A 57671-nucleotide genomic window follows, 5' to 3' on the forward strand; every position below is an offset into this window, starting at 1 on the left:
GGATTCGGGCCGTCTCCTACTCCCCCGACGGCATCCACCTCGCCACCGCGGGCATCGACGGAACCATCCGCATCTGCGACACCACCACGGGCACCACCCGACACGTTCTGCACGGACATTTCGACGACGTCACCGACGTACAGATATCCCCGGACGGCCTTACCGCCACGAGCATCAGTCGCGACGRCACCTGCCGGCTCTGGGAGCTCGCGAATGGGCAGCTGCGTGCCATTCTTCTCGGCCTGAGGAACGGTGGCTGGGCCACGCTCTGGCCGGACGGGAGCTACACGGCCGAGGGCGAGGTCGACGGCGATTTCTGGTGGCAGCTACGCCTCTGTCGGTTCGGCCCGGGAGAGCTCGACCCGTATGTCGAGGGTCTGAGGGCGATTCCGCCGCCGTCGGCAGAAGGATGAATGCTGGCAGTAGGGAGCAAATGAAGCGGCCGGCGCCGGATGGTCGCCTGGCCGGCTTTACGGCAGCGAAGCCGGCCAGGCGCACGACCTTCCAGACCGGCCGAACGCGAGATTCAATGACCCATGGAGTGCGCCCTGGTAAGCGATCTCAGTCCAAGGCGACGGTGATGTCCGGGCCGGTGGCCTTGCGGACCTCGTCGACCGTGACGTCGGGCGCGAGCTCGCGCAGGACGAAGCCGGTGCCGGGGACTACGTCGAGCACGGCGAGGTCGGTGATGACGCGGTGGACGCAGGCCTTGCCGGTGAGTGGCAGGGTGCAGGTCTCGACGAGCTTGTGGCTGCCGTCCTTGGCGGTGTGCTCCATCATGACGATGACCCGGCGGGCGCCGTGGACGAGGTCCATCGCGCCGCCCATGCCCTTGACCATCTTGCCCGGGATCATCCAGTTGGCCAGGTCGCCGCTGGCCGCGACCTGCATCGCGCCGAGCACGGCCACGTCGACATGGCCGCCGCGGATCATCGAGAACGAGGCCGACGAGTCGAAGTACGCCGCTCCGGGCAGGACGGTGACCGTCTCCTTGCCGGCGTTGATGAGATCCGGGTCGACGGCGTCCTCGGTCGGGTAGGGCCCGACGCCGAGGACGCCGTTCTCGCTGTGCAGGACGACGGTGACGCCCGGCGGAAGGTAGTTCGGGACGAGCGTCGGCAGCCCGATCCCGAGGTTCACGTACTGGCCGTCGGAAAGCTCCTGGGCGACGCGTGCGGCCAGCTGGGCGCGCGTGCGGCTCATGCCGTCACCGTCCTCTTCTCGATGCGCTTCTCGACGCCGGGCGCGTGCAGGACACGCTGGACGAAGATGCCGGGAGTGTGCACCTCGGCCGGGTCCAGCTCGCCCGGCTCGTAGAGCTCCTCGACCTCGGCGACGGTGATCCTGCCGGCGGAGGCGCACAGCGGGTTGAAGTTCGCCGCGCTCTCCCGGTAGATCAGGTTGCCGTGCCGGTCGCYCTTCCAGGCGTGGACCAGCGCGAAGTCGCAGACGATCGCCCGCTCCAGCACGTACTCCGTGTCGTCGAAGACGCGGGTCTCCTTGGGTTCGGAGGCGAGCGCGATACCGCCCTTGCCGTCGTAGCGCAGCGGAAGGCCACCGTCGGCGATCTGGGTGCCGACGCCCGCCGGGGTGTAGAAGGCTGGGATGCCCGCGCCGCCGGCACGCAGCCGCTCGGCGAGCGTCCCCTGCGGGACGAGCTCGACCTCGAGCTCGCCGGCGAGGAACTGCCGCTCGAACTCCTTGTTCTCCCCGACGTAGGACCCGGTGGTCCGCGCGATCCGGCCGGCGCGCAGCAGCATGCCCAGGCCCCAGCCGTCCACACCGCAGTTGTTGCTGACCGTCCGCAGCCCGGTCACGCCGGCATCCAGAAGCGCCTGGATCAGCACACTCGGAATACCGCACAACCCGAAGCCGCCGACCGCCAACGACGCGCCATCGCCGATGCCCGCCACCGCGTCGGCCGCGACCGCCACCACCTTGTCCACCGCTCACCCGCCTCCCGAGTCGCCCACCAGGTCAGACCATCCTGCCCGACGACAGCCCACCAGTTAGCGCCCGCTAACCGTCGTCAGGTTAGTGGTGCCGATCTGGACCCGTCCAGCGCCGGCCGGCTCGACCTCGTCACTGTTCGTCCCAGCCCGTCCCGTCGATCGTCCCAGCCCACCCGCTGATCGCGCCCGCCCACCCCGCCGCTCGGGAGCGGATCAACTTCGCGACACTCCGCGCTGGGCGACGCCGCCGCGGGGTCAGCATGTCCCCTGGGGCGGCTCTCGACATCCTTCCCGGACCGCCGTCCCGCGAGGAGGGGTTCCGGAGCATGAGCCGCCCGCGGGAAAACCCGCCGTACGCCGTCGACATCGTGCTGTGCATCGACGTGACCGGCAGCATGTCCTCGATCATCGAGACGGTGAAGAACGACGCCCTGACGTTCCACAACCGCCTCGCCGACACGGTCGCGGCGAAGGGCAAGTCCCTGGGCCAACTACGGCTGAAGGTCATCGCCTTCCGGGACTTCGGGGACCGGGCGGACGACGCCATCGCGGAGTCGGAGTTCTTCATGCTCCCGAAGGAGGCGAAACAGTTCCAGAAGTTCGTGCGGGCGCTGCGCGCGACCGGTGGTGGCGACGCRCCGGAGTCGGCGTTGGAGGCGCTGGCGCTGGCGATCCAGGCGTCCTGGGAGCGCGAGCTGCCCCGCGCCCATCACGTCATCGTCATGTTCACCGACGCGCCGGCACACCCGCTCGGCTTGCACCGGTCCAAGGCCACCGCCCACTACCCCAAGAACATCGCCAAGGACTTCGACGCGCTGTTCGACCAGTGGGGCCACGAGGACAGCACATCCGCGCTGATGGACCCGTCGGCGAAGCACCTGGTGCTGTTCGCCCCCGACGACTCTCCCTGGACCGGCATCTCCGAGACCTGGGACAACACGCTGCACGCCCGTTCCCGCGCCGGCCACGGCCTCGACGACGTCTACATCGAAGAGATCATCTCAACAATCGCCCATCGTCTGTGACCCCGTCAGCTGTCACGGCGATGAGCAAGTGAGACGGCGGCCGCGAGGGCGACGGCGGTGTAGGCCGCGGCGACGGCCAGGCCGTGCCAGGGGCCGGCAAAGTAGTCGGGGCGTTGCACGGTGTGTTGGATGGAGAAGCCGCCGAACGGTGTCCAGCGCTGTGCGAACTCCTGTATGCGGTCGCTGCTGGCGAGCAGGCCAGGTAGCAGGAGCGTCGCGACGACGACCGGAATCGCGACCGAGGTACGCCGCACGATCGCGGTGATGCCGACGGCGTAGACGGCGATCAAGGCGGTCAGTAGTCCGGTGCCGACGATCGCACGCAGGGATGGCCCGCTGAACAGGTCGGGTTCGGGGTAGCTGGGGGCGACATAACCCTGACCTCGTTGGAGCGGGCGGGCCACGAGATAGGAGGCCCAGGACGAGGCGATGCCGATGACGAGGGTGATCGCGGCGGCGACGGACGCCTTGGCGAGGATCACCCGGTGGCGACGCGGGGTCGCGGTGTAGCTGGTCGAGATCATGCCTGAGCGTTCCTCGTTGCCGATCGCTGTCGCGCCGACGACCGCGGCGATGATGACGCCGACGAGCACGCCTACGAGGGTGTTGGCGACGATGTCGTCGTCGCCGGGTACGCCGGGCGGGTCGGTGGAGGGGGTGTTGGCGACGACGAGCGCGGAGAACGCGACCGGGAGTGCGGCGAGCAGGCCCATCGCGGTGAGCATGCCGCGGCTGCCGACGGTCTTGATCCATTCCGCCCGGACGACCCTGGGACGAGTCCGGACGGTCCCGGGACGGTGAGGCGTCGCGGAGTTCGGGGTCATGGAGTTCGGGGTCATGGACGGACCTCCTCGGGTGACGTGACGACTCGCAGGTAGACGTCTTCGAGACTGGGACGGTCGGCGGCGTCGGGGCTGCCCGTCAGCAGCGAGGCGATGCTGGCGTCGGCGGCGATGCGACCGCGGTGGATCACGACGACGCGGTCGGCGATGCCTTCGAGTTCGCGCATCAGGTGCGAGGAGACGAGAACAGCCCGGCCTTCGTCGCGGAGGCTCCTCGCCAACCGGCGAAACCAGACCATGCCTTCCGGGTCGAGTCCATTCATCGGTTCGTCGAGCATGAGAATCGGTGGGTCGCCAAGAAGGGCCGCGGCAACGCCGAGCCGCTGCTTCATACCGAGCGAATATCCGCCGACCCGGCGGCGGGCGGCGGTGCCGAGACCGACCTCTTCGAGGAGCGCGTCGACTCGGGCCGCGCAGATGCCACCCGCCGCCGCCAGCCAGCGCAGATGGGTGCGGCCGGTCAGGCCGGGGTTCACGGCGGTGGCGTCGAGCAGCGAGCCGATCCGGGTGAGCGGGGCATCGAGGTGCCGGTAAAGCTGRCCCCCGACCAGTACCCGGCCCGCGCTCGGGCTGGCCAGCCCGAGCGCGATGCGCATCGAGGTCGTCTTGCCAGAGCCGTTCGGGCCGACGAGAGCGGTGACTGTCCCTGGCGGCACCGTGAACGTGACGTCATCGAGCGCGACCACGGTGCCGAACCGTTTCGTCAGCGCCTCAAATGTCAGGCCGGTTTGTGGAAGGTTCGATCGCATGGCCGGGACGGTAGGGACGGCCACGTCGGTGGCGGATCCCCCACGGGAGCGGTTGTCCGCCTCCCCCGAGCGAGCGATGCGGGATCACCGGCTGGCCAGACAGACTGGTCGGCGATGAGCACACGAGTCCGCCCGACGATCGTTGGCCGCGTCGAGGGCACGCTGGTCGGCATTCTGGCGATGCCATGGGCATGGATCGGCGCCGCGGGAACGCTCCTGGTCGCGGCAGCGGCCCAGGTGGGCCTCGACGACCGGTTCCTGACATCCATCGTGATCGCCGTGCCCCTCGGCTTCGTCGTTCGCCTCCCGCGCACGGCGGCAGCGATCGCCGTGGCCGCGGCGTTGGGCTTCCTTTTCCCGGAGGCCCAGCCAATCCCGGTCGCCGCCGGGGCAGGCCTCATGATCGTGTGCGCGGTGGCCGCCTACCGGCTGACGGCGATCGACACCTGTGTGATCGGCGCGTTGTTCCTCGTCAACGCCGTGACGCCGTTCAACTCCGCCGAGCCGGGAGCCGCCGGCTACCTGCTGCTCGCCGTCGTGACCGCGGCGCTCGGTTTCGGCCGGCTCCTGAGGAACCGAAACGCGATCATCGCGGAACACGAGGCGCTCGCCGTCGCCCATACGTCCACGCTGCGCGAGCGCTCGATCCTGGTCGACCGCGCGGCGATCGCGCGGGAACTGCACGACGTCGTCGCCCACCACATCTCGCACATCGCGATCCAGGCCGAGACCGCCCGCTACACGACGCCTGACCTGCCTGAGCTCGCCGGCACGCGACTCGCCGCGATCGGCGAGTCCGCCCGCGACGCGCTCGCCGAGATGCGACACATCCTTACGGTGATCCGTTCCCCCGCCGCACCCCGCGACGGCGCCGCGGCCAGCCCGCCCGAACCGGCTCGCGCACCCCGCCCGGGCCTCGACCAGCTCTCCGCGCTGATCGAGGCCACCCGCGTCCTGGGCACGGTGGTCACCGTCACCGTGAGCGGCAGCCCATCCCCGCTCCCCGCCGGCACCGACCTCGTCTCCTACCGGGTGATCCAGGAAGCCCTCACGAACGCCCGTCGCCACGCTCCCGGCGCCGACGTCGACCTCGCGATTGCCTACACGCCGCGCCTGCTCCGCCTGATGATCAGCAACGGCGCTCCGAACCTGGCCGGGCCCGCCGACAGCGCCGGACTCGGACTGGTCGGCATGCGTGAACGGGTCGACGCCGTGGGTGGGACCCTGCGCCACGGGCACAGGACCGACGGTGGGTTCGAGGTCGTCGCGGAGCTACCCCTCCACCGGAACCGATGACCGCGCCAGCACCAATCCGGGTGCTCGTCGCCGACGACGATGGAATCGTCCGGGCCGGTTTCTCCGCCCTGCTGGCGACCCGCGACGACATCGTCGTCGTCGGTACCGCACGCGACGGACAGGACGCGATCCGAACCGCGGCCGCACATCGCCCCGACATCGTCCTGATGGACGTCCGCATGCCCGTCCTCGACGGCATCGCCGCCACCCGCGCCATCACGACCACGCTCGCACCCGCGCCCCGGGTGATCGTTCTCACGACGTTCGACCTCGACGAGTACGTCTACGACGCGCTCTCCGCGGGAGCCAGTGGGTTCCTCCTCAAGGACGTACCGGCCACGACCCTGTTCGACGCCGTACGCGTCGTTGCCCGCGGCGATGCCCTCCTCACCCCCGACATCACCCGGCGCCTCATCGACGAGTTCGTCCGCGTCCGGCCCCGCGTCCGACCCGACCGGCTCAGCCAACTCACCGCGCGTGAGACCGACGTCCTGCGCATGCTCGCCGCCGGCCATTCCAACCCCGAGATCGCCGCTCGGCTCTACATCGCCAACGAGACCGTCAAGACACACGTCAGCAGCATCCTCACCAAGCTCGCGGCGCGTGACCGTACCCAGGCCGTCATTGCCGCCTACGAGTCCGGGCTCATCCACCCCGGCGCCCCGTAGACAGCCTCGCCGGCCCTCCGTTATGGACCGCTGACCAACGAATTCCCCAGCGTGCCCTGTGCGCGCCGCCGACGGCCACCCCGCGCTCGACAACCCCTCACACCGACCCTCGACACGCGTACCTCAACCAGATGGTTGACGTCGAAGGTCGACCGCCCTAGTCTTCTCATCAACCGGTTGGTTGAGGAATTGAGGGAGCTGAGGAGTCGAGGGAATGGTGGACCAGCTGTCCCAGGTGTTCGCGGCACTCGCCGACCCGACGCGGCGGGACCTGGTCGCGCGGCTGACCGATGGGGACGCCACGGTCGGAGAGCTGGCCGCGCCCTACACGGTCTCCGTGCAGGCGGTGTCCAAGCATCTCAAGGTGCTGGAGCAGGCGGGCCTCGTCAGCCGCGCGGACGGCACCCACCGCAGCCCGGTGCACCTGGAGGCGCAGGTCTTCGACCTGGCGACGGCCTGGCTGGAGCGGTACCGCCGCCAGGCCGAGCAGCGCTACCGCCGCCTCGACGCCGTCCTCGCCGCCATGGACGACGACGAGAACACGAACGAGAACGACACCCGCACAGGCAACGCCACGCAGAACAGGGAGAGCGCCTGATGACCACCACGAAATCTGTCAGCATCGAGGCCGACCAGAACGTGCCGCTGGTCCGGATCACCCGGGACTTCGCCGCGACCCCGGCACAGTTGTTCCGGGCGCACACCGATCCGGAGCTGTTCGCCCGCTGGGCCGGCCCCGACGGCATGGACAACCGCATCGACTACTGGGACGCCCGCACCGGCGGTAGCTGGCGTTACGTCGCCCACCGGGACGGCGCCGAGTTCGCCTTCCACGGCTCGTTCCACGAGATCCGCCCCGACCGGCTCGTGCAGACGTTCACCTACGAGGGTGTGCCCGACAGCGTCGCGCTCGAGACCCTGTGGTTCGAGGACCTCGGCGACGGCCGCACCCGGCTGCACGCCCAGTCCCTCGTCGACAGCTTCGAAGGTCGCGACGCCTTCGTCAGCAGCGGCATGGAGGTCGGCATCGAACAGGGCTACGCCAAGCTGGACGCGCTCCTGGCCGCCGGCGATGCCTGAGACGAGCCGCGAGCAGGGCATCGGCGGTTCACCCGCCGGCCTTGTGGGCCTCGCGAGCCCCGACGACCTCGTGGACCTCGTCGCGCTCGCCGACCGGCCGGCCGAACGCCACCGGCACATCGCGGCGACGTTCACCGACCGGGTGCTCGGCACCGCCGACTGGGACGCGCAGTCCCCCGTGGCCGAGTGGCGGGCACGCGACGTCGTCCACCACCTGTGCGAGTGGTTCCCGGCCTTCCTCGCGGCTGGAACGGGGATCGAGCTCGCCCACGGACCGTCGGTGGACGACGACCCGGTCGAGGCCTGGCGCGTACACGCGGGCGCCGTGCAGGCCCTGCTCGACGATCCGGCGACGGCGGACCGGATACTGCGCAACCCGCACATCGGCGAGATCCCGCTCCCGGCCGCGGTCGACCAGTTCTAGACGGTCGACGTCTTCATGCACACCTGGGACCTGGCCAGGGCCACCGGCCAGGACAGCCGTCTCGACCCAGGGCTGTGCGCCGTCCTGCTGGACGGGATGGCGGGCATGGAGGACGTGATCCGGTCGTCCGGGCAGTACGGACCGCGCGTGCCGGTCCCGGATGGGTCGGACGCCCAGACCCGGATGCTCGGGTTCATCGGCCGCGACCCGTTCTTCGCGCCGTCAGGCACGGCACCGTAAGGCTTGGCAAACGCGGTTTCGCCGGGTACGCCGGCGTCCTAGTCTCGATGGATGCTCGTCGCGGTTACCACCTTCACGGTCGCGTCMGTGCTCGTCGTGCTGCTGCCGGGGCCGGACACGCTGGTCGTGGTGCGCAACCTGATGAACGGCGGGCGCCGGCTCGGCCTGCGGGCTTCGCTCGGCGCCATGACCGGCCTGTCGATCTGGGTGGTCGCCGCGTCGCTGGGGCTGTCCGCGCTGCTGACGGCAAGCCACGACGGGTACCTCGCGCTGCGCATCGTCGGCGCGATCTATCTCGGCTGGATGGGTCTGACCACGCTGCGGGCAAGGTCCCACGGCGACCCCGGCGCGGCGGCCGAGCCTCGCCGGGGCCTGATCGGAAGCGGCTTCACCTCGGGCCTGTTGACCGACCTGCTGAACCCCAAGGTCGGGGTCTTCTTCATGACCTTCATGCCGGGCTTCATCCCCGAGGGCGCCCCGGTGGCCGCGACGTCGCTGCTGCTGGGCGGGATCTTCGTCGCGCTGGCAGCCCTCTACTACCTCACGCTGCTCGCTCTGTCGGGACCGGTGAGGCGCTGGCTGTCCGACGGCCCGGTCCGGCGCTGGGTGGACCGCGTCACCGGCCTCGTCCTGATCGCCTTCGGCGTCCGCCTCGCCGTCGAGCCCTGACGCGACAGCCGCCGATCCAATCCGATCCGATCCTGGTCGCACGAGGTTCGGGACCCAGAAGGGTTGAGGGGTCTGGCCCACCCCCGAGGCACCAGATGCAGGATGGCGGCATGAGAAGGCTGGTCGGCATCGGTGCGGCGGGGCTCGTTGTCGGCGTCGCCTTGACGCTTCTCGGGGTCGTCCTTTTCTCCATCGCGGGGGATCATCGGACACCCCGGATCGTGGCCGAGGTGTGTGACCCCTCTTTGGCCGGCAAGGGCGAAGGCTACTGCGTGCAACTCCGCGACGACGGCTCGGAACACGGCGAGTTGGGGGTGCTCCACCGGAAGGGCGCGTCCACCGCCCCTCGTGTGACGGCCTACGCCAGCCCGTTCACCTACCTCAGATACGACCTCCCGGGCTCGTTCGAGAAGTCCGTGACCTTCGCCGAGGATGGGACGATCATCGTGCGGGGGCAGGACGAGGCCGCGCTCACGCTGCCACTGGAGAACTACAAGATCACAACCTAGTGCTGTGCCCGGCGGCGTTCGTCCTGGGCCTGCGTGCGGTCGCGCGCTCATCCTGTCCGACGCCGCGGCGCGTCCTGTCAGACGCCAGGGGTAGGGAAGGGTGCTCGTCGCGCCCCTGACGTCTGACAGGACGCCCGGCCTCCCAGGTGTCCGGGGGACTGTCCCGCGGGCGGCCGGTACGGTGACCCACGACACGACGTGGGGCGCACGGCGCGCGGTGACGAGGGCGGGAGGCGGGGCGGATGCGGATCGGGATGCAGCTGGCCTACAGCGGCGGGTTCACCGAGACGGCCGCGGAGCTCGGTGACTACGAGAAGGCCGGGCTGGACATCGTCTTCGTGCCCGAGGCGTACTCGTTCGACGCGGTGAGCCAGCTCGGCTTCCTCGCCGCGCGGACGGAGCATGTCCAGCTCGCCTCCGGCATCCTGCCGATCTACACCCGCACGCCGACGCTGACCGCGATGACCGCCGCGGGGCTGGACTACGTCTCCGGCGGCCGGTTCACCCTCGGGCTTGGCTCCTCCGGCCCGCAGGTCATCGAGGGCTTCCACGGTGTCCCCTACGACGCTCCCCTGGGCCGCACCCGCGAGATCATCGAGATCTGCCGGGCGGTGTGGCGCCGCGAGCGGGTCGAGTACCAGGGCAAGCACTACACACTGCCGCTGCCGGCCGACCGGGGCACCGGCCTCGGGAAGCCGCTGAAGCTCATCAACCATCCGGTACGCGAGCGCATCCCGATCTTCATCGCCGCCATCGGCCCGAAGAACGTGGAACTGGCCGCGGAGCTCGCCGAGGGCTGGCAGCCGTTCTTCTTCCACCCGGAGCGGGCGCGTGACGTCTGGGGGGCGCCGCTCGCCGCGGGCGGGGCGCGGCGCGACCCGGCACTCGGCCCGCTCGACGTCGTCGTCGGCGCGCCGTTGGCCATCGGCGAGGGCACCGACGAACTGCTCGACCTGATGCGGCCGATGTTCGCGCTCTACATCGGCGGGATGGGCGCCAAGGGCCGCAACTTCTACAACAGCCTCGCCCAGCGCTACGGCTACGAGAAGGAGGCAGCCCTCATCCAGGACCTCTACCTCGCCGGGAAGAAGAAGGAAGCCGAGGCCGCGGTCCCCGAGGAGCTGCTGCGCGCCAACGCCCTGATCGGCCCCGAGGGCCACGTCCGCGAGCGCCTCGCCGCCTATGCCGAGGCCGGCGCGACCACCCTCACCGTCACCCCGCTCGCCGGCGACCACCGCTCCCGGCTCGCCCTCATCGAGCAGCTCCGCGCCTGGACCAGCTGACCGCGGCGCTCGGCCCGGCGTGGGCGACGCGGGCGGCGTAGGCGGCGGCGAGGTCGGCGAGCAGCGGGCCGTCGGACCACTCGTGCGCCGCGTCGTTCGTCGCGTCGTGGCGCGGCACCAGCTGGAGCACCAGGAGTAGCCGGTGGAAGCCGTCATCGATCCGGAAGACGGTCACTCGGAGTGGCCGTTCGCCGGCCAGGTCGAACGCGCGATCAACCCTGCTGCGGACCGCGTAGGTCATGCCCTGTCCGTCCAGCCCGTCCATCCGCGCGATGTCGGTCATGTCGGCCCATTCGACCGTGGGCGGCGGGGTCGGGACGACCCGCGGGCGCGGACGGCCGTCGGCGACCTCGACGACGGTACGCAGTGCCTCGTGGCGCGCGGTCACCGCCGCGAGCGCGGAGCGCAGCGCGTCAGCGCTCAGGGCACCGAACACATCCACGACCACCGCGTGGTTGTAGCCGGCCGGATCAACGGGCACAGCACGACGATGCCAGGTTCCGGCGGCCTGGCAGGATTCGAGGCGGTAAGCAGTAGTCAGTGGGCAGGTAGACAGGCAGACGTGACGCGGGCGTAGGGAGCAGGGGTGACGGTGAGTGGTCCGCCGTCGGGACCCGTCGGCAACCGCCTGCCCGACGACCACCCGGTCGATGCGCGGTCGCCGGACGTCCCGCGCCCCGTCGACCGCCTGGCGCACCCTCGGGTTCCTCTCGGCCCTCGCGTGGACGGTGACGAGTCGTCGCTGGTGACGCCGGAGCCGCGGCGACGGCGAGGAGGTGGGCTTGGCCGGGTGCTCACGACGCGTCTCGGCCATCCGCTGAAGCTCACGGCGGCGGCGTTCCTGACGACCGTCGGCGTGGTCACGCTGCTGCTGCGCCTGCCGTTGTCGGCCGAGGCCGGGCAGCACACGACGTTCCTGCAGGCGCTGTTCTCCGCGACCGGCGCGAGCTGCGGCGCRCTCGCGATCGTCGACACCCCGACCCACTGGTCGACGTTCGGTGAGGTCGTCGTCCTGGCCGCGATCCAGCTCGGCGGGCTGGGGTTCATGACGACGGCGTCACTGCTGGGACTGCTGGTGTCTCGCCGGCTGGGCGTCCGGATCCGGCTGCTCGCCGCCACCGAGACCCAGACGGTCGGGATCGGCGACCTCCGACGGCTGCTCCGGGGCGTCGCCCTGATCACGTTGGCCATCGAGGGCGCGGCGGCGCTGGTGCTGTTCGCTCGGCTATGGCTCGGGCACGGGATGCCGGCGGGACGCGCCGCCTACCACGGCGTCTTCCACGCGGTCACCGCGTTCAACAACGCCGGGTACGCGCTGTACAGCGACAATCTGATGTCCTTCGCCGATGACCCGGTGGTCGTGGTGACGATCGGGCTGGCCGCGATTCTCGGCGGGCTGGGGTTCCCGGTGCTGTTCGAGCTGCGCCACGAGCTGCGCACGCCCCGACGATGGTCGATGCACACCAAGGTGACGCTGCTGGGCTACGGGATCCTGCTCGTCGGCGGCATCGCGGCCATTCTCGCACTGGAATGGCGTAACCCGGCGACTCTCGGCCCGCTCGGCGCCGATGACAAGCTGCTCGGCGGTTTCTTCGGCAGCGTCACGGCCCGCACCGCCGGGTTCAACACGTTCGACTATGGCGCCGTCCAGCCGGCGACCCTGGTCGTCACCGACATCCTCATGTTCATCGGCGGCGGCAGCGCCAGCACCGCCGGTGGCATCAAGGTGACGACGTTCCTGATCCTGTTCTTCGCGATCGTCGCGGAGGCGCGCGGCGACGACACCGTCGACGCGTTCGGCCGGCAGGTGTCGCCGGCCGCGCTGCGCCAGGCGGTCGCGGTGGCACTGCTGGGAATCGCGCTTGTCGTCACCGGCACGCTGTGCCTGCTCGTCTCCAGTCCGCACACCCTCGACCAGACGCTGTTCGAGGTGACGTCGGCGTTCGGCACGGCGGGCCTGTCCACCGGGATCACCGGCGAGCTCTCGGCGTTCGGCCAGTACGTCCTGATCGCGCTGATGCTGATCGGTCGGATCGGCCCGATTACGCTGGCATCGGCGCTTGCGCTGCGGGAACGGCGCCGGCTGTACCGGCTGCCCGAGGAACGCCCGATCGTGGGCTGACCGACCCGGGCGGGTGGCGTAGGCGGCGTGGCTGTGGGAGCGGTGGGAGCGGAGGCGGGGCTGGCGTGGGCCGGGACATGCACCCGAACGCGGTACTGGTCATCGGGCTGGGCCGGTTCGGCAGCACACTCGCCGAGTCGTTGCAGCGGCTCGGACACGACGTCGTCGCCGTCGACACGKACCGTGGCCTCGTCCAGGAGTGGTCGGGGACGCTGTCCCACGTCGTCGAGGCGGACGCGACCAGCGAGGTGGCGCTGCGCCAGCTGGGCGCCGACGGCTTCAACCGGGCCGTGGTCTCGATCGGCGTCGATATCGAGGCGAGCCTGCTGGCCACCGGCACCCTGCTCGACCTGGGCGTCCCGGAGGTCTGGGCGAAGGCGATCACCCGCCAGCACGGCCGGATTCTGGAACGCATCGGCGCGTCGCACGTCGTCTACCCCGAGCGCGACGCCGGCGAGCGGGTCGCGCACCTGCTCTCCGGGCGGCTCATCGACTTCGTCGAGTTCGACAAGGGGTTCGCGGTCGCGAAGCTACGCGCTCCCGGGTCGATCTGCGGGGCGACGATGGACGTCGCCAGGCCCCGCACCCGGTTCGGGGTGACGGTCGTCGGGGTGAAGCGCCCCGGAACCGAGTTCACCCACGTCGTGGCCGACACGGTCCTCGACCGCGACGACCTGATCATCGTGACCGGCCACACCGACGAGGTCGAACGCTTCGCCGCGACCACCGGCGCCCGTCCCGCCTGAGGCTCTCCCCGTCGGAGCTTCCCGGTGGAAATCGCCGCCGTGTCGGTACCCACCGCGCCTTTCCTTCGGTCGACGCCATCGGCCCACATCCGCACATACAGTCGTATACATTATCCATCAAGCAGTGATCTCGGTTGCCCGCACGATGGCCTGGGACGCGATGGTCCGGGAGAAGGAGCGGCATGGGTGCTGTCGTGGAACATCGCGCCACCTGCCCACTCTGCGAGGCGATGTGCGGACTCCGGGTAGCCACCATCGACGGCCGCGTCAAGAGCATCAAGGGCAACCCGGACGATGTCTGGTCGCGCGGCTACATCTGCCCGAAGGGCACCGCGCTGGGGCACCTGTACGAGGACCCGGACCGGCTGCGCCAGCCGATGGTCAGGGGCGCCGACGGCACCCACCGGCCCGTCAGCTGGGACGAGGCCTGGGCCGAGGTCGAGCGGGTGCTGCGCCCAGTACTGCACGAGGACGGCGCGGCCGCGCTGACCGTCTATGTCGGCAACCCGGTCGCGCACAACCTCGATCTCGTCAAGTACATCGGCGCACTGGTCGGCATGGCGAGCGCGGTGGGCATGAAGGCGATCTACACGCCGGGCACCGTCGACCAGTGGCCGCTCAACCTGGTCAGCGCGCTGCTGTTCGGCGGCATGTGGGCCGGGCCGGTGCCGGACCTGGCCCGGACCGACCACCTCGTCATCCTCGGCGCGAACCCGGCGGCATCACAGGGCTCGATGCTGTCCGCGCCGGACATGACCGGCCGGCTTCAGGCCATCCGCGGCCGCGGCGGCCGAGTCCTCGTCGTCGACCCGCGGCGCACCGGTACCGCCGACGCCGCCGGCGAGTGGCTGCCGATCCGGCCGGGCACCGACGCGCTCCTGCTGTTCGCCCTGCTGCGAACGATGGCCGAGGAGGGCCTGGTCCGCCGGCCGGCGCACCTCGACGGCCTGGTCAGCGGTCTCGACGAGGTGCTCGCGCTCGCCGTCCCCTTCGCCCCAGAGCAGGTCGCCCGCGCCTGCGGCATCCCCGCCGAGCGGATCCGCGGCCTGGCGCGGGACCTCGCCGCCGCGCGAGCGCCCGCGATCTACGGACGGATCGGCACCTGCACGCAGGAGTTCGGCACGCTCGCCACCTGGTTGATCTTCGTGCTCAACGTCGCGCTCGGGTCGCTGGACGCCCCCGGCGGCGTCTGCTTCCCGCGGTCGGCGGCGTGGGGGCCCGGGTTCGCCCGCAGGCCCGACCAGACGGGCGAGCGCTGGGAGTTCCACCGCTACACCAGCCGCGTTCGCAAGGCGCCCGAGGTGTTCGGCCAGTTCCCGGTCAGCTGCCTCGCCGAGGAGATCGACACGCCTGGCGAGGGACGGCTGCGGGCGTTGATCAGCGTGGCGGGCAACCCGGTCATCTCCGCGCCGGCCTCGGCCCGGCTGGACGCGGCGCTGCCGAGGCTGGACGCGTTCATCGCGGTGGACAACTGGCTCAACGAGACGACGCGGCACGCCCACGTGATCCTGCCGGGGCTCTCGCCGCTGGAGCGCGGCCACGCCGACGACCTGTACTGGATGTACGCGGTCGAGTCCGCGTTCAAGTGGAACGGCCCGGTCCTCCCGGCCCCCGCCGACCGGCCGGCCGAATGGGAGATCCTGCTGCGCCTCGCTGGCACGGTGCTCGGTACGCCGGCGCCCGACGTCGACGTCGCCGCGCTGGACGACCTGTACACCGCCGGCCTCATCGGGGTCGCCGCCCGGCCGGGGCAGCCGCTGGCGGGCCGCGACCCGGCCGAGATCCTGCCCATGTTGCACGGCCGCGGGCCGGCCAGGCTGGTCGATCTGAGCGTGCGCGCCGGGGAGTTCGGCGACCGCTGCGGCGAGCGGCCGGACGGCTGGACGCTGGAGAAGGTGCGGCGGCACCCGGACGGGGTCTGGTTCGGGCCGCTGGGCGAGGGCCGCCTCGCCGAGGTACTGGACACACCGTCCGGCACGGTCGAGCTGGTGCACGACCTGCTCACCCGGGATGTCCCGCGCCTGGCCGCGCGGCTCGACCGCGCCGAGCCGGAGTTCGTGCTGACGAGCCGTCGGCACCTGCGCTCGAACAACTCGTGGATGCACAACGTGTCGGCGCTGAACAAGGGCACGAACCGCTGCACCCTGCTCATCCACCCGCGGGACGCCACGCGGGCCGGGCTGGCCGATGGCCAGCTGGCCGAGGTGTCGACGGTGGAGGGCCGGCTGACCGTCTCCGTCGAGGTCAGCGACGAGATGATGCCCGGCGTCGTCAGCCTGCCGCACGGCTGGGGTCATGACGTGGCCGGCACGCGGATGTCCGTGGCGGCCCGACGCCCCGGCATCAACTCCAACCTGCTCAACCCGGGCGACGTGCTGGACGTGCCGAGCGGCACGATCGCGGTCAACGGGGTGCCCTGCCAGGTGCGTCCCGCGACCGCCCAGGGTCAGACCGCCCAGGGCCAGACCGCGCCGGGGCAGGTCACAGCAGTGCCGTGAGCACGGTCCGGACCGCGGCGTAGTGGTCCGGACGCGGCGGCTTCTGCTCCTGGTTTCCGGCCCGCTCGCGCGAGTCCTGGGCCGCATCGAGGACGGCCGCGCCGATGACGGCGGCCGTCACCTGGGAGACGACGTCCAGGGCTCGAGCCCGGTCCGTCTCGCTCGGGCCCGCGGCCCGCAGCAACCGCCCTAGATGCCGTTCGACGTTCTCCTCCAGGATGCGGCCCTGCGCAACCTGCGTGACCAGGATCGGATGCGCGCGGAACCAGGCGAACAGACCCTCGGCGAACCGCGTGACCGTCTCGTCGAACGACGTGGCCGGCTCGGGGCCGGACGCAAACAACGTGTCGACGGCCCGTGCCATGACCAATGCGAGAAGCTCCTCGCGGGTTCGCACGTGGTAGGAGATTCCCGGCACGGTCATGCCGAGCGCGTCGGCCACCTTGCGGATGGTCACCTGGTCGAGCCCGATCTCGAGGGCGGCGTCGATGATGTCGTCGACCGTCACCTTGCGCGGGCGGCCGCGCCGGCCAGGCGACACCGGCCCGGTCCGGCTGGCACCGGCTTCTAGGTTCGCGCCGGCTTCCAGGCCTTCTCGACCTTCGAGGTCTGCCCGGCGTTCGAGGTCTGCTCGGCGTTCGGCCACGTCAGGTGACGGTAGCGGGATTGCGCACCAGCCTTCCGGGGAGCGCACCCGTCGGCTGCCCATCACGGTAGGTGACGACGCCGTTGACCATGGTGAGGGCGTAGCCCTCCGCCTTCTGCACCAGCCGTCGTCCCCCGGAGGGCAGGTCCCGGACCGCGACGGGCCGGTGCAGCGTGAGGGCGTCGTAGTCGATGACGTTGAGGTCGGCCTTGAGACCCGGTGCTAGCAGGCCACGGTCATGGAGACCGACCGCCTCGGCGTTCGGCCGGCTCAGCATCCGCACGGCCGCCGACAACGGGATTTTCGGGCCTCGGGTGCGGTCACGGGTCCAGTGGGCCAACAGCGTCGTCGGGTAGCTGCCGTCGCTGATCGTGCCGTAGTGCGCTCCGCCGTCGCCGAGCCCGATGATGGTGTGGGCATTCTGCATGAGCAGGCGCACCGGTTCCAGGCTGTCCCCCGCGTAGTTGCCGGCCGGCAGCAGGAATGCCGCGAGCCCGTCGCTGTCGACCATCAGGTCGTAGATCAGCTCTCGCGGGCTGACGCCGCGGGCGGCCGCGAGCGCGCCCACGCTCGTGTCCGGTGCCGGCTCGTAGTCGGGCACCTCGGCCATGACGTAGAGGTTGGCGTCCTGGCCGGCGAAGAACTGGAAGACGGGATTCGGGTGCTCGGCCCGCTCGGACAGGATCCGTGCTCTGCGTGCCGGATCGCGCAGCGCGTCGACGCGCTTCGCCAGCGGCAGGTGGGCGATCTGCTGGTAGCTCGGGTTGAAGACGAAGGGGTGGAAGGACAGATCCAGTCCCAGCACGACGCCGACCGGACGCGGGAACACCTGGCCGCGTATCTCAGGAAGGCCGTCCCGGTTCTCGGCCGACAGCGCCTCGAGGTAGAGCCCCGCGTGTTCCGGAAAGCGTTGCGTGGTGACGAGCGTGAAGGACAGCGGGCCGCCTGACGTCGCCGTCAGCCGCCGGAACAGGGCCACCTCGGCACGGGGGTCGTGCTCGCCCTGGCTGGCGATGAGCTGAAGAACGCCGGCGCCGGCCTGGCGCAGGCCGCGCGCCAGCGCGTGCAGCTCCGCCTCCTCGACGCCCACCGTCGGCGCCAGCTGGCCATCCGGCGTCCGGTGGCCGATGCTGCGCGACGTACTGACCCCGAACGCCCCGGCGGTCACCGCCTCGGCGACGATCCGCGTCATCTCGTCGAGATCGTCGGGGGTGGCCGCCTCCCGGTCGGCCCCCCGCCGCCCCATGACATGCACCCGGACAGCCGCGTGCGGGACCTGCGCCGCGAAGTCCACGTCCGCCGCGCGTCCCGCCAGCACCGACAGGTACTCGGGGAAGGACTCCCACGTCCACGGCAGCCCCTCCGCCATGACGATCTCGGGAATGTCCTCGACGCCCTCCAGCACCTTGACCAACAGCGCCCGGTTCTCAGGGCTGCACGGAGCGAACCCGACACCGCAGTTGCCCATCACCGCCGTGGTGACGCCATGGCCCGAGGACGGCGACAGGCGCTGCTCCCACGTCACCTGACCGTCGTAGTGGGTGTGGATGTCGACGAATCCGGGCGTCACCAGTCGCCCCCGGGCGTCGATCTCCTCCCGCCCGGTGCCGTCGACGCGGCCGACGGCGACGATTCTGCCGCCCGCGACCGCGACATCGCCCTCGAACAGCTCGCCACCGCTGCCGTCCACGATGGTCCCGCAGCGAATCACCTGGTCGAAGTCCGGGGCCACAGCCCACCTCCCGAAGAGCGATTTTTCTTACTCTAGAAAGAAAAATCTTGGCCTTCAACCGAAACGGCGAGGGCGCCGAGCGTGGGCGCGGCGGCGTGGCCAGCGCGCCCGCGCCCACCACCCCGCCCATCCCGCTGCCCCACCCATCCCGTCGCCCTGCGGATCCCGTTACCCCGCGGATCCCGTTGCCCCTCCACCCGACAGCGAATAATGTATGCAATATGCGGACGTTATGCGGGAGTTGCGTTCCGTGACGATCAGGGTCGTGCACTGGGGTACCGGCCCGACCGGCCGGCTCGGGCTTCGGGGCATCATCAACCATCCAGATCTCGAGCTGGTAGGTCTCCACGTCCACTCGGCGGACAAGGTCGGCCAGGACRCCGCCGCGCTGTGCGGCCTGCCGGATCCCACCGGGGTGACCGCTACCCATGACGCGGCCGCCCTCGCCGCTGCGGGCGCGGACTGTCTCGCCTACTTCGGCCCGGCGGCGTTCGACGGCACCGCCGTCACCGACGTCGCGCCCTTCCTCTCGGCCGGTACGAACGTGGTGACCACGTCCTTCGCCGGGCTCACGCATCCGCCTACCGCCGAGCCCGCGCTGCGGGACCCGCTGGCGGCCGCCGCGGCGGCGGGCGGGGCGTCGTTCTTCGCGACCGGCATCGAGCCGGGCTTCGCCAGCGACATCCTGCCGATGGCCCTGCTGGCGGCCTGCGACGAGATCAGGTCGATCAGGATCCAGGAGATCGCCGATTACTCCGACTACCCGGACGCCAACACTCTCCGGTTCGCGTTCGGGTTCGGCGAGGCGACGGACTTCGGCTGCTTCCTGGCCGACCCGGCGATCCTCGCCGGCGCCTGGCGGGGTGTGGTCGATGCGATCGCCGACGTGCTCCAGGTGCGGCTCGACGCGATCGAGACCGACTACGAACGCGCCGTGCTCGACCGCGACCTGGACACCGCGATCGGCACGCTGCCCGCCGGCAGCACGGCCGGGGTCCGGTTCGAGGTGCGCGGAATGCTCGACGGCAGGCGCCTCGTCGTCCTCGAGCACGTCAACCGCATGGCCGACGACGTCGCACCGCAATGGCCGCACGGCACCGCCGGCGACACCCTCGCCTACCGCGTGGAGATCGTCGGCAGCCCCACCATGCGGTGCGAGCTCGTGTTCGATCCGCCGGAGTCCGACAACGGCCTGACCGCGACCGCGATGCGCGCCGTCAACGCGATCCCCACCGTCTGCGCGGCGAGGCCAGGGCTGCTCGGCGCGGCGGACGTGTCTCTCGTCGCCGGCCGCAACATCGCGGGTCGCAGCATCGCCGGCCGGAACATCGCGGCCCGCCCGCGAACTGGTCAGGTCAGCGGCCAGACCTCCCGGTGAGGCGCCGCCGCGGCGTAGCGTCGCGGTGTGCATCGGCTTTCCTCGACTGTGGTCTGCGTCGTCGGGCCGGACCCCGCGGCCACGCCGGACAGGATCACCCGCTCGGTCGTGGCCCCGCTGGCCAGCGCGACGAACGTGACCGTCGTGCTCCCTGACGACACCCTGCCGCCCGGCGCGCGGGCGGCGGCGGCCTGGCAGGAGTGCCGCGCCGTCGCCACGCCCTACGTGGTGCACGACGCGGACCCGCTCGCCGAGGTCGCCGCCGCCTGGGTCGCCCGCTACGACGAGGCCGGCCAGGTGGGCGACCTGGAGGTCGCCGTGAGCGCGGCCGTCGCCCGGTTCCGCCGCGGCGAGGCCGACATGCCCGACAGCCTGGTGCTGCTCGATCCGGACGGCTGGCCGCCGACCCGAAGGCACTGGTACCTCGGTGTGCTCGCCGCCGCCGCGCCGGCGCGGGTGGTTCCGATTCGTTCGGACGCCCGCGAGCTGCGCCGTGCCCTGGTGGCCCTGCCCGCCGGACGCTGGTGGCCGGAACCCTCGGAGCGGCTCCTCGACGGCATCGACCGTGTCGTCCCCGACCGCGTGGGCCTGCCCGTCCGCTCCTGACCGCCGCCGCCACGCGCCACCACGCCACTCCGGGCGGCACATCCGGCACATCCGGGCTGTCCGCCGAGGCCGCCGCGATGAGTCACGCCCCGCCGGGCAGTCAGTACGTCGGGCCGCCGCGACCGTCGGTGTCCCGATGGATCCGGAGGCCAACGCGTGGGCAGGTGCGAGGAACGGGTGGGCGGAGCCCAGCCGGCGGGAACACCCCGGCCGGCGGGCACCGCCGCTCCCCCGGCGGACGAGCTCCGGTGGCGGTTCGACCCCATCTCGGGCCAGCGCGCCACCGCGGAGCTCGGCCAGTCCCGCTGTGAATCCCTCGCCGCGGCGCTGCTGGCCGCCCCGTGGGCGCGCACGGTGGTCTGCGACGTGACCGCCGTACGGATCCCGACGCTGGCGACCGTCAACGTCCTCGCCCGGCTGCGGCTCACCGCCCGCCGGCTGGGCCGCGGTTTCCGGCTGGACGGGGTCCAGCCGCGGCTGTCGCTCGTGCTCGAGCTGACGGGCCTGGCCGGCGTGCTGGCGACGGACAGCGTGCCGGCCGAGCCCGTCGCGGCCGGCTCAGCCCTCGAGGAACGGCGGGAGGCCGAACAGCGGGAACAGCCGGTCGGTGTCCAGGAAGTGGTTGACCTCGACGATCCTGCCTTCTGAGAGCTCGAGCACGATCAGCGACCACGGGACGTAGCTGTCCTCGCCCGCGCCGTCCGGCAGTGGGGAGACCTCGGACCCGGTGACGGCCGCGTGGACCGCGGTGTAGTGCTCGGCCTCGCCCGGCGCCAGCAGGTGGTACTGGCCGAAGGCCGGGCTGCCGTTGGCGACGGTCGGCACCAGCCGGGAGTTCCGGCAGGCGGAGCCGGTGCCGAGCATGAACTCGGCGATGTCGACCGGGCCGCGCAGCCAGAGCTCCAGCGGCGGCATGGTCATGGTCGCGTCCTCGTGCAGCAGCGCGGTGAGCGCCTCCATGTCGTAGCTCTCGAACGCGGCGACGTAGCGGGCCAGCAGCGAACGCTGCTCCTCGTCCGCGGGGCGCAGCTGGTCGGTCTCGGCGGCGGGCGAGGCCGCGAGGGTGGCGCGGGCCCGCTGCAGGGCGCTGTTGACCGAGGCGACGGTGGTGTCGAGCAGCTCCGCGGTCTCGGCCGCCGACCAGCCGAGCACCTCGCGCAGGATCAGCACGGCCCGCTGGCGTGGCGCGAGCCGCTGCAGCGCGACGACGAGGGCAAGGCGCACCGAGTCGCGCGCGACGGCCAGCTCCGCCGGGTCGGCCGGGCCTCCGGCGCCGGCCGCGGCGCCGGAGAACACCGCCGCGTCGGGCGCCGGCACGATCCAGGTCGCCTCCGGCAGCGGCGCGGGCAGCGCGTCCGCCGGGCCGGACGGGCCGGTGAGGTCGATCGGCCGGGCCCGCCGCGCCCGACCGGCGGCGTGGTCCGAGCAGACGTTCGTCGCGATCCGGTACAGCCAGGTCCGTAGCGACGCGCGGCCCTCGAACCGGTCCAGGCTGCGCCACGCCCGGATCATCGTCTCCTGCACGGCGTCCTCCGCCTCGAACGGCGAGCCGAGCATCCGGTAGCAGTAGCCGGTGAGCTCGGAGCGGTGGCCGGCCATCCGCTCTTCCAGCTCCGCGCGGCTGCCCACCGGCGTGCCGGCCACGAGCGTGCCGGCAACCTGTGTGCCGGTAGATCCAGTGCCGGTAGGTCCAGACGTGCCCTGCGTCATAGCCCGATGATGCACCCTGGGTCCGACAAAACCGCTAGGGCGGTCCAGCCGGACACGCCCGGCCCGGGTCGCGGACCCCGTTCGCTTGCGCGCAGGCAACATGGCCGCAACGGGCCCGGCCTAGGGTCCGCTGGTGACCGTCGTCGACTCCGCCCCCCTCGTCGCCGCCACCACCGCCACCGCCAACCGCCCCGACCAGGACGCGGCGCTCGACGCGGCGTTCCTCGCGGCGTCGGCGCGGTACTGGCACCCGGTGGCCCGATCGTCGGACGTCGGCGCGGCCCCCGTGCGCGCCCTGCTGCTCGGCGTCGAGCTGGTCCTGTGGCGCCGGCCCACCTCCGGCTCGGCCGGCCCGGGCACCGTCGCCGCGCTGGTGGACCGGTGCCCGCACCGGAGCGTGCCGCTGTCCAGCGGTGAGATCGACGCCGATGGCCGGCTGCGCTGCTCGTACCATGCCTGGGCCTTCGACGGCGCCGGTCGGTGCGTCGACATCCCCCAGCAGCCGGGCCAGCGCGTCCCGGACCTCATCGCCGCCCGGCCGGTGCGGGTCGCCGAGGCAGCGGGGCTCGTCTGGGCCTGCCTCGCCGACGAGGCGGACGAGGCGCGGCCACGGCCACGCTTCCCGGAGATCGAGGACCTGGGCTGGCCGCACTACGTCGGCACGGTCCAGGACTGGGCCGGCCAGGCCGCCCGCCAGGTCGAGAACTTCTGCGACGTCGGGCACTTCTCGGTCCTGCACACGGACACGTTCGGCAACGGGGAGGCGCTCGCCGTCGATCCGTACCCGGTGCGCCGCACAGCCTGGACCGTGGAGGCGGACTATCGCTACCCGAGCGTGAACCCCGTCGCCGAGCCGGGCCCCGACGGGCGCCGCCCCGTCGGCGAGACGCTCTTCCAGTACCGGATCGAACTGCCGTTCGCCGTCTGGCTCGGCGGCGCGAGCGGGCCGCGCAGCGTGCTGTTCTCCGTGTGCGCGCCCACCTCGGCGACGACGCTACGGCTGTACTGGATGGCCGCCTTCGACCCGGCGGTCTACGGGAACGGCCCGGTGGACGGCGCTGGCCTGCAGGCCGTCGAGGACAGGATCTGGGCACCCGACAAGACCATCGTCGAATCCCAACGGCCCACCAGGGTGTTCGCCGCCACCGAGGTACACCGCGCCTTCGACGCCCTCGGCCTCGCCTACCGCAAAGCCCTGCGCGACCTCGGCTTCGCCGGCTGACCACCGCCGCTGCCGCGCGGCGACACCCGCGCGGCGCGGCGACACCCGCCCCGACGTTGGCTACCTAGTTAGTCCACTCAAGCACTTCTTCGATCAGGCCTATTGTCCCTACCTGAAAGCAACCGTCGGTCGGCCGCACGCTCTCTACGTTCACGGTGGCTCTGATACCACTGGCGCGGTCCGTAGCATTGAGACGATCACGACGGGTCTGAAGTGGAAGCGTCCGCAGGACCCGTTGACGGTAACTGGCACGCGCCGCCCCAGGCCTCCGGGCCCGATGAGCGCGTGGAAATCAGTCATGACGCGGCACGGTGACCTGGCCTCTTGCCCAGTGCTTCGACCACTCTATTTCACCTTTTCCTCGCCCGCTGAAGAGATAGCGTTCGGGCGAAAGATCCTCAAGCGCCGCCTCGACATCATATTCACCCGCCTCGGCGAGCGACCGCACCTCAGTCGCGGTCACAGGGATCAGCAGCTGGTACTGTGGATCATCGCTGTCGACCCAGTCGACGGTCTCGCAGAAAATCGACGCGTAGTTCTGACCGCACGAACGACAGCGACGCACCGAGCCGAAGAAGTGAGACTCGTCGGCGATGCTCACGACGACCATGAGACCGTGAGACCGTTCCCACGCGACGGCCGCGTCGTCGTCTGTGCACTCGCCGCAACCGACTTCTGAAGACATCTGTCCAGAATAACAAAGGTAGGCATCCCGCACCCTGGTGGACAATCTCGGGCAAACCGACCGAGGGGCAGCTTGGGAGCTGGGCGCCACGACGGCGGCCACAAACAACCGACTTGACGACCCCCACCACGACCTAACTACGCGTCCTTGACGCACGGGCCAGCCGTGTTGAACCAGCGAGTCACAGCACTCACGATCCTGCCTACTACGCAGCGCTGATCCCAACTCTACGGATCCCGCGGTAAGCGCCGAACCGTCCGGGCCACCGGCCCGCTGGTCCAGTCATCGCGGACTGCGTGCTGGGGGGTCACGGCGGCGGCGAGCCTCCGACGGACCCAGCACCCTTGTTGATGTTTCTTCTGCGACATCGGGCACTTTTCGGTCCTGCATACGGACACGTTCGGCAACGGCGAGGTGCTGGCGATCGATCCGTACGCGGTCCGCCGCACCGAGTGGACGGTCGAGGCCGACTATCGCTACCCCAGCGTCAACCCGGTGGCCGAACCAGGCCCGGACGGCCGCCGGCCAGTGGGCGAGACTCATTTCCGGTACCGGATCGAGCTGCCGTTCGCCGTCTGGCTCGGCGGCGCGAGCGGGCCGCGCAGCGTGCTGTTCTCCGTGTGCGCGCCCACCTCGGCGACGACGCTACGGCTGTACTGGATGGCCGCCTTCGACCCGGCGGTCTACGGGAACGGCCCGGTGGACGGCGCTGGCCTGCAGGCCGTCGAGGATCTGATCTGGGCACCCGACAAGGCGATCGTCGAGTCGCAGCGCCCGGCCCGGGTGTTCGCCGCGACCGAGGTCCACCGCGCCTTCGATGGTCTTGGTGTCGCCTACCGCCAGGCCCTGCGCGACCTCGGCTTCGCCGGCTGACCATCGTCCCGCGGCGGCCCGGGCAGATCCTCCCGAACGCGATCTCAGCGCGACGGGTCCAGTCACTGAGGTCGCCGGCACGGTGTAGGCGGGTCTGGTCGACGAGGCTCGGCCACGTCCGCGCTCCCCCGAGATCGAGGACCGCGGGCTGGCGACACCCGTCCCGGTCGGCACCCGGGCCAACATCCGCTACCCGAGCGGCACGCTCAAGCACTTCTTCGACACCGTGTATTACCCGATCTTGGAAGCGACGGTCGGGCGGCCGTACGCGCTGTACGGGGCGGTCGGCTGCCAGGGAAAGCGTCTCCTGGTGGGACGCGGTCCGGTTCTGCAACGCGCTGTCGCGCCAGGCGGGACTGCCCCCCGCGTATCGGGCCGGTGCGGGCGAAGGTCGGGTTGAGTGGGACGTCGCCACCGGGGACGGGTACCGACTGTCCACCGAGGCCGAGTGGAACGCCCTGCTGTGGTCCCGGGCTGTGATCTCAACCGGGCCAGGGGCTTTGTTGCCCCCTACCCGTTGACCCACCTGAACGTGCATGCCTACAGTTCCTTTGGTCAATGAAACTAGTTACATACCCGGCAGGCATGGCTGCGTCGCAGGTCGCATCGCTGTGACCGATCCGGGCAAGCCGCGCGTTTCGGCCGTCGGCCATGGGTTTCCCGCTATCGCTGGGTGCGCGGACCAGGCGTTGCCGGGCCGAGTCCCCGCCGGTTGTCCCTCTTCTCCGATCACCCGAACGGCCAAGGAAGGAAAGATCAGCATGATCCCGAAAGTGGTCGTCATCGGTGCCGGCGTCTACGGCGCGGCGGTGACGGCCTCGCTGACGCGGCGAGGCGCCAGCGTCGTTCTCGTGGATGCCGGTGCGCCGGCGGGTGGTGCCTCCGGTTCGACGTTCTCGTGGACCAACTCCTCCACCAAGCATCCACGCTCCTACCATGATCTCGGCGTCGCGGGGATGGAAGCCCACCGGCGGCTGGCTGCGCGGGTGCCCGGCAGCGACTGGTACCACGAGGGCGGCAACCTGCAGTGGGCCGCCGACGACGACGAGCGCGCGCACCTGCGGAGGAAGGTCGGCGGTGTCCTCGACTACGGATACGAGGCGCGCTGGCTGAGCCGGGCCGAGGTACTGCATCTCGAACCGGACATCGCCCCCGGGGAACTTCCCGCGGACGGGATCGCCTACTTTCCGCGCGAGGGGTGGATCGAGCCGGCCCGCCTGATCGGCTACCTGCTCTCCAGCGCAGTATCCCGAGGGGCCGAGCTGGTGACGGGCGATGCGGTCATCGGCCTGGTCGCCCCGGCCGGTGCGGTGCGTGCGGTCCGACTTGCCTCGGGACGGCAGCTCTCCACGGACGCGGTCGTGAACTGCGCGGGGCCGCGAGCCGGCGCGATCGCCCGGCTGGCCGGCCTGGCCCTGCCGATGCGCAACACCCGTGGTGTGCTCGTCTACACGTCCCCGGTCGCGGTTTCGGTGTCCCGTGTTGTTCACGCGCCGCGCGTCCATCTTCGTCCGGACGGGGCCGGGCGACTGCTGCTGCACACCCACGAGATCGACGGCGCCGTGCGTGTGTCGGGCACCGGAGAGATCAGTGTCGACCCGTCGGCGGTCGAGAACATCCTGGAGGCGGGCCGCGCGCTCTATCCGGGGACCCGGGCCGCGACGGTGGAAAGCATCCGTGTCGGTGAACGGCCCATTCCCGGGGACGGCCTCCCGGTGCTGGGACGCGCGGTCGAACTACCCAACTTCCACTTCGCCGTCTCGCACAGCGGCGCGACCCTGAGCATCCACGCGGGTGACCTGGTCGCCGCCGAGGTGCTCGGGGAGGACCGGGACGACGCCCTGGCCGCGTTCCGGTTCGAGCGGTTCCGCCCGGCGAGCCGACAGGGGGAGCAACGGTGAGCACAGTCGTCCTGCACGGCGGCGATCTGGTCGATGGCCGGGGCGGAGACACGCGACGTTGTGTCGACATCATCGTCGAGGGAGACGCCGTCCGCGAGATCATTCCCTCGCGTCCCACCGAGGCGTACGGCACCGCCGACGAGATCGTCGACGGTGCCGGAATGCTGGTGATTCCCGGTCTCATCAACAACCACACCCACGGCACCGCGTACGGACCGCTGTTCCCCAGCGGGCATGTGGCCCTGCCACGCGAGCAGGTGCTGGCCAATCTCGACCGACACCTGCTGGAGGGGACGACGACGGTGCTCTGCGTGGACGGCTTCGTCACCGCGGCGGACCTCGCCAGCACCGACGAAGTGCATCCGGTCAACATCGGGCTGGCCTCCTGCAACACCCCGGCCTGTCTGAGGGCGGCGGCGGTCGCGGACGGCGGCGGTCTCACCGAGGCGAACCGGATGTTCACCGCACGTCGGGCCGTCGGCGCCGGTGCGGTCGCGCTCGGCGAGATCGGGGCAGGGCACACCCTCGGCGGGGGTGGGGCGAGCTACCTGTACATCCCAGCGGAGGTCGAGAGACGCACCGGAGTGACGATCACTGCGCGGCAGGCGAACGGGCTGAAGATCGCGGTGCTGGGTCRGCACATCGCGGCGTCAGCGTTCGACCGGGACGCCGTAGAGCAGGCACTCGCGGCCGCGGGCCTGACCGGCAGGCTGTCGGTCGAGGAGGTGCGCGAGCTCGTCTCGGCCATCGTGCTGCCCGCGTTCGACGTCGCTCTGCGCGGGCTCGCCGAGGCGGCCGAGCAGGCCCGCGCGCTGGGTGTCCCGGTCCTGGTACACAACGCGGCCGCCTCGATGACCCAGGTCGCCTCCATCGCGAGGACGGACGTGACGCTGATCGCCGGGCATTCCAACCATTCGAGCTTTGAGCTGCGGGAGGCTCTGGGCCACGCCGAACGACTCAAGGAGGCGGGCGCGATCGTGGATGTCTCCACGTTCGACACGTTCGGCGCCCGCCGCCTCACGACAGGCCCGGAGCTGCTCTACGCGCTGCTCTCCGCGGGACTGGTCGACACGATCTCCACCGACTACGCGGGCGGACACCACGACCCGATCCTGCTGGCGATCGACCAGTCCGTCCGCGCGGGCTCCGTGAGGCTCCCGGCCGCGATAGCGATGGCGACCGCCAACGTCGCCGACGCCATCCCGGGTCTGGCTCCTCGGCGTGGCCGCGTCGTGCCGGGGGCGATCGCCGACCTGGTGGTGACGGATCCCGCGCGGCTGCACTCGGTGGATACGGTCATGATCGGCGGCGAGGTCGTTGTCCGAACCGGCCGGCGCGTCACGCGCTGACCAGCGGGCCCCCAAAACGTGCGGAGGATCCATGGCGAGGCGAGTCACCATCGGCGACGTCGCCGCGCGTGCCGGCGTGTCCACTGCCACGGTCTCCCGTGTCCTCAACGGCGGAGCCGTCACGGAGACGACGGCTACCAGAGTGTGGGATGCGGTCACCCGTCTCGAATACACCCCCAACGCGCTGACCAGGGGCATCTTCGCCGGCCGCTCCAGCGCGCTCGGCGTTGTCATCCGTGACCTGAGCAGCCCCTTCTATCTCGGCCTCCTGCGCGGCATCGACGACGTGGCCGCGGCCAACGACAGCCTCGTCCTGGTCGCCAACACCTTCCGGAACGTCGATCATGAGATCGACCTCATTCGGATGATGGACGAGCACCGGGTGCGCGGGCTCATCACGACGACCGACGAGAGGACTGACAGCCGTACCCGACATATGGCCGAGAACGGCACGCCCTGTGTGATCGTGGCGCGCACCGCGCAGGATCCGCCGTCCGGTCTGCACTCGGTCAGTCTGGATCACRTCGGGGCCGGTCGCCTGATGGCCACGCATCTGATCGAGTGCGGGCGGTCGTCCATCGGCGTCGTCACCTCCGGGGAACGCCCATCCCAGATCGACCGCGTCGCGGGGCTGCGGCAGGCCTGCGCCGAACGAGGTCAGTCCCTGCCCGAGGACGCGGTGACCGCCGCGACCACGGAGGAGGAGGTCGACCGGGCCGTCGGCACTCTCCTCACGCGCGCGGACGATCGACGCAGGCCGCTGGACGCGCTCGCCTGCACGGCCGGCCGCCTGACCGTCGCCGTCCATGCGGCCCTGACCGCGCGAGGAATCGCCATCCCCGACGACATCGCCTTCCTGACGATGGACGACTTCTCCTGGGCCCCCGCGCTCGGCATCACCGTGATCACTCAGCCCTCATACCAGATGGGCCGACGGGCAGCCGAACTCGTCGTGGACCCCCCCGCCGAGCCGGTCAGCATCGCCTTCGAACCCGCACTGGTCGCCCGCAGCTCCTGCGGCGAACGAGCCAAAGTGTGACCCGCACGGGAAGCCCTGGCCAAGGCCGCGCCGTGGGCAACCGGTCGGCGGCCTCACCGTGGCGCCGACCCTCATCGGATATGCAACGTAACCGCGCGGGGTACGCGACTTTCCGCAGGTTCCGCGATCAAGCGTTTTACCCCTGCCTGGAAGCAACTATCGGTCGGCCGTATGCCCTGTACGTCCACGGTGGCTCCGACACCACGGGCGCGGTTCGAAACGTGGAGACGATTGCCACCGGTCTGAAGTGGAAGCGGTTACATGAGCCGGTGACGGTGCTCGGCACGCCGGACGCGAAAGATCGAGAGGCGTGCTGGGAGCTGGGGCCGCGGTGGCCGCAAGCCTGATGCCGTAGCTGACCGACGCCTCGCCTCGTGGGTCGCGCGTTCCGCCTGGCCAGGCGGGTGATTACGAGAAGTGACGTATTCGCGACCAGGGTTCGGCACATTTCTGCGACTGCGCCCACTATCCGATCTTGGAAGCGAAAGTCGGCCGTCCATACGCCCTCTACGTCCATGGCAACAGCGACATGATCGGGGAGATCCGCGGGGTCGAGGCCATCGCCACCGGGCTGAAGTGGAAGCGCCTACGCGACCGAACCGAGACTGCGTCGAGGGGCCCCATCCGCATGGAGATCCGTTTCCGTGACGGGGCGAGGACGGCCCGCGGCGGGAATAGCTACGATGCGGGCACCACCACCATGGAAATGCCGGGGGTGCCCAGGTGGCTGGGTGTCCCGATCGGCGTGCCGGGTGATCGTCGACCGGCGTCGGTGGCTGCCTCGCTGCCGAACATCGAGCTCGATGGACGGCTCGGCGCAGGGGCTTCGGGCTGGTGCTCGCCGGCCGGCACCGGCTGCTCAACCGCGACGTCGCGGTGGTCGGCCTCGGCGCAGGCGGGTCAGTCTTCGGCCAGCATTCTGCGGACCACTTGTTCGAGCTCGGGGAGTTTTTCCTGGAGTACCTGCCAGACGAGGGCGTCGTCGACGGTGGCGTAGCCACGGATGAGGATGTTCCGGAAGGCGACTATTCGAGGGAGTTCGGGGATCGCGGCGGCGAGGTCCGGGGCGACCTTGGAGAGCTGGTTGAGCGCCTCGCCGATGATCTCGAACTCGCGCTCGACGGCGGCGCGGAGCATCGCGTTCGCCCGATAGTCGGCGAAGGTCTGGCCGTGGGCGAAGCTTCTGGCGAGTTCGGCCGCGTTCGCGGCATCCCAGAGATACTTGCGCGAGTCAGGCTGCCTACAGGGGCTGCCTGGTGCGCATGACCTGGTCGCGGAAGTAGGGGTTGCGGATGCTCGTGACGCTGACGACGTCAACGGCGCGGCCCAGCAAGCGCTCGAGTCCCTCCTTGAGGGCGAAGTAGGTGCCGTAGTAGTCGAATCCGGCGCGGTCTGCGTCGAACTCGACGAGGACATCGACGTCGCTGCTGCCCAGGTCGAAGGCTTCGCCGGTCGCGGAGCCGAAGAGGTCGAGGCGGCGGATGCCAAGCCGACGGCAGAGCCCTTGGATCTCCGCTCGCCTGGCCTCGATCAACGGATGCATGCCCACCTCCTCTGGGAAGATTGTGCCCGACCCCGCGGCCTGTGCGCTTGAGCGGGATCGGACCACTCGGTGGCCGAAGCAATACGTGCGCGCGCTGCCGCGAGCCTCGCCAGCGGCGGTGCCGACCCGGCTCGCCAGCGGACAGCGCTCGCTGTCGAGCACCTGGGCGAGCGGCGGGCGGGGCGTAGCTGGTGCCCGGGCGGTGCATCGCTACGTCGAGCGGTTCGCCAGCGTGCCGCGAGAAGCTGACTGACGCGGGTGCCTGCGCTGCTACCGGCCCACGCTGGTCAGACCGTCAGAGAATCAAGTGCCGAGATTCCATGCTGCCGCGAGCGACTCCAGGTTCTCCTGGTCCCTGGCCCGTGCCTCGACCTCGTCGGTGAACAGCGCGTCGGTCTTGCGGAGAACGAGTGTGTAGGGGCGGCCCTGCCTCCTCGTGACGTGGCTGACGGGTAGTTCGGCGGCGTCGATGCGGGAGTGGAGGTGCTGCCTGCGCTTCTCCGCGAGCGGCCAGTCGAACGTGCGCTGGTCCGGGTCTGCCAGGAATGCGCGGAGGGTGCCGCACAGGTCGCAGGAGCAGCCGCCCGCGGGCAGTTCGATCGACCAGTCACCGGACGCGCGCGGCGGTTGAGCCAGCCGGGCACGCAGCCGTGCCGCGCAGTCCGCGGCCAAGTCGTCGAAGCCGACCTCGGCGTGTGTGCCGTCGTCGGGCAGCTCCGCCGCGGCGCGCAGCGCCGGCATCTCCAGCCCGGTGACAGCGTCGTCTCTCTGCCGGAGATGGCCGATCACCGCGTCCCGGGTGCCCGCGTCCGTCATCGCGGCGGCGGCTGTCAGTACGGAGGCGAGCGGTCTGGCCAGGGCGGCGAGTGCCGTGTCGCGGTAGCTGGGCGACGACGAGGCGAACGTTGTGTCGATATCCTTGGCGGCCCACTTCCATACCAGGTCGAGGAGCTGCCGCGCCGCCGCAGCGCCGGCCCCGTGCGCGGCGTGCAGCCCCGCACACAGGGCAGGGAGCTCGTCCGCCACCCACTGCCGCCGTTCCGGTCCGCCGGCGTATGCCCACGCCGGCTGCGCCGCACCAAACCAGGTCCGCAGCAACCCGGCGGTCCACTGCTGGCCGTAACCGCTGACGAGCCTTCCGAATGCGTCGATGTCACCAGTGGTCAGGCTTTCCACGCGGAACGGGTCCAGCAGCATCGTCGCTGTCGCCGGGTCCTCGACGACGCTTGCCGCCCGCAGCGCCTTACCGAAGAGTCCAGAGATCCTCTCCTTGTCATCCGGCGTCCGGGCGCGCAGCGAGCTGTCCCAGAACGGCTGGAGCGTCGCCGCGGCGGCCTGGGCGCCTGAAAGATCACCGGAGGCCGCCATCGCGGCGAGTTCGTCGAGAGCCCAGCCTGGTGAGGTTTCGGCGCGGTTCGCGAAGGCCTGCTCCCGGGGCCAGACGACGACCGCGGCCCGGTGGTACCAGCGGTCCAGCGTGTTGCCCCAGTTGCCCATGTACCCCTCGTACTCCGAGGAGTAGGGCTCGAGGTCGTCGGTCCCGGTGGATGCGCATACCTCGTCGCTTCCAACGAACAGCGAGGTCTTCTCCAGTCGGGTGCCGTCCGGGCCGGTCCAGTGCGTGAGGGTTACCTCGGAGTCGATCAGCTCCTGGATCTCGTAGTCGCCCGAGCTGCCCGAGTCCTCGTCATCGTCATCGTCATCCCAGTACCGGCCTCGGTACTCGTAGTCGTCGTCTGCCTCGTAGGCGCTGTGCGTCGTCTTGATGTCGGCGAGCGCGAGGACGGCCTCGCACCCCGCCCGGTCGGCCGCGGCCCGCAGCAGGGACCCGCGTGCGGCGTCGGCCCCCTTCAGCCCGCTCCAGCCCAGCGCACGGGGGGTGTACTCGTGGTCGAGGAGGTAGGCGAGCCGGCTCGGCGAGGTGGCCGCGCGCGGGCCGTAGCGGCTGGGCACAGGCGTGCCGAAGTGCTCGCGGAGGATAGCGGTCAGCTCGGCGACTGCTCCCTCGTCGCCTTCAGGCAAGGAGGTATCACCGCCAAGCAGGAGGTTGTAGGTGAGCGCGATCCGGTACCCTGACCGCACCTCGAGGATCTCGTGCCGGCAGTCGGCGTAGAAGGCGACCAGTGACAGCGCCGTCTTCGAGCCCCGGTAGGTCTTCTCCTCCTCGAGGTGGCGCACCACCAGCTCGCCGCCGGTGTAACTGGACGGCAGCGTCACCACCATGGTGCCGATCATCGAGTCGTCCTTCTCGCTGTCCTGATGGGCGCGGAAGAACTGGCCCGGCTCATACACGAGGAGGGAATGAAGGTCGGCCGTCAGCTCGGCGGCGATCGGTAGGCCCAGATCGTCTTTCGCCGTTGTCAGGATGGCGTTCAGCGCGTCGTCGTCCCACCTCACGCGAACAAGGTCCTTCGGGATCTCCCAGGTGTCCCGGACGCCGCGGTCGGTCAGCGTCTCCTCGCCGCGGCCGAAACGGGCAGGGTGACCGAGGCCGAGCAGCTCGCGGGCCTGCACGGGCCGCACCGGGAACGCGACGGGCCCGACGCCCTCGACCTCAAGACTCAGGTCATCCGTCCTCGCCGTCAGCGCCACGCCGAACGCGGGCTCTGCGTCACCGCGCAATGTCCTGGCCAACCGGTCACGCGCTGGTGTCGCCGTCACCGTCACCGTCAGCATCCTCCTGCACACCTGGGAACGCGGAACCTGCGCCCGAACTCTAGAGATCCGAACTCGTTCGACGAGAATCGGATGCACGACCTCGCGCGAGGCGCGCGGTTGGCGCGCCCCTACGCTGACGGGGCGGCGCGGTCCGGGGCGTCGAGACCACCGCAACGGGCTTGAAGTGGAAGCAGGTCCTGTCCCCGTCCTCGTCACGCGCGGTCAGTGGACCAGGCCTCCCGTGCAGCCTGCAGGGAGCTGGGAGCCGCGGTGGTGGGCAGCCTCTGACGGGTCATGCACCCTTGTTGATGTTTCTTCTGCGACGTCGGGCATTTCTCCGTCCTGCACACGGACACGTTCGGCAACGGTGAGGCGCTCGCCGTCGACCCGTACCCGGTGCGCCGCACAGCCTGGACGGTCGAGGCGGACTACCGCTACCCGAGCGTGAACCCCGTCGCCGAGCCGGGCCCCGACGGGCGCCGCCCCGTCGGCGAGACGCTCTTCCAGTACCGGATCGAACTGCCGTTCGCCGTCTGGCTCGGCGGCGCGAGCGGGCCGCGCAGCGTGCTGTTCTCCGTGTGCGCGCCCACCTCGGCGACGACGCTACGGCTGTACTGGATGGCCGCCTTCGACCCGGCGGTCTACGGGAACGGCCCGGTGGACGGCGCTGGCCTGCAGGCCGTCGAGGACAGGATCTGGGCACCCGACAAGACCATCGTCGAATCCCAACGGCCCACCAGGGTGTTCGCCGCCACCGACGAGGTGCACCGCGCCTTCGACGCCCTCGGCCTCGCCTACCGCAAAGCCCTGCGCGACCTCGGCTTCGCCGGCTGACCAGCTGCCTCCCGCGGGATTCGCGGACGGAGTCAGGCGTGGGGGCGGCGCACGCGGGGGAYGGGCTGGTCGCGGCGGGCGGCCTCGACCTCCAGGCGCTTCCTGAGCAGTTTGCCCTGGCCGAGGAAGGAACGGTTCCGCTCACGGCGTTTCCCGGACAGGCTCCAGTCATTCAGGACCCGCTCGACCCGCACGCTCAGCCGGTCGCTCTCTGCGGTCGCCGTCCCGACGAGCACCACGTTCTCCTGCCACTCCATGGCCGGACCGTGCCGATGGAAGGTCAGGCACACCGGCCCCTCGGCAGCCTGGACGCCCACCGGCAGCCGCACGTCGAAGCCGGCCTCGGTGCGTACGGCCGAGCGGGTGCGCGCCGCCAGCGGCATGCCGTCGGCGACCATGGTCACGACGGGCTCGCCCAGGCGGGCGGTGCGATCGGCGAACGGCCGCCAGTCCGCCGGCGGGGCCGATCGGCTCGGCAGCCGGGGGCCCGTGGGAGCGGGGTCGGAGGCTGGGACCACGACGTCCCCGGGGGCCGTCCAGACCTCGGGCGTCCTGGACAGGTCGCCCTCGGGCCACCAGAGGATCCTCTCGGGGGTGACCTCCACCCAGATGCGAGCGAAATACCATCCCAGCCGCTTCACCAGGAACCACGGCATCCCGGCGAACCCGGCGCCGGTCTTGGCCAGCGACGCGCGGACGTACCGGTCGGTGTTGGCCTGCAGATCCGCGTCGCGTACGGTCGCCCGGCCCTGCACGAGGACGACGGGCACCCGGGGATGGACACCGTCGAGCGCGGTGCCGTCGGCGCTGGAGCAGAGCAGCGCGACGCGCGGGTCGCGCCGGGCGCGCTCGGCCTTGTCGGGGTAGGTGAGCCCGGTGCTCACGTCGAAACTGCCGGCCGCGCCGACGTATGGCGTGACGGGCCAGGTGACGGGCCGGCCGTCACGGGTGAGCGAGGCGTATTCGCAGACCATGGCGCGGTCGAAGATGTCGGCCACGTCGTGCGGCCAGGTGGTCGAAGCGGATGCGGTCATCACGACTCCAGGAGAGCGTTCGCGGGAATGGTGGCGCCGTACAGGCGGGTGAAGCGCCGCCGGTAGGCCGGCCACCAGAACAGGCGGAACATGAGCCGGGCCACGACGGGCAGGTCGGCGTACGACCTCGAGAGCAGGTCGGCGTCCGCGCTGGAGGCGAGCCAGCCGAAGATGACGGGGGCTCGGCGGCGGCCGAAGTCGTCCATCGCCTGGCGCTTGTCGGCCTCGACGTCGTCGAGGGTGAGGTAGCGGAGCATGACCGGAACGGCCGTCAGCTCCTCGTGGTCGAGGTGCTCGTTGACGAGCTCGTGCAGCCGCCACAGGGTGGGCGCGCGCTCGGCCAGGGGCACCCCGCGATCGGAGGCGGCCACCATGAGCGGGTCGAGCACGGAATGCTCGGACTCCAGCTCGGCCAGCACATCCGCCGCCTCCGGTGCGCGGCCGACGAGCGTGGGCCACAGGCTGGCGTTCTCGTGCGAGTGGTGGGCGTGCAGCATGTCCAGCACGAGCGCGAGCTGCTCCTCCAGCAGTTCCTCGTGCGCGTCGTCACGCGGGTTCGCGCACGCCGCGGCCAGGCGGCCGAGCTCGGCGCGGAAACCGGCGTGCATCATCAGGAATCCGGTCAGGTGTTCTGGCATGATCATCAGTCTGTTCCCTCACGTGTCGGAAACAGAGTGCGCGACCTGCCTTTACGTGCACTTGCCGAGCGCTTGTCGGGCCCTTGCCAGCCAGTAGCCGGCGCCCGCCTGCTCCAGCAGGCGTACCGCCTCCTCCAGGTGGGCCCGCGCGCGCTCGTGGTCCCCGAGCGCCAGCAACGCCTCCCCCAGGTGGCCGTCGTACGCCCCGTCGACGGTGCTGCACGTGCCGTTCACGTGCAGCAGCCCGGCGAAGGGACGGAACGCGTCGTAGACCTCCCGCACGACGTCCAGCTCGCCGAGCCGGATCGCAGCGTGCAGCCGGCACATGGCGGCCATCGCCCAGTGGTAGTCACGCGGCGGCAGGGGGGTCTCCACCAGGAGCCGCCGCGCGCGCTCGCGCTCGCCCAGGTCCGCGAGCGCGTACGCCAGGGCGTAGGCGAACCCTGCCAGTCCCGTACGCCGGGACATCTCCTCGATCCACGCCGCCTCCTCGCCGAGGCGGTCCTGCTGGATGAGCGTCTCGGCCCGTACGGCGAGCAGGCTCGCCTCGAAGTAGGCGAGATCGGCGAACGACAGCGTCGCCCTGACGGGCTCGAAGTGGCGGGCCGGGTCCGGCACGCCCTGGAGCAGGTCGAGCCCCACGTGCGCCACGGCCGCCTGCATGGCCAGCGTGGGATTGTGCAGGTCGCGCAGCAGCGCGTCGATCTCCGCCAGCAGCACGCGGGCCGCCGGCACCCTGCCGCACTCCACGAGATGATCGAACAGGTAGAGCTGTGCGATCACCCTGAGCTGGGACGACAGGTCCGGCTCGGCCAGCAGGCGCCGCGCGGTCTCGGCGCGCTGCTCGATGAAGTCCTGTCCCTGCAGGGCGAGCAGCCGCAGGTGGAGCACGCGCCGCGCCACGGCGGGGTCACCCAGGCGCTCGGCCGCCGCCACTGCCCGCGACGAGACCGGGTCGACCTCGTCCTCGCGACCGGTCTGGGCGAGCACGACGGCCCGGACGGCCTGTGCCGTCGCCCAGGCCGGCCTGGACGGCGGCAGCTCTCGCACGGCCCGGTCCATCGAGTCCCGCACGGCGGCCACGTCAAGGCCGTACCGGAAGGGCACCCAGACGCCGTGCCCCATCGCGATGTCGGCGGCGTGGACGGCCAGGTCCGGGTCCGTGCCGGCCAGGGCGAGCGCCTGCTCGACGGCCTCGTAGCCCTCGTCGAACCGCCCGGCGGCGTAGCGGCTCTCGGCCAGCCCGACGGCGAGCTCGAACCGCTCGGCCGGGCCGGCCCCGGCCAGCTCGGCCGCCGCCAGCGCCTCCTGCCACGACACGGCCGCGTCGTCGGGCGCGTGCCGCCGCAGGGCCGCCCGCGCGGCGCGGGCGCAGGAGCCCATCGCCATCCGAGCGGGCTGGGCGCCCAACTCCGCCGCCGCCAGCCAGTGGCGCGCGATCACCGCCGCGAGGTCGTCCCGGTCCCCGTGGACGCGGGCAAGGACGCCCGCGACCTGCTCGTGCACGCGCGCCCGCCACAGCCGCGACCGGCGCGACAGCAACGCGTCGGTCACCAGGGCGTGCGCGAACTCGTACCCGCCCAGCCGGTACGACGATTCCCGGACCAGCCCCGCGTCGAGGGCCAGGTCGAGCGGCCGCAGCAGGTCGCCGACCGTGCCGCCGGCGACCTGGGCCAGGACGCCCGCCTCGAACTCGTCGCCCATCACCGCGGCGAGCTCCAGCAGGCGGGCCGCCTCCTCCCCCAGGCTCGCCACTCGGTGCAGCACCACGTCCAGCACGCCCTGCGGCAGCTCCTCGCCCGCCCGGGCCAGCTCCGTGAGGAAGAACGGGTTCCCGGCGGTGCGCCAGCGCAGCTCCTCGGCCTTGCCGCTGCCCGGGTCGCGGCCGGACAACTCCCGGACGAGCACCCGGACCTCCTCGGTGGCGAGCCCGTCGAGCCCGAGCCTGCGCGCGCCGAGCCGCGACAGCGCCGACAGCGTGCCGGTGAGCGCCGACGCCTCGTGCCGCCTGAAGGTCGCCACCACCAGCAGGCCCGGCCGGCTGGTGGACACCACGTGGACCAGTAGCCGCAGCGTCGCGTCGTCCGCCGCGTGGATGTCCTCCAGCACGACTATCACCGGGCCGGCGGCAGCCAGGAACGCGCCGACCGCCTCGAAGAACCGCAGCCGCGCCCCCTGCGCGTCGGATGCCGGGATCGCCTCCAGCCCGCCCGTCAGGAACCTGCCCACTTCGTCGGGCAGGGTGGCCTCCGGGGCCGTGGCGGCGAGGTCGCGCAGGACCCGTTCCCAGGGCCACAGGGCGGGCGCGGTCTCGTGGTCGGGACTCGACCCCCAGCCGACTGGCACGTCGGCGGTCGCGCGGAACCGCCTCAGCAGGCTCGTCTTGCCGACGCCCGGCTCGCCGTCCACCAGCACGACCTGCCCGACGGCGGACGACGCCTTCGCCGCCTCGTGCAGGAACGCCAGCGCGCTCTCGCGGCCGACGAAGACCGGCTGGTCCGCCGCGGGCTCAGGAGCCCCGCGCGCCGTCGTCTGGTTCGGCGTCGGCACCGGAGGCCGCCGCGGGGGTGACGCCGTGGCGGGCCGCTGCGGCGGGAGCAGCGTGGCGTCCTGGCGCAGCACCGCGCCTTCGAGTTCACGCAGCCGCGGCCCGGGGTCGATGCCCAGCTCCGCGGCGAGCACCTCCCGCGCGCTTCGCAGGCAGTCGAGGGCCGCAGCCTGCCGACCCGCCCTGTAGTGGGCCAGCACCAGCAATTCCCAGGCCCGCTCCCGAAGGGGGTGTTCGCGGACGAACGAGTCCAGCCGCGCGAGCACGTCCGTGTGGCGGCCGAGCTCCAGCAGGGCCGTGGCCAGCCCCTCCACCGCGTCGAGCCGCACCTGTTCCAGACGCCCGATCTCCGGCTGCGCCCACCCCTCGGACCGCACGTCCGCGTACGGGTCGCCTCGCCACAGGTCGAGCGCCTCGGCAAGGGCGTCCACCGCCTCCTTGTGCCGACCCTCGGCCAGATGGCCGGACCCGGCCGACCTGAGCGTCTCGAAGTCCCTTGTGTCCAGGCCGAGCCCGCCGGTCATCAGGCCGTACCCGTCGGCGGCGCTGACCAGGACGGTCGGGGTCGTGCCGGGCCGCCGGTCGGGCTCCAGTCGGCGCCGCAGGTTGGAGATATGGACCTGCAAGCTCCCCTGGGCGCTGGTCGGTGGGTTGCCGGACCACAGCCGGTCGGCCAGGAGGTCCGCGGGGAGCACGCGGTCGGCGTGCATCGCGAGGAGGGCCAGGAGGGCTCGCCGCTTCGGCGGTCCGACCGGTACAGCCTGCCCGGCCACGACGAGTTCGATGGGCCCGAGGACGTTCAGCCGCACAGGTACTCGTTGGATGCGTCGACGAGCGCTTTCAGACGGCTGCACGCCTGGTCGTAGTACTTGCTCGGCACGCACGGCCCCGCCGTGTCGAACCAGCGAGTCACAGCACTCACGGCCCTCCCCACCACACAGCGCTGATCCCAACTCTACGAAACCCGCGGTGAGCGCCGAACCGTCCTGGCCACCGGCCCGCTGGTCCAGTCATCACGGACCACCTGCTGAGAGCCACGGCGACGGCGAGCCCCTGACGGGCCCAGCACCCTTGTTGATGTCTCTTCTGCGACATCGCGCATTTCTCCGTCCTGCACACCGACACGTTCGGCAACAGGGAGGCGCTCGCCGTCGATCCGTACCCGGTGCGCCGCACGGCGTGGACGGTGGAGGCGGACTATCGCTACCCGAGCTCGCCGCGGCCCAGGAACTCGTCGGCTAGGCCGTCGTCGTCACCGCAGCACCGGGGCGGTGTTCGCGAGCCAGTCGCGGATGCGGATCCGGTGAGTCTCGTGCATGTRCAGGTCGGCGAGCTCGTCGAGCGTGAAGAAAGCGACCGCGGTCGACTCGCTGCTCACGGCCAGCTCACCGCCGACGATCGCGCAGGCGCAGCAGATCGAGAACTGCTGGCGGATCTCGCCGTCGGGGTAGGCGAAGACGTGCCCCGGGTCCGAGTAGATGCCGACGATCCGCTCGATGACGACGTCGAACCCGGTCTCCTCTCGGACCTCCCGGATCACGCAGTCGGCGAACGTCTCCCCGATGTCCATGCCGCCGCCCGGGAGTGCCCATTCCCCGTTGTCGGCCCGTCGTTGCAGGAGGATCCGGCCATCGGCGCCGGGGACGACGGCGCAGCCGCCGACGACCAGCGCGTTCGCCCGCGGCGCGTTCGGGTCGTGGTAGTAGTCGATCCGTCCCACACGCCTATCTTCCGCCAACGGCGGGCCGAGCGGCCGAGGCAGGTCCGTGTCGGGGCAGATCCGTCGGGCAGCCCGTCAGGAGAAGTCGGTCCGCAGGCGGTGCAGGCGCAGAGAGCTGATCCGCCAGCGCCCGTCGGCGTCCCTGCGGTACTGCTCGTGGTAGTGCCCGTAACCCTGGAGGGTGGTGGCCGGCTCGGCCCACTGGACGTAGTCGAACATCGCCCACACACCCTGGGCCGTGTCCGACCCGGTGACCTCGATCTCCGGCATGTGCCCGTGGTGCGTGGTGACGGCGCTGGCGAGGGTCGTGCTGATCGTCTCGACGAAGCTGTCCCGGCCGGCGAACGTGGTGTCCGGTACGTCCTCGACCCAGACGGTCACGTCCTCGGTGAACACGTCCGCCCACTCGTCCCACTTCTTGGTGTCCAGCAGTCTGAAGTACCGCGCCTTCAACTGCTTGATCTCTTCGATCGCGCCTAACGTCTCGACGTCCACGCGTACCGCCTCTCCCGTCCCGCCCGCTCTGCCCGCTCTGCGCGGAACGTCATCCCACCACGGCGACGGCCACGACGCCGGTCTGACCGTGCTCGTCGTCGACCACGTCCGTTCAGGCCGCCGCTCTCGAACACTCCCGATCAGGTGAGGCCGGGTCATGGTCAGGTCGCCGTCCGCCTACGGCCAGTGTCAGGGTCAGGGTCAGGTACCGCGTACGCGGCGGCGCAGGCGGTGCAGGTCGGCCGGGGTGCGGCCCTGGTCGGCGAGGGCGAGGGGGAGCTGGTCGGCGATCGCGTCGACCAGGTTCTCGACGTCGGCCTCGGTCTGGTGCAGGGTGAGCGTCAGCCGCAGCCCCTCCCGCGCGCTGGGCACCGCCGGATACACCGCGACGTTGACGAAGAACCCGGCGTCGCGCAGCCGCACCGCGAGCGACCAGACCACGTCTGGCCCGGTGCCGACGTAGCGCAGCGGTGTCTCGTCCGTGGTGAGCAGCGGCAGGTCCCTGGCGAGCGCGAGCTCGTTGAACAGCCTGATCCGCGCCAGCAGCAGCGACTGACGCTCGGCCACCTCGGCGGACCGGTGCAGTTCGGCCGAGGCGATCACGGCGGCGAGCATCGGCGGCTGCACGGGGCCGCAGAACATGCTCGGGGCGCTCAGCCCGGCGACGAGGTCACGGCTGGCGGCGTCGGGGAAGGTGATCGCGCCGCCGGTGGCCGCGAACGACTTGTTCAGCGACCCGGTGACGACCGTGCGCTCCAGCGCCGCCGGGCTAAGCCGCTCCAGCGCGTGACCGCGCCCGTGCCGCCCCGTCCAGGAGATGGAGTGCGCGTCGTCGACGTAGAGCCAGAGCCTGTCGTGCCGCTCGACGAGTTCGCTGAGCGCCTCGGCCGGGGCCAGGTCGCCGTACATGCTGTAGAGGCCGTCGGCGGCGTACCAGATCCGGCTGGTGCCGGGGCCGAGCTCCCTGACCCGGCGGTCGACCACCCGCACGCTGTTGTGCGGCACCGTCTCGACGGTGGTCCCGTTCACCCTGGCGTGCACCGCGGCGAGCCGGACCGTCTCGTGTACCTGCGCGTCCAACAGCAGGACGTCGTCCGGGCCGACCAGCGTCGGAATCGTGGCCAGATGGCCGAGCGTCGTGCTCGTGAACAGCGCGGTCGGCCGGCCGAACAGGTCCTCGAGCGCCGCCTCGGCAGCCGGGTACAGCGGCGCCGACAGGTATCCGCGCGACGAGGCGAACTGCGTCCCGAAACGCCGCGCGCCGCTCGCGACGGCCTCGGTGAGGACCGGATGGGTCTCAAGCCCCAGATAGCTGCAGGACCCGACATTGACCAGGGGGCGGCCGTCGACCGTGACCGTGCGCCCGTCGCTGACCTCGTCGGTGGCGACCGCGCGCATCAGGCCAAGCGGTATCCCCCGCTTGAACGTCTCCTCGACGCGCGCCAGCACCTCGGACCGTTCGGACACCGACACGCGGCTTTCTCCCCCTCGTTCGGGCCCGCCATCGCGCCGCTCCCGAGCGATCGCCTGACATCGGCCACCGACGTTACCGGAGAGGGTCCAACGAGGATTTTCAGCCACCCAATACGGCACGCGCCGCCCTTCCGGGCCCGGAACCGGCTCCACCCCGGGTGGATATAAACCATCATCCAGCCACCCGCATATCAACTGATCACAAGAAGGCGGCCATCGTCGGTCGCTGCCGGGTCGGGTCGGGTCGTTTACCTGCAACGCGGGGTGAACGCGACGGTGGTGTGCCCGAGCGACTCGTAGGCCAGATCGCCGATCAGCGTGGGTGTGTGGACGCCAAAAGAGTCGTCGGAGACCCCGATGGAGACGGTCGAGAGCCGCGCATACGCTTGTTGCTCTGCCCCGACGACTCCGACCTGCACGTTCTCGTCAGAACGCCGATCGACCTCTCCTTCCGATCGTCGGGCGTGAAAACCCACAAGCAGCGCAAGGAAGCGCGCCCAGGATTCCGCCAGATCATCGGCCCGTTCATGATCTGGTGGGATTTTCGGAGTCCCAGCTCCGAAAATCCCACCAGATCACCGACAGCCACTGGCGGCCAGTACAGCCGAACGGCTCACCACCGTCAACGCCGTGTTCTCCGTCGAGAAGTGGCGCCGCCCTGCGATGAGAAGCTCAGCGCGCCGTCCGCACAACCACACCAAACGTCACCCCAGCGCAGGGCCCCGATTGATGCGCCTTTTCCCCCGCGCGCTGAGACGAGGTCACTTCTCACGTGAAGTGTCGTCCTCGCCCGCGACGGTCTGGTCAGCCGACCATAGCCACGTGCGCTGCGTGGAACGGGCGTCGTGTACGAGGGTTCCGCTGTGGAGCACACCCGCCATCGCGCGGGTGCGCCAGGCCGCGGTGGAGTCGTAGAGCGCGGCCCCGGTGTCGACGGTGGAGATCAGCACGCCGGCCCGGTTGCGCGGTAGTCGTCCGGTGGTGACGCCGTCGGCACGGACGAAGAAGGCGCCCCAACAGCTCTCCCGGGCAGAGGAGTTCGGGCAGCTGATCCAGACGTGGTTGGCCGCCGCCTCCGCGGTCATCATCGCTGGCATGGTGATGCCGGCATAGGTGCTGCCGGGATTAAGGCGCTGCAGGTCCTCACCGACGGCAGCGCGGATGGCCGCCACCTTCTCAGGCTTCATGTGGGCGGCATGGTAGGAATGGAAGATCAGCTGGACACCGTCGCGCTTGTAGGCACGGTACAGCTCTGGGTACCGGTAGTCGTGGCAGATGAGCGCACCGCACCGAACGCCGCTGATCGTGAACATGGTCGGATGGTCGCCGGGCGTGTAGTGCGCCAGGTCGCCGGTACTTTCCGCCGGATCGCCGGAGCAGAAGCGCTTGTCGTACCGGTCGACGATGCTGCCGGTCGCATCGATGGCGTACAGGCTGTTGTGGGGCTTATGATCATCTGCTAGACGGTGTGCCGAGCCGAGCACGACCCACAATCGAAGCTCGCGAGCCAGCGCTAGGACCTGCCGGGTGACACGTTCGAGCAACTCCCAGTCGAATCCTTCGTGGCTCGGAAAGTCCGATCCCGCGTACCCCGACAGGCATGCCTCTGGAAAGTGGGCGACACCCGCCCCTTGCTCTCGCGCAGACCGCATCTGGCGCATGACATATCGGCCGTTGCGCGCGACGTCGGCGTCCACCGGAAACTGGCACGTCGCCACCGTCAGCCTAGGCACGGCTTCCTGACATCAGTTGACCAGCCATAGCCTTAGTATTCCGTACCGATAGGGCTGTCCTTGGCCAACACTCCTGGAGGCCGGCGGGGTGCGGAGTCCGGCGGGCAACGGCGTGCCGGCACCAGCTGTCTCGGCGCGCCGCGCCTAGATGACGCCTTCGCCGCGATCGGTGCCGGGTTCCGCGTGTTGGGTCAGGAGGCCGGCGGACTCATGTCTGCCGCCGGCGGTCCATCTGGCCAGTGAGGCTGGAGTGCTCGCCTGCCGAACTCCGGGGAAACCTCATCCTCAGCCCTGGTCAAAGCACTACATTTGTGACTTCGCGCAGACGACCGTGACCCGCAAGTTCACCACTGCCGCCCCCAGCGGTCGGGCCCGCGGCTTGATCGCCGTTTCGGCACTCCGGTGGTCGCGATTGTGTCCCGCCGGCAACCACGGCAGGGCACAAACAGCGATCACCGAGGAACTGGCCGGTAGGGCGGCAGCGCCCGCCCGCGGACCTGCTCGCAATGYCACCCCCAACCCTGCCTCACGACGTGATGTCGACGGCAGAGCGGGCCCGCTACGTCCGCCTCATCCGGAAACGGCGCGGCGCGCGTCTGCCAGTGCCGTCTCCGCCTGGGTGAGGAGACGCGAGATGATTTCGGCGGCTGGGGCGATGTCGCGCACCAGGGCGGCGGACTGGCCGGTGAACGGCAGGCTTTCGTGTCCGCGGTTGGCGCGTACGTCAGCCAGGAACGTCGCGCGGAACTCGTCGGCGTCGACGGCGCCCGGATCGGCCGCCAGCTGGTCGACCAGCGGCGTCCGCAACGCACGGGGCGCTGGTGGCGGGCCCGGCGGGAGGTCGAGCGTGAACGGCGGCAACACCTGTTCGCTGTGGGTCACCTTGACCGCCTCGGTGGCGTCGGCCGCGAGGATCCGCCCCTTCCAGGCCGGATCGATGTCCATCTCTGTGCTGGCGAGGAACCGCGTCCCGAGCAGCACCCCCTGCGCGCCGAGGGCCAGCGCGGCCGCGACACCGCGGCCGTCGGCGATCCCGCCGGCCGCCAGCACGGGCACCTCACCCGCGAGGTCCACCAGCTGCGGGACGAGCACCATGGTTCCGACCCAGCCCGCGTGACCGCCGGCCTCCCAGCCCTGGGCGACGAGCACGTCGGCACCGGCCTCCAGCGCCAGCTCGGCGCCGCGCCGGTCACCGACCTGCTGGATCCAGCGGGCGCCCACGCTGTGCGCCTCGGCGATCCGGGCGGCTGGAACACCAAGATGGAAGGACACCACCGCCGGTCTCGCCGCCAGTATCTCGTCGAACACGGCCGGGTCGAACGGGCGGCCGGTGTGGTTGATCGCGAAGGGCCGATCGGTCAGCTCGCGCAGTTGCTCCCACTGCCGGCGCAGCTCGGCCGGCTCACGGACGGCGGTGCCGACGCTGCCGAGCGCTCCGGCATTGCACACGGCGGCGGCGAGGCCCACCTGTGCCCATGGCCCGAAGGGGGCAAGCATGATCGGCACTTCGATGCCGATCAGGTCACAGAAGGGCGTGCGCATCCGTCGACAATGACAGCCGGGCCCCCGTTCCATCGGGCCAGGCACAGCGCCGGCATGGCCACGACGGACGAACAGCCCAGCTCGGCCCTGGCGATCCCGGGCCAGCCCATCCCTGGCATGATCGCCGGTCACACCGGAACACCAGACGCACATGATCACAGCGCAACGGGGAGACGACGACGATGGCCGACCCGAGGACCGACCTGATGGCCGAGGCCACGCGGCACGCCAGCGAGCAGCCCGTCCCGACCGGCGGATCGGCTCGTGGACCGGCCGGCGGATCGACCGCCGGGCCGGCCGGCGACCTCCCGGCGCGCTACCCGGCGCATGCCGGCGCCGCTCGCCTCTACGGGGATTCGATCAGCCATGACGTGGCTGGCTTGTACCGCCGGCTGCGGGCCGAGCACGGCACGGTCGCGCCGGTGCTGCTGGAAGGCGACATCCCGGCCTGGCTGGTCCTCGGCTACCGGGAGGCGCACTTCGTCGCGAGCCGCGGCGACCTCTACGACCGCGACTCGGCTCGGTGGAACGCCTGGGACCTCGTCCCGCCGGACTGGCCGCTGCGGCCAGCCCTCGGGAAGGCGGACTCGGTCAGCTGGGTGACCGGCACCGAGCACGCCCGGCACTCGGACGCCATCCACGAGGTGCTCGCCGCCGTGGACCCCTTCGAGCTGCGCCACCGGTGCGAGCGGATCGCCGACGAACTCGTCGACGCGTTCGCCGACCGCGGCCAGGCCGAACTCATGTACTCATACGCCCACGTGATGCCGGCCCGGGCGGTCGCGGGAATGCTCGGCATCCCGGACGAGGACACCTCCGAGATGGTCCAGGACCTCGTGACGCTCTTCGACCACGGCGCGGACGCGCTGGCGGCGCATGGCCGTCTCATGGCGCTGGTGACCCGCCTCATCACGCTGCGGCGTGACAGTCCAGGCTTCGATGCGATCTCGCGGCTGATCACGCATCCGGCGGCGTTCACCGACGAGGAGGCTCTCCAGGACATCTTCGTGCTGCTGGCCGCCGGCCAGCAGCCGACCGCCTACTGGATCGGGAACACCCTGCGGCTGCTGCTGGCGGACGCCCGATTCGCGACGACGCTGGCCGGCGGGCGGCGCAGCGTCGGGCAGGCGATGGCCGAGGTCCTCTGGGAGGACCCGCCGATCGCCAACTTCACCGGGCGCTGGGCGGTACACACCGGCCAGCTCGGCGGTCAGCGCATCCAGGCCGGCGACATGCTGGTGATCGGCGCCGCCGCGGCGAACGCCGACCCGGACGTGCGCCCCGACCCGTCCGCCGGCTCTGGTGGGAACCAGGCCCACCTGACCTTCGGCCACGGCGAGCACCGCTGCCCGTTCCCCGCACAGGAGCTCGCCGAAGTGATCGCCCAGACCTCCATCGAGGTGCTCCTCGACCGGCTGCCCGACCTCACCCTCGCCGTCCCCGCCGACGACCTCCTCTGGAACCAGGCGATCTGGGTACGCGGCCTGACCGTCCTGCCGGTGACCTTCACCCCGTCCTGACAACCCGGAACGCCCGGGACCGGACCAGAGCGCGGCTGATCACCGGCTGCCGGCCCCGTGAGCGTGGGCGCCGCGCCGTCGACTCCACTCAGCCTCGTCGCGCCAGGGGTGTCCGTGCCGGGCATGGCCCGCGACGGCGTGTGAGCATGGCCGCGGGCCAGGTCCGTCCGCGGACGATGCCCCACATCCGACGGCGCCGACCTCCACGTGCGGGACGGTGGGAGGGGACGAACATGAGAGTTCTGAACCGGATCCTGCGCACCTATGCCACCCAGCCACTCTCGGCCCGGCGCGCGATGCGGGTCATCATCGCCGCGACGACGCTGACCGTGCTCGTCGGTGGTGTCGTCATCCGGGTCGTCGACGCACGAAGCGTCCCGAACGTCGGGATCGGTATGTGGTGGGCGCTGCAGACCGTCACCACGGTGGGATACGGGGACGTCGTGCCGGGGACGGCGGCCGGCCGGCTCATCGGTTCGTTCATCATGCTCGAGTCGATCGCCTTCCTCTCCATCGTGACCGCCTGGGTCACGTCCAGCTTCGTCCGCCGCGCCCAGATCGAACGGATACCGGCGGAGAGCACCGCCCGTCCCGCGGTCGCCGGGGATCCGCGCGACCCCGACGTCGAAGCGCTGCTCCGCACGATCGACGCCCGGCTGAGCCGCATCGAAAGCGCCCTGAACCATCACCAAGAGTGATCATTCTGTCTGGCCCCGGTCGGCTGGTCGGCTGCCGGCCGCGTCGACGCGGGACCGTAACGGTCCAGTCATCTCGATGAAAATAGATCCCATCAATATTTGGCCATGAGATCGGGAGGCGCCGAGCCGCAGGGCCAGGGGTTGGCGGTGATCGATGTCGGCGGTATTGAGTCAGGTAATGCCACCGCGCTGGCCGACGTGGCCGCCCGGGTCGACGCCGCCTGCGCCACGACCGGCTTCTTCGTCGCTGTCGGTCACGGAGTCGATCGGACCCTCACCACGGCCGCGCTCACCGCCGCGGGCGACCTGTTCGGGTCCGGCGCCGCCGTCAAGGACGGTCTGCGCCTCGACTGCCCGCCCGGCGTGCAACGCGGCTACTACGGCCTGGGCGCCGAAGCCCAGGCGCTCGCCGCCGCGCCCACGCCCGGCCCCGCCCGGACCGCCGGTCCGGCCGGTCCGGCCCATCTGGCCGTGCCATCGGATCCGGGCGACCCGGCGCCGGAACCGCCGGACCTCTCCGAGACCTTCGCGATCGGCCCGGAGCCGCCCGTCGACGCGGGGCCGTTCACGGCCGGCAACATCTGGCCGCGCCACCTCCCCCACTTCCAGCGGACCTGGATCGCCTACCGGCGGGCCATGGAGCTCTTCGCGCACCGTCTGCTGCGCGTGGGCGGGCTCGTCCTGCGCGACGACCCGTACGCCTTCGACGCCCTGGTGACCCGCCCGATCGGCACCACCCGGGCGAACCACTACCCGGCGCTCGCCACCCGCCCCGAGACCGGTCGGCGGCGCGGCGGCGCGCACACCGACTACGGGACGCTCACCATCCTGGCCGTCGACGGCCACCCCGGCCTGGAGGTCAAGGTCGGCACGACCTGGGTTCCGGTCACCTGCCCACCGAACGGACTCGTCGTCAACGTGGGCGACCTGCTCGCCGTGCTGAGCGGGGCACGGTGGCGTTCGGCCTGGCACCGGGTCGCGGTGCCGGCCGGCGAGCCGCCGTACCCGGCCCGCACAAGCATCGCCCATTTCCAGTTCCCGAACCACGACGCCGTGATCGATGGTGTCGATCCGGCCGGTCAACCCGTCTCCATCACCGCCGGCGCCTATCTGACGACAAAACTCGCCCAGCTCGGCCGGGTCGCGCCACGCGCCACGACCGGGCACCACCGCAACGAGGTGACTGCATGACCGCCGCCGCGAGCACGGCCAGCACCACCGTGGACGACACGACAGCCACCACGGCCAGCACCGCCTCCGCCGACACCGCCTCCCCCAGCACCCCGACGGGCGTCCCGGCCGTCGCCGGGAAACCCGCCGCCGTACCCTCTCCCCGAGCCGCCGCCAGCCCCGGGATCAGCTTCACCGCCGTCTCCAAGACCTTCAGCACCGGTCGCCGAGGAGCACTGCGAGCCCTCGACGAGGTCGGCTTCGAGGTCGCCAGCGGCGAGTTCGTCTCCCTGCTCGGCCCGTCCGGGTGCGGGAAGTCGACGGCCCTTCGGATGGTCGCCGGCCTGGAGGCGCCGTCCGGCGGCGAGGTCCGCGTGCTCGGACGCCCGCCCGCCGAGGTCGTGTCCGAGCACCGGCTCGGGATCGCCTTCCAGGATCACGCCCTGCTGCCCTGGCTGGACGTGCGCGGCAACATCGCGCTGCCGTTCCGGGCGGTCGGCCGCCGCGTCGACCGGCAGCTCGTCGACGAGCTGATCGAGCTGGTCGGCCTGACGGCGTCGGCCGGGTTGCGCCCGCGCGAGCTGTCGGGCGGGATGCGCCAGCGGGTGTCGATCGCGCGCTCGCTGGTCCTGCGGCCCGACGTGCTGCTGCTGGACGAGCCCTTCGGCGCCCTGGACGCCGTCACCCGCCGCCGGCTCAACCTCGAGCTGCAGCGGATCTGGGCGCAACGGCGGATCACGACCCTGATGGTCACGCACGCGGTCGACGAGGCGGTGCTGCTGTCCGACCGGGTCGTGGTGATGAGCGCCCGGCCGGCGCGGGTCGTCGACGTCGTCACCGTGCCCTTCGACCGCCCGCGCGGCCTGGAGCTGCTGACCGATCCCACCTTCCACGAGCTGGAGGACCGGCTGACCCGCGCCCTGCTCACTACCGAGGCCGACGACGCTCGGACTGGCGCCGCCGGTCCAGACACGGAGGATTCATCGTGACCGACACMCGGCCGCAGACCGAGCAGCCACCGTGGGAGCGGCTCGCCGCCACCCTCGAACCGTGGCTGGTCGAGGTGCCCGCCGGCGCGGCCGCCGCCGAGGAGGCCGCCGGCGACGAGCTCGCCCGCATCTTCGACGAGCTCGGGTTCGTCCTGGTCCGCGGCGCGCTGCGCGAGGCGGAGGTCGACGAGCTCGACGCCGAGCTGGTCCGGCTGCACACCGCCCTCATGCGGGGAGAGCTCGACCCGCGGCACGGCGCCGCCGAGCTGGAACCACCCGGCGAGGTGCTCGTCGACGGGCTGCCGTTCCGCAACTACGTCGTCTACGTGACCCAGGCCTCGGCGCTGGTCGACCGTATGATCCGCGGCTCGCTGATCGGCTCGCTCGCCCCGCGCCTGCTCGGCGGCGACTCCTTCTTCTACGACTACGACCGGCACGGCGTCATGTACCTCGACGCCCGCGGCGCCTCGCTCTACAAGGGCCTCGTCTGGCACCCGGACTTCGAGTCGACGCCGAACATGCCGATCTGGCCGGCGGTCGCGTTCACCGTCAACCTGGACGACACCTCGCCGGAGAACGGCTTCCTGCGGATGCTGCCGGGCAGCCACCGGACCCCGCCCGCGAACCGCCCGGAGCGGTACCGCAAGGTGCCGGGCGAGGTYGCGGTCTACTGCCAGCGCGGCGACCTGCTGTTCCACCACAGCCACCTGTGGCACGCGGCGAGCCGGCCGAGCAACGACGAGGCGATCCGCCGGCACGTGCGCGGCAAGTGGTGCTCCGGTGCCCCCATCGAGGCCGGCGCCTGGGACGGCCGGTTCGACAACTCGGCGACGCGGGCCAGCGGGCGCTGACATGGCGGTCCTCAACGTCGAGCGGTACGGCGACCCGGCCGGGCCGCCGTTGCTGGCGATCCACGGGATCACCGGCCACGCGCGTCGCTGGGAACGGCTCGCCACCGAGGGGTGGCCGGCCCGGCGGACCCTCGCGGTCGACCTGCGCGGGCATGGCTTCTCGCCGTGGGAGCCGCCGTGGTCGCTCGACCAGCTCGTCGACGACGTCCTCGACACCCTGGACGACCTCGGTGCCGGGACCGTCGACCTGGTCGGCCACTCCTACGGCGGCGCGGTCGGGCTGCGCCTGCTGGCCCGGGCGCCCGGGCGGCTGCGCCGGCTCGTCCTGCTCGACCCGGGCATCGCCCGGCCGTCGGCGCTGATGGCGGCCGAGGCCGAGGGCATGCTCGCCGCCGACGGCTGGCCGGACCTCGACGCCGCGATCGTCGCCCGCAGCGCGGGCTGGCTGAGGTCCTCGCCGGACAGCACGGCGCTCGCCGGGTCGCTGCGGGTCGGCGCGGCCGCGCAGCTCGGCGGCGTGCATCCCGCCGTCCGCACCGAGATCGAGCATCACCTGTTCGAGGGTGCCGACGGCCGGTACCGGTTCCGGTTCAGCCGGCCCGCGGTCATCGCGGGGCTGGGTGAGCTGTGCCGCCCGGTGCCCGAGATCCCGACGGCCCGCCCGACGCTGGTCGTCGTCGCCGGGCAGGCCGGCGTGGTCACCCCCACCCTGCTCGCCCAGCTGCGCCGACAGCTCGGGGACCAGCTTCTCGTCACGACCCTCGACTGCGGCCACATGGTCGCCTGGGAGCGCTTCGAGGACACCACCTGCCTGGTCGACACGTTCCTGACCGACGCCCGCCCCGATCCGGACGAGCCGCGATGAGGCCAAGGAGCCACCCTTGTTCGATCTTCTGATCGTCGGCGGCACCCTCGTCGACGGCACCGGAGCGCCACGCCGGCCCGCCGACGTCGCCGTCACCGACGGGCGGGTGGTCGCCGTCGGCGACCTGCGCGGCCAGCCGGCCCGCCGGACCGTCGACGCGTCCGGCCGGGTCGTCGCGCCCGGCTTCATCGACCTGCACACCCACTACGACGCCCAGGCGTTCTGGGACCCGACGCTCAGCCCGTCGCCGCTGCACGGGGTGACCACCGTCGTCGGCGGCAACTGCGGGTTCACGATCGCCCCGCTGTCGGACGACCCGGCCGACGGCGCCTACCTGATGCGGATGCTCGCCCGGGTAGAGGGAATCCCGCTGGAGACCCTCCAGCAGGGGGTGCCGTTCGACTGGCGCTCGACCGCCGAGTACCTCGACCGGCTGGACGGGACGCTCTCCGTCAACGCCGGGTTCATGGTCGGGCACTCGGCGCTGCGCCGGGTCGTCATGGGCGGCCAGGCGCTGGAACGCGCCGCGACCGACGCGGAGATCACCGCGATGCGCGAGCTGCTCGCCGACGGCCTGCGTGCCGGTGCCCTGGGCTTCTCGTCGTCGTGGTCGCGCACCCACAACGACGCCGAGGGGGGCAGGGTGCCGTCCCGGGTGGCGACCAGGGAGGAGGTGCTCGCGCTGTGCGAGGTGTGCCGGGACTTCCCCGGCACGTCGCTGGAGTTCATCCCGCACGTCACCGCGTCGTTCGACGAGGAGATCCTCGACCTGATGGCCGCCATGTCGGTGGCCGCGCAGCGCCCGCTCAACTGGAACGTGCTGCCGGTCACCGCCGGCACGGCCGGTGACGCCACCGCGAAGCTCGCCGCCGGCAGCCACGCCGCCGAGCGCGGCGGCCGGGTCGTCGCGCTGACCGCGCCGATGACGACCGCGCTGCGCCTCAGCTTCCACAGCGGCTTCATGCTCGACGCGATCCCCGGCTGGGCGGACGTGCTGTGGCTCCCGCACGACGAGAAGCTGCGCGCGCTCGCCGACCCATCGGTGCGGGCGAGGCTGCTCGCCGGCGCGGCCAGCGCCGACAACCCCCTGCCGCACATCACCGACTGGGACCGCAAACAGATCCTGGAGGTCTTCGATCCGGCGCTGCGACCGGCCCTCGGGCGGACCGCGGCCGAGCTCGCCAGCCAGGCGGGCACGACGGCGTTCGACGCGCTGCTGGACGTCGTCGTCGCCGACGACCTGCGGACCGCGTTCGGCTCCGTCGTCGAGGAGAGCGCGGCCGACTGGGCGGCGCGGGCGCGGGTCTGGCGTGATCCGCGGGCCGTCGTCGGCGCCTCCGACGCCGGCGCGCACCTCGACCTGTTCGCGTCCTTCCAGTACACGACGGTGCTGCTGGCCGAGGGCGTCCGCGAGCACGGCGTCATCTCACTCGAGGAGGGCGTGGCGATGCTGACCTCGGTGCCGGCCGACCTGTACGGCCTGGTCGGGCGCGGCCGCCTCACGGTCGGCTCCTGGGCCGACGTCGTCATCCTCGACCCGGCGACGGTGGGCTCCGGCCCGGTCCACACCCGGTTCGACCTGCCCGGCGGGGCGGGACGGCTGTACGCCGAGGCGACCGGCATCGACCGGGTGCTGGTGGGCGGCGCCGACGCCGTCGTCGACGGGGAGTTCACCGCCGCCCGCGCCGGTGCCCTCCTGCGCGGCGGCAGGGACACCAGGACGGTGGCCCTTGTCTGAGAAGCTGAGCCGGCTGTCGCGCGCCGCCCGCCCGTTCCTGTTTCCGGTGCTCGGCACAGTCGTCTTCGTCGTGCTCTGGGAGTGGACCGGGCKGGCGGGCACCTTCGGGAAGACCTGGCTTCCCCTCACGACCATCCTGGACGAGTTCGACCGGCCCGGCCGCTCCGAGCTGATCAGCCGGGCGGCGAGCGCGACGTTCCGCCGGGCCGCGAGCGGCTTCGGCTTCGGCTTCGCGCTGGCGGTCGCGGCGGCATCCCTGAGCTCGATGGTCCCGCGGGCGCGCAGCGCGATCGGCGGAGCCGCGATCGCGCTGAACTCGATCCCGTGGATCGCGCTCGCGCCACTGCTGATGATCGTCGTCCCGCGGGACCAGACCCCGGTCGTCATCGCCGGGCTCGCCGTGTTCTTCCCGGCGTTCGTGACGGTCAGCGCGGGGCTCGCCGGCGGGTCGCGGCAGCAGGAGGACCTGCTCGGCGCGCTGGGTGCGCCCCGTTTTCGACACTGGCTGCTCGTCCGGCTGCCGAACGCGGTGCCCTCGCTCGTCCTCGGGGTGAAACTCGCGCTCCCGTCGGCGATCATCGGCGCGGTGTTCGGGGAGTGGTTCGGAGCGAGCCGGGGGCTCGGGCTGCTGCTGCTCACTTCGATGCAGAACTACCGGCCGGCCCTGCTGTGGGCCGTCTGCCTGCTCATCGCCGCGGTCACGATGGTCACGTACGGCCTGCTCAGCCTGGTCGAGCGGGGCGTGGAGCACCGGTTCGCGCTGCGCGCCACCGACACCGCCGCGCTGCCGGCCCGCTCCCGCGCCGGCTGGCGCGGGCTGGTCGGCTGGCTCGCGTTCGTCGTCCTCGCGGTCACCGGCTGGGCGGTCTACGTCGACGCGAGCGGGGTCAGCCCGCTGCTGGTCCCGGCGCCGGGCACGGTCGGCGGCGAGCTGGCCGACACGCCGGGCCTGTTCCTGCGCAGCGCGCTGTTCACAGTGCGCCTCGGGCTGTCCGGCTGGGCGATCGGGCTCGCCGTCGGCGCCCTGCTCGCGATCGCCACCTGGTGGTCGGGTCTGCTGCGTGGCCTGCTGACCCCGATGGTGATCGTCGCGAGGACCGCGCCGACGCTGGCGCTGCTGCCGGCCGTCGCGGCGGTGATCGGCTACAACGACTGGAGCATCATCGCCATCTGCGTGCTGATCTCCTTCTTCCCCGCCTTCGCCTACACCCTCAAGGGCCTGCGGATGTCGGCGGACGGCGCCCTGGACCTGCTCGCCGTCGTCGGCGCGCCGCGCCCCCGTCGGTTCCTGTTCGTCGTCCTACCGGCCTCGCTGCGCGACATGGTCGTCGCCATGCGGCTCACCRCCGGCGTCTGCGTGATCGCGGCCGTCGTCGGCGAGTACCTGATCGGCCAGCGTGGGCTCGGCCGCCTGTTCGCGGACGCGATGGGGCGTCAGAACATCGGCCGGGCCTGGGCGGTCGCGCTGTCGATCGTCGTGCTGTCGATGGTCGCGTTCGGTGTCGCCGACCGGATCGGCCGAGCGGTCTCGGCCCGGATGTCCTGAGCCGGGCGATCTCAGCCCGGATGTCCTGACCCGAATGTCCTGACCGGGCGCCGCCGGGCGCCCCACTCTCCCGCCTACCCACACGCCCGAATATTGATCTGATCAATTTCACTCTCGTCAGCGAAGGAACCAGACAATGGCCAAGTCCGGGGCGGTCTCGTCCGCCCAGCTTTCCCGCCGGTCCCTGCTGCGTCGATCCGCCCTGTTCGGCGGGGCCGCGCTGCTCGGACCGACGGTCCTCGCCGCCTGCGGCGACGACTCCTCGTCGGGGTCGACCGCGGCCGCCGCGTCGGCCGGCACCAAGGTCAGCACCGTGTTCTCCTGGGTCAAGAACGTCGAGTGGGCGGGTTTCTGGGTCGGCGACGACCAGGGCTACTACGCCGACGAGAACATCGCGCCGGACTGGATCGGCGGCGGTCCGAACGCGCCGGAGAACGTGCAGGTCCTGGAGGCCGGCAAGGCCGGGATCGGGCTCGCCTCCGACACCCTGAAGATCATCGACGCGGCGGCGCAGGGCGCGGATTTCGTGATGTTCGCGGCCACCCTACAGGAGTCGCCGGTCGGCTTCGCCTGGTTGGACCCGAACATCAAGAGCATCAAGGACCTGGTCGGGAAAACGCTCGGCGGGGACAGCTCCTCGCCGTCCATGATCGACGCCTGTTTCAAGGTGAACGGTATCCCGAAGGACTACAAGTTCATCCAGATCGGGGCCGACCCGGCGCCCCTGGCGAACGGCCAGGTCGACGCCATCCTGTGCTACACGACGAACCAGGTCAGTGTGCTGGAGGCGCAGGGTCTCAAGGTGTTCTCCGCGACCCTCACCGAATTCGGCGTGCCGCTCTACGCCGACGCGCTCATCGCCAAGCGCAGTTTCCTCGACGCCAACCACGACGCCGTCGTCAGGTTCCTGCGGGCGACGATCAAGGGGCACGAGAAGAACATGCAGGACCCGGAGCTGGGCGCCCATCTGTCCGCCGAGAAGTACGGCGTCGATCTCGCGCTGGACTACGAGGGCCAGCTCACCGAGAACAAGAAGCAGATCAAGCTGTGGGTCAGTGACGTGACCCGCAAGAAGGGCATCCTCTGGATGGACAAGGACTACATCTCCGGTCCGGTGTACGCCGGGATCCGCGCGGCCGGCCGTACCGAGCTTCCCGACGTGAACAAGCTCGTCGATCTCTCGTTCCTCACGGAGGCATACGACGGGAAGACGTCGCTGCTTTCCGCGTGACGACATCGGGGTTACAGGAGTCAGAGGAGCCACGGTGGGCCGCGGGTGTTCGCGCCCGGGCCGCCCGGCGGCCGGATCATGGCGGGTATGTTCGCCGGAGTCCATCCGCGCCGGGGGCACCGTCGGAAGGGGTGAGGTGTGGGCGACACCAGGACCGAGCTGAGCGCTCAGGTCGGCGTGGCGATCCGGCGTCGACGCAAGGCGCTGGAGCGGACGATGCAGGACGTGGCGCAGGAGGCGGGGCTCTCGCAGCCGTTCCTCTCGCAGATCGAACGGGGTCTTGCCCTGCCCAGCATGCGGTCGCTCGACCGGATCGCCCACGCGCTCGGCACCAGCGCGCTGTCGCTGCTGTCCAGTGGCCAGACCGGCGGCCAGGCCGACGTCGTCCGGGTCGCCGAGCGGGTCGGCCTGGTGCAGGACGAGCTCGACCCCGGCTCGAACGCCTCGGCCCTCACCCCGGCGAACCGGCAGCTGAGGGCGATCGAGTTCACCGGCGGCTGGCGGGAGTTCCAGCCGTACTCGGTCCATCACAACGACGAGTTCGTTCTCATCCTCGCCGGTGAGTACGTGGCCGACGTCGACGGGAAGCAGTACGAGCTAGGCCCCGGCGACGCCGTGTCCTATGCCGGCGGGACACCGCACCGGTACCGGATCGTCGGCGCCGGCCCGCACCGGTTCCTCGCCGCCATCGTCGGCGACGAGTTCGACGTCGTCGCGCGCGGCGACCAGCTGGCAAGCCTGAGCACGCCCGCCTCCCGCGCGATCAACAGGTCCTGCGGCGACCTTTCGCACTAGGCATCCTTCGCGCTAGGCAACCTTTCGCGCCAGGCGACCTCTCGCGTCGGGCGGCGCCGATTCTGGGCGGCTGATCCCAGGAGTCCCACCGTGCCCGGACGTCGCGCGCGCCGCGACGTCCGGGCACGGCCGACAATCGTGAACCGAGGTAGCACCTGTGCACGTTCACACCCACCTCTACACGGACGGCGACTGGCTCGACCCACTGGGCGACGCCACGATCGACGTCATCTCGCCGTACACCGAGGAGATCGTCGGAAGGGTTCCGGACGGGACGCCGGCCGACATCGAACGGGCGGTCGCCGCCGCGCGGGCCGCGTTCGACACCGGCCCGTGGCCGCGCCTCCCGGTCGCCGACCGCGCGGACCTGCTCGACCGCGCCGCCGACCTGCTGGAACGGCGCGGCGCCGAGGTCGGTGCGCTCATCATCGCCGAGATGGGCTCCCCTGCCTCGTTCGTCGCCGCCGGCCAGGTACCCGCTCCGATCGCGTTCCTGCGCGCGGCGGCGGCGCTGGCCCGGGAGTTCCCGTTCGAGGAGCACCTGGGCGAGGGCGGACGCACCCTGGTCCTGCATGAGCCGGTCGGCGTCGTCGCGTGCGTCGTCCCGTCGAACTTCCCGCTGCTGCTCGCCGTGGCGCAGGTCGCGCCGGCGATCGCCGCCGGCTGCTGCGTCGTGCTCAAGCCGGCCCCGGAAAGCCCGCTGGACACGTACGTGCTCGCCGAGATCCTCCGGGAGGTGGGGCTGCCGCCCGGTGTCGTCAACATCGTCCCGGGTGGCAGCGTCGCCGGCACCCACCTGGTACGCC

General features: G+C 71.4%; 53 protein-coding genes and 5 pseudogenes (1 of these 58 running past the window's edge). 37 read left to right on the forward strand and 21 right to left on the reverse strand.

Annotated elements, in window-relative coordinates; translation table 11 throughout:
• Window positions 1-413, forward strand: a 413-nt coding sequence (locus BCD49_RS31980) for a hypothetical protein (protein WP_131803599.1), incomplete at its 5' end; no start/stop codon positions are given.
• Window positions 414-561: 148 nt separating this feature from the next.
• On the opposite strand, the gene BCD49_RS31985 is transcribed toward BCD49_RS31980, so the two are convergent.
• A complete protein-coding gene (locus BCD49_RS31985) occupies window positions 562-1203 on the reverse strand; it encodes a CoA transferase subunit B (protein ID WP_007512014.1) in 642 nt (213 codons plus the stop codon).
• Window positions 1200-1946: a CoA transferase subunit A gene (locus BCD49_RS31990; RefSeq protein ID WP_071042253.1), complete on the reverse strand. Its 747-nt coding sequence runs from the start codon at window positions 1944-1946 to the stop codon at window positions 1200-1202. Before BCD49_RS31990 ends, BCD49_RS31985 begins: the two co-directional genes overlap by 4 nt.
• A gap of 332 nt (window positions 1947-2278) precedes the next feature.
• Between BCD49_RS31990 and BCD49_RS31995 the strand changes: the two genes are divergently transcribed.
• Window positions 2279-2977, forward strand: a complete 699-nt coding sequence (locus BCD49_RS31995) for a vWA domain-containing protein (RefSeq protein ID WP_007512012.1) — start codon at window positions 2279-2281, stop codon at window positions 2975-2977.
• Window positions 2978-2982: 5 nt separating this feature from the next.
• Here BCD49_RS31995 and BCD49_RS32000 read toward each other — a convergent pair whose 3' ends face one another.
• Together BCD49_RS32000 and BCD49_RS32005 are read right to left on the reverse strand one after the other, a co-directional pair.
• Window positions 2983-3816: an ABC transporter permease gene (locus tag BCD49_RS32000; protein WP_007512011.1), complete on the reverse strand. Its 834-nt coding sequence runs from the start codon at window positions 3814-3816 to the stop codon at window positions 2983-2985.
• Window positions 3813-4568: an ABC transporter ATP-binding protein gene (locus BCD49_RS32005; RefSeq protein WP_027140668.1), complete on the reverse strand. Its 756-nt coding sequence runs from the start codon at window positions 4566-4568 to the stop codon at window positions 3813-3815. Before BCD49_RS32005 ends, BCD49_RS32000 begins: the two co-directional genes overlap by 4 nt.
• Before the next feature lie 114 nt (window positions 4569-4682).
• Here BCD49_RS32005 and BCD49_RS32010 point away from each other — a divergent pair, with 114 nt between their 5' ends.
• The 8 genes and pseudogenes from BCD49_RS32010 to BCD49_RS32045 all read left to right on the forward strand — a co-directional run bounded on the left by BCD49_RS32010 (window position 4683) and on the right by BCD49_RS32045 (window position 10737).
• On the forward strand, window positions 4683-5864 hold the full coding sequence (locus tag BCD49_RS32010) for a sensor histidine kinase (protein ID WP_007512009.1): 1182 nt from the start codon (window positions 4683-4685) through the stop codon (window positions 5862-5864).
• Window positions 5861-6532 (forward strand): response regulator transcription factor, encoded by a 672-nt coding sequence (locus tag BCD49_RS32015; protein WP_007512007.1) that lies wholly within the window; start codon window positions 5861-5863, stop codon window positions 6530-6532. Before BCD49_RS32010 ends, BCD49_RS32015 begins: the two co-directional genes overlap by 4 nt.
• 214 nt (window positions 6533-6746) lie before the next feature.
• Window positions 6747-7130 (forward strand): ArsR/SmtB family transcription factor, encoded by a 384-nt coding sequence (locus tag BCD49_RS32020; RefSeq protein ID WP_007512006.1) that lies wholly within the window; start codon window positions 6747-6749, stop codon window positions 7128-7130.
• Window positions 7130-7612: an SRPBCC family protein gene (locus BCD49_RS32025; RefSeq protein ID WP_007512005.1), complete on the forward strand. Its 483-nt coding sequence runs from the start codon at window positions 7130-7132 to the stop codon at window positions 7610-7612. The genes BCD49_RS32020 and BCD49_RS32025 overlap by 1 nt, the downstream gene beginning before the upstream one ends.
• Window positions 7613-7682: 70 nt before the next feature.
• A pseudogene (locus BCD49_RS46570) lies at window positions 7683-8276 on the forward strand (TIGR03086 family metal-binding protein).
• Between the two features lie 51 nt (window positions 8277-8327).
• Entirely contained in the window at window positions 8328-8945 is a 618-nt protein-coding gene (locus tag BCD49_RS32035; protein ID WP_007512002.1) for a LysE family translocator, read from the forward strand.
• A 110-nt stretch (window positions 8946-9055) separates the two neighbouring features.
• On the forward strand, window positions 9056-9454 hold the full coding sequence (locus BCD49_RS32040; protein WP_007512001.1) for a hypothetical protein: 399 nt from the start codon (window positions 9056-9058) through the stop codon (window positions 9452-9454).
• Between the two features lie 242 nt (window positions 9455-9696).
• Window positions 9697-10737, forward strand: a complete 1041-nt coding sequence (locus BCD49_RS32045) for an LLM class F420-dependent oxidoreductase (protein ID WP_007512000.1) — start codon at window positions 9697-9699, stop codon at window positions 10735-10737.
• Here BCD49_RS32045 and BCD49_RS41280 read toward each other — a convergent pair.
• Entirely contained in the window at window positions 10706-11551 is an 846-nt protein-coding gene (locus BCD49_RS41280; RefSeq protein ID WP_083401834.1) for a condensation domain-containing protein, read from the reverse strand. The genes BCD49_RS32045 and BCD49_RS41280 overlap by 32 nt on opposite strands.
• On the opposite strand from BCD49_RS41280, the gene BCD49_RS32055 reads away from it, so the two are divergent.
• From BCD49_RS32055 to BCD49_RS32065, 3 genes are all read left to right on the forward strand, one after another.
• On the forward strand, window positions 11528-12859 hold the full coding sequence (locus BCD49_RS32055) for a TrkH family potassium uptake protein (protein ID WP_007511998.1): 1332 nt from the start codon (window positions 11528-11530) through the stop codon (window positions 12857-12859). The genes BCD49_RS41280 and BCD49_RS32055 overlap by 24 nt on opposite strands.
• A 65-nt stretch (window positions 12860-12924) precedes the next feature.
• Window positions 12925-13605, forward strand: coding sequence for a potassium channel family protein (locus BCD49_RS32060; RefSeq protein ID WP_198939473.1), 681 nt, complete (start codon window positions 12925-12927; stop codon window positions 13603-13605).
• 182 nt (window positions 13606-13787) lie between these two features.
• Window positions 13788-16103: a molybdopterin-dependent oxidoreductase gene (locus BCD49_RS32065; protein ID WP_007511995.1), complete on the forward strand. Its 2316-nt coding sequence runs from the start codon at window positions 13788-13790 to the stop codon at window positions 16101-16103.
• On the opposite strand, the gene BCD49_RS32070 is transcribed toward BCD49_RS32065, so the two are convergent.
• Complete coding sequence (locus BCD49_RS32070; protein WP_007511993.1) at window positions 16087-16644, reverse strand: TetR/AcrR family transcriptional regulator; 558 nt, start codon at window positions 16642-16644, stop codon at window positions 16087-16089. The two genes, BCD49_RS32065 and BCD49_RS32070, sit on opposite strands and share 17 nt — an antisense overlap.
• Window positions 16645-16750: 106 nt before the next feature.
• Window positions 16751-18481, reverse strand: a complete 1731-nt coding sequence (locus BCD49_RS32075) for an N-acyl-D-amino-acid deacylase family protein (RefSeq protein WP_007511991.1) — start codon at window positions 18479-18481, stop codon at window positions 16751-16753.
• 250 nt (window positions 18482-18731) lie between these two features.
• On the opposite strand from BCD49_RS32075, the gene BCD49_RS32080 reads away from it, so the two are divergent.
• The 3 genes from BCD49_RS32080 (at window position 18732) to BCD49_RS32090 (ending at window position 21113) form a co-directional block, all read left to right on the forward strand.
• On the forward strand, window positions 18732-19859 hold the full coding sequence (locus BCD49_RS32080) for an NAD(P)H-dependent amine dehydrogenase family protein (protein ID WP_071042266.1): 1128 nt from the start codon (window positions 18732-18734) through the stop codon (window positions 19857-19859).
• Between the two features lie 27 nt (window positions 19860-19886).
• Complete coding sequence (locus BCD49_RS32085; protein WP_035924855.1) at window positions 19887-20465, forward strand: hypothetical protein; 579 nt, start codon at window positions 19887-19889, stop codon at window positions 20463-20465.
• Between the two features lie 156 nt (window positions 20466-20621).
• Window positions 20622-21113 (forward strand): STAS domain-containing protein, encoded by a 492-nt coding sequence (locus BCD49_RS32090; RefSeq protein ID WP_007511985.1) that lies wholly within the window; start codon window positions 20622-20624, stop codon window positions 21111-21113.
• On the opposite strand, the gene BCD49_RS32095 is transcribed toward BCD49_RS32090, so the two are convergent.
• Window positions 21024-22175, reverse strand: a complete 1152-nt coding sequence (locus BCD49_RS32095) for a sigma-70 family RNA polymerase sigma factor (protein ID WP_083401827.1) — start codon at window positions 22173-22175, stop codon at window positions 21024-21026. The two genes, BCD49_RS32090 and BCD49_RS32095, sit on opposite strands and share 90 nt — an antisense overlap.
• A gap of 133 nt (window positions 22176-22308) precedes the next feature.
• On the opposite strand from BCD49_RS32095, the gene BCD49_RS32100 reads away from it, so the two are divergent.
• The gene (locus BCD49_RS32100; protein WP_007511982.1) at window positions 22309-23397 is read left to right on the forward strand and encodes an aromatic ring-hydroxylating oxygenase subunit alpha; all 1089 of its coding nucleotides are present in this window, start codon (window positions 22309-22311) and stop codon (window positions 23395-23397) included.
• 67 nt (window positions 23398-23464) lie between these two features.
• Window positions 23465-23650 (forward strand): annotated as a pseudogene (locus tag BCD49_RS46575) (flavodoxin); the annotation flags it as partial.
• A gap of 39 nt (window positions 23651-23689) precedes the next feature.
• Here BCD49_RS46575 and BCD49_RS43285 read toward each other — a convergent pair.
• A complete protein-coding gene (locus BCD49_RS43285; RefSeq protein ID WP_131803600.1) occupies window positions 23690-23998 on the reverse strand; it encodes a hypothetical protein in 309 nt (102 codons plus the stop codon).
• A 450-nt stretch (window positions 23999-24448) separates the two neighbouring features.
• Here BCD49_RS43285 and BCD49_RS32110 point away from each other — a divergent pair, with 450 nt between their 5' ends.
• The 6 genes and pseudogenes from BCD49_RS32110 to BCD49_RS46580 all read left to right on the forward strand — a co-directional run.
• Window positions 24449-24955, forward strand: coding sequence for a (2Fe-2S)-binding protein (locus BCD49_RS32110; protein ID WP_274535051.1), 507 nt, complete (start codon window positions 24449-24451; stop codon window positions 24953-24955).
• 166 nt (window positions 24956-25121) lie between these two features.
• Window positions 25122-25232, forward strand: a pseudogene (locus tag BCD49_RS45435) (flavodoxin); the annotation flags it as partial.
• Between the two features lie 484 nt (window positions 25233-25716).
• Window positions 25717-26856, forward strand: a complete 1140-nt coding sequence (locus BCD49_RS32115) for an NAD(P)/FAD-dependent oxidoreductase (RefSeq protein ID WP_007511977.1) — start codon at window positions 25717-25719, stop codon at window positions 26854-26856.
• Window positions 26853-28205, forward strand: coding sequence for an amidohydrolase family protein (locus BCD49_RS32120; protein WP_071042255.1), 1353 nt, complete (start codon window positions 26853-26855; stop codon window positions 28203-28205). The genes BCD49_RS32115 and BCD49_RS32120 overlap by 4 nt, the downstream gene beginning before the upstream one ends.
• A 31-nt stretch (window positions 28206-28236) precedes the next feature.
• A complete protein-coding gene (locus BCD49_RS32125) occupies window positions 28237-29244 on the forward strand; it encodes a LacI family DNA-binding transcriptional regulator (protein WP_071042256.1) in 1008 nt (335 codons plus the stop codon).
• A gap of 113 nt (window positions 29245-29357) precedes the next feature.
• Window positions 29358-29599, forward strand: a pseudogene (locus BCD49_RS46580) (flavodoxin); the annotation flags it as partial.
• A 545-nt stretch (window positions 29600-30144) separates the two neighbouring features.
• Here BCD49_RS46580 and BCD49_RS32130 read toward each other — a convergent pair.
• Complete coding sequence (locus BCD49_RS32130; protein WP_232794065.1) at window positions 30145-30561, reverse strand: HepT-like ribonuclease domain-containing protein; 417 nt, start codon at window positions 30559-30561, stop codon at window positions 30145-30147.
• Entirely contained in the window at window positions 30485-30787 is a 303-nt protein-coding gene (locus BCD49_RS32135) for a nucleotidyltransferase family protein (RefSeq protein ID WP_007511972.1), read from the reverse strand. The genes BCD49_RS32130 and BCD49_RS32135 overlap by 77 nt, the downstream gene beginning before the upstream one ends.
• Before the next feature lie 85 nt (window positions 30788-30872).
• Between BCD49_RS32135 and BCD49_RS43775 the strand changes: the two genes are divergently transcribed.
• A complete protein-coding gene (locus tag BCD49_RS43775; protein WP_157845224.1) occupies window positions 30873-31040 on the forward strand; it encodes a hypothetical protein in 168 nt (55 codons plus the stop codon).
• 50 nt (window positions 31041-31090) lie between these two features.
• On the opposite strand, the gene BCD49_RS32140 is transcribed toward BCD49_RS43775, so the two are convergent.
• The gene (locus BCD49_RS32140; protein ID WP_007511971.1) at window positions 31091-33454 is read right to left on the reverse strand and encodes a 2OG-Fe(II) oxygenase; all 2364 of its coding nucleotides are present in this window, start codon (window positions 33452-33454) and stop codon (window positions 31091-31093) included.
• Between the two features lie 318 nt (window positions 33455-33772).
• Between BCD49_RS32140 and BCD49_RS32145 the strand changes: the two are divergent.
• Window positions 33773-34279, forward strand: a pseudogene (locus BCD49_RS32145) (aromatic ring-hydroxylating dioxygenase subunit alpha); the annotation flags it as partial.
• Between the two features lie 32 nt (window positions 34280-34311).
• On the opposite strand, the gene BCD49_RS32150 reads toward BCD49_RS32145, so the two are convergent.
• The 9 genes from BCD49_RS32150 to BCD49_RS32185 all read right to left on the reverse strand — a co-directional run bounded on the left by BCD49_RS32150 (window position 34312) and on the right by BCD49_RS32185 (window position 45462).
• Complete coding sequence (locus tag BCD49_RS32150) at window positions 34312-35313, reverse strand: hemerythrin (protein ID WP_071042257.1); 1002 nt, start codon at window positions 35311-35313, stop codon at window positions 34312-34314.
• Window positions 35313-35957, reverse strand: a complete 645-nt coding sequence (locus tag BCD49_RS32155) for a hemerythrin domain-containing protein (RefSeq protein WP_007511968.1) — start codon at window positions 35955-35957, stop codon at window positions 35313-35315. Before BCD49_RS32155 ends, BCD49_RS32150 begins: the two co-directional genes overlap by 1 nt.
• Window positions 35958-36002: 45 nt before the next feature.
• Window positions 36003-39308: a BTAD domain-containing putative transcriptional regulator gene (locus tag BCD49_RS32160; protein ID WP_007511966.1), complete on the reverse strand. Its 3306-nt coding sequence runs from the start codon at window positions 39306-39308 to the stop codon at window positions 36003-36005.
• Entirely contained in the window at window positions 39299-39421 is a 123-nt protein-coding gene (locus BCD49_RS45975) for a hypothetical protein (protein ID WP_269799829.1), read from the reverse strand. Before BCD49_RS45975 ends, BCD49_RS32160 begins: the two co-directional genes overlap by 10 nt.
• A gap of 330 nt (window positions 39422-39751) precedes the next feature.
• Complete coding sequence (locus BCD49_RS32165) at window positions 39752-40219, reverse strand: NUDIX domain-containing protein (protein WP_071042258.1); 468 nt, start codon at window positions 40217-40219, stop codon at window positions 39752-39754.
• Window positions 40220-40294: 75 nt separating this feature from the next.
• Entirely contained in the window at window positions 40295-40714 is a 420-nt protein-coding gene (locus BCD49_RS32170; RefSeq protein WP_007511959.1) for a nuclear transport factor 2 family protein, read from the reverse strand.
• A gap of 201 nt (window positions 40715-40915) precedes the next feature.
• Window positions 40916-42187 carry an aminotransferase class I/II-fold pyridoxal phosphate-dependent enzyme gene (locus BCD49_RS32175; RefSeq protein WP_007511956.1) on the reverse strand — a complete coding sequence of 424 codons (1272 nt, stop codon included), beginning with the start codon at window positions 42185-42187 and terminating at the stop codon, window positions 40916-40918.
• 761 nt (window positions 42188-42948) lie between these two features.
• Window positions 42949-43920: a carbon-nitrogen hydrolase family protein gene (locus tag BCD49_RS32180; protein WP_007511952.1), complete on the reverse strand. Its 972-nt coding sequence runs from the start codon at window positions 43918-43920 to the stop codon at window positions 42949-42951.
• Window positions 43921-44490: 570 nt separating this feature from the next.
• Entirely contained in the window at window positions 44491-45462 is a 972-nt protein-coding gene (locus tag BCD49_RS32185; RefSeq protein WP_007511949.1) for an NAD(P)H-dependent flavin oxidoreductase, read from the reverse strand.
• A gap of 182 nt (window positions 45463-45644) precedes the next feature.
• Here BCD49_RS32185 and BCD49_RS43290 point away from each other — a divergent pair, with 182 nt between their 5' ends.
• From BCD49_RS43290 to BCD49_RS32240, 11 genes are all read left to right on the forward strand, one after another.
• Window positions 45645-46982 carry a cytochrome P450 gene (locus BCD49_RS43290; protein ID WP_007511948.1) on the forward strand — a complete coding sequence of 446 codons (1338 nt, stop codon included), beginning with the start codon at window positions 45645-45647 and terminating at the stop codon, window positions 46980-46982.
• Between the two features lie 233 nt (window positions 46983-47215).
• Entirely contained in the window at window positions 47216-47680 is a 465-nt protein-coding gene (locus BCD49_RS32195; protein WP_007511945.1) for a potassium channel family protein, read from the forward strand.
• 105 nt (window positions 47681-47785) lie between these two features.
• Window positions 47786-48871 carry a 2OG-Fe(II) oxygenase family protein gene (locus BCD49_RS32200; protein ID WP_007511943.1) on the forward strand — a complete coding sequence of 362 codons (1086 nt, stop codon included), beginning with the start codon at window positions 47786-47788 and terminating at the stop codon, window positions 48869-48871.
• The gene (locus tag BCD49_RS32205; RefSeq protein ID WP_007511942.1) at window positions 48868-49839 is read left to right on the forward strand and encodes an ABC transporter ATP-binding protein; all 972 of its coding nucleotides are present in this window, start codon (window positions 48868-48870) and stop codon (window positions 49837-49839) included. Before BCD49_RS32200 ends, BCD49_RS32205 begins: the two co-directional genes overlap by 4 nt.
• The gene (locus BCD49_RS32210) at window positions 49836-50690 is read left to right on the forward strand and encodes a phytanoyl-CoA dioxygenase family protein (RefSeq protein WP_007511940.1); all 855 of its coding nucleotides are present in this window, start codon (window positions 49836-49838) and stop codon (window positions 50688-50690) included. Before BCD49_RS32205 ends, BCD49_RS32210 begins: the two co-directional genes overlap by 4 nt.
• A gap of 1 nt (window position 50691) precedes the next feature.
• A complete protein-coding gene (locus tag BCD49_RS32215) occupies window positions 50692-51555 on the forward strand; it encodes an alpha/beta hydrolase (protein WP_007511938.1) in 864 nt (287 codons plus the stop codon).
• A gap of 16 nt (window positions 51556-51571) precedes the next feature.
• Complete coding sequence (locus tag BCD49_RS32220) at window positions 51572-53293, forward strand: N-acyl-D-amino-acid deacylase family protein (protein WP_007511936.1); 1722 nt, start codon at window positions 51572-51574, stop codon at window positions 53291-53293.
• Window positions 53286-54839, forward strand: a complete 1554-nt coding sequence (locus BCD49_RS32225; protein WP_071042259.1) for an ABC transporter permease — start codon at window positions 53286-53288, stop codon at window positions 54837-54839. The genes BCD49_RS32220 and BCD49_RS32225 overlap by 8 nt, the downstream gene beginning before the upstream one ends.
• A 136-nt stretch (window positions 54840-54975) precedes the next feature.
• Entirely contained in the window at window positions 54976-56070 is a 1095-nt protein-coding gene (locus tag BCD49_RS32230) for an ABC transporter substrate-binding protein (RefSeq protein ID WP_007511932.1), read from the forward strand.
• 138 nt (window positions 56071-56208) lie between these two features.
• On the forward strand, window positions 56209-56865 hold the full coding sequence (locus BCD49_RS32235; RefSeq protein WP_007511930.1) for a helix-turn-helix domain-containing protein: 657 nt from the start codon (window positions 56209-56211) through the stop codon (window positions 56863-56865).
• Between the two features lie 157 nt (window positions 56866-57022).
• Window positions 57023-57671, forward strand: the start of a protein-coding gene (locus BCD49_RS32240; protein ID WP_007511927.1) for an aldehyde dehydrogenase. It continues 791 nt past the right edge of the window; the window shows 649 of its 1440 coding nt (coding positions 1-649); its start codon is at window positions 57023-57025; its stop codon lies beyond the right edge, outside the window.

The organism is Pseudofrankia sp. EUN1h (assembly GCF_001854645.1).
GTDB classification, from domain to species: domain Bacteria; phylum Actinomycetota; class Actinomycetes; order Frankiales; family Frankiaceae; genus Pseudofrankia; species Pseudofrankia saprophytica.

Coding starts and splice junctions, on each gene's coding strand:
- BCD49_RS31985 (WP_007512014.1), bottom strand. CDS start 1,203: ATGAGCCGCACGCGCGCCCAGCTGGCCGCACGCGTCGCCCAGGAGCTT.
- BCD49_RS32045 (WP_007512000.1), top strand. CDS start 9,697: ATGCGGATCGGGATGCAGCTGGCCTACAGCGGCGGGTTCACCGAGACG.
- BCD49_RS32020 (WP_007512006.1), top strand. CDS start 6,747: ATGGTGGACCAGCTGTCCCAGGTGTTCGCGGCACTCGCCGACCCGACG.
- BCD49_RS32135 (WP_007511972.1), bottom strand. CDS start 30,787: ATGCATCCGTTGATCGAGGCCAGGCGAGCGGAGATCCAAGGGCTCTGC.
- BCD49_RS32230 (WP_007511932.1), top strand. CDS start 54,976: ATGGCCAAGTCCGGGGCGGTCTCGTCCGCCCAGCTTTCCCGCCGGTCC.
- BCD49_RS32200 (WP_007511943.1), top strand. CDS start 47,786: ATGAGATCGGGAGGCGCCGAGCCGCAGGGCCAGGGGTTGGCGGTGATC.
- BCD49_RS32095 (WP_083401827.1), bottom strand. CDS start 22,175: ATGACGCAGGGCACGTCTGGACCTACCGGCACTGGATCTACCGGCACA.
- BCD49_RS32000 (WP_007512011.1), bottom strand. CDS start 3,816: ATGACCCCGAACTCCATGACCCCGAACTCCGCGACGCCTCACCGTCCC.
- BCD49_RS32025 (WP_007512005.1), top strand. CDS start 7,130: ATGACCACCACGAAATCTGTCAGCATCGAGGCCGACCAGAACGTGCCG.
- BCD49_RS32015 (WP_007512007.1), top strand. CDS start 5,861: ATGACCGCGCCAGCACCAATCCGGGTGCTCGTCGCCGACGACGATGGA.
- BCD49_RS43290 (WP_007511948.1), top strand. CDS start 45,645: ATGGCCGACCCGAGGACCGACCTGATGGCCGAGGCCACGCGGCACGCC.
- BCD49_RS41280 (WP_083401834.1), bottom strand. CDS start 11,551: ATGGCCGAGACGCGTCGTGAGCACCCGGCCAAGCCCACCTCCTCGCCG.
- BCD49_RS32205 (WP_007511942.1), top strand. CDS start 48,868: ATGACCGCCGCCGCGAGCACGGCCAGCACCACCGTGGACGACACGACA.
- BCD49_RS32215 (WP_007511938.1), top strand. CDS start 50,692: ATGGCGGTCCTCAACGTCGAGCGGTACGGCGACCCGGCCGGGCCGCCG.
- BCD49_RS32185 (WP_007511949.1), bottom strand. CDS start 45,462: ATGCGCACGCCCTTCTGTGACCTGATCGGCATCGAAGTGCCGATCATG.
- BCD49_RS32115 (WP_007511977.1), top strand. CDS start 25,717: ATGATCCCGAAAGTGGTCGTCATCGGTGCCGGCGTCTACGGCGCGGCG.
- BCD49_RS32155 (WP_007511968.1), bottom strand. CDS start 35,957: ATGATCATGCCAGAACACCTGACCGGATTCCTGATGATGCACGCCGGT.
- BCD49_RS32065 (WP_007511995.1), top strand. CDS start 13,788: ATGGGTGCTGTCGTGGAACATCGCGCCACCTGCCCACTCTGCGAGGCG.
- BCD49_RS32195 (WP_007511945.1), top strand. CDS start 47,216: ATGAGAGTTCTGAACCGGATCCTGCGCACCTATGCCACCCAGCCACTC.
- BCD49_RS32040 (WP_007512001.1), top strand. CDS start 9,056: ATGAGAAGGCTGGTCGGCATCGGTGCGGCGGGGCTCGTTGTCGGCGTC.
- BCD49_RS32010 (WP_007512009.1), top strand. CDS start 4,683: ATGAGCACACGAGTCCGCCCGACGATCGTTGGCCGCGTCGAGGGCACG.